This is a genomic window from Cobetia sp. MB87 (assembly GCF_011319755.1).
GTDB lineage: Bacteria > Pseudomonadota > Gammaproteobacteria > Pseudomonadales > Halomonadaceae > Cobetia.
Window position 1 is genome coordinate 282727 of the sequence record NZ_VFBC01000008.1, and the last position, 57671, is coordinate 340397.

40 protein-coding genes and 1 tRNA gene (1 of these 41 running past the window's edge) are annotated in these 57671 nt (G+C 63.4%); 25 read left to right on the forward strand and 16 right to left on the reverse strand.

Annotated elements, in window-relative coordinates; all coding sequences use genetic code 11:
* The first annotated feature begins 239 nt into the window (after positions 1-239).
* From dgcA to CDPAHKCJ_RS10760, 4 genes are read left to right on the forward strand one after another with little or no spacing between them, the layout of a single operon-like run.
* The gene (dgcA, locus tag CDPAHKCJ_RS10745; RefSeq protein WP_166019774.1) at positions 240-2318 is read left to right on the forward strand and encodes a dimethylglycine demethylation protein DgcA; all 2079 of its coding nucleotides are present in this window, start codon (positions 240-242) and stop codon (positions 2316-2318) included.
* Between the two features lie 32 nt (positions 2319-2350).
* On the forward strand, positions 2351-4576 hold the full coding sequence (locus CDPAHKCJ_RS10750; protein ID WP_166019775.1) for a (Fe-S)-binding protein: 2226 nt from the start codon (positions 2351-2353) through the stop codon (positions 4574-4576).
* On the forward strand, positions 4573-6063 hold the full coding sequence (locus tag CDPAHKCJ_RS10755; RefSeq protein ID WP_166019776.1) for an electron transfer flavoprotein subunit alpha/FixB family protein: 1491 nt from the start codon (positions 4573-4575) through the stop codon (positions 6061-6063). Before CDPAHKCJ_RS10750 ends, CDPAHKCJ_RS10755 begins: the two co-directional genes overlap by 4 nt.
* Positions 6064-6096: 33 nt before the next feature.
* Positions 6097-6990 carry an electron transfer flavoprotein subunit beta gene (locus CDPAHKCJ_RS10760; protein ID WP_166019777.1) on the forward strand — a complete coding sequence of 298 codons (894 nt, stop codon included), beginning with the start codon at positions 6097-6099 and terminating at the stop codon, positions 6988-6990.
* Between the two features lie 100 nt (positions 6991-7090).
* Here CDPAHKCJ_RS10760 and CDPAHKCJ_RS10765 read toward each other — a convergent pair whose 3' ends face one another.
* Positions 7091-7717 carry a DUF4174 domain-containing protein gene (locus tag CDPAHKCJ_RS10765; protein ID WP_166019778.1) on the reverse strand — a complete coding sequence of 209 codons (627 nt, stop codon included), beginning with the start codon at positions 7715-7717 and terminating at the stop codon, positions 7091-7093.
* 614 nt (positions 7718-8331) lie between these two features.
* On the opposite strand from CDPAHKCJ_RS10765, the gene CDPAHKCJ_RS10770 reads away from it, so the two are divergent.
* Positions 8332-8724: a DUF4168 domain-containing protein gene (locus CDPAHKCJ_RS10770; RefSeq protein ID WP_043333741.1), complete on the forward strand. Its 393-nt coding sequence runs from the start codon at positions 8332-8334 to the stop codon at positions 8722-8724.
* A 138-nt stretch (positions 8725-8862) separates the two neighbouring features.
* On the opposite strand, the gene CDPAHKCJ_RS10775 is transcribed toward CDPAHKCJ_RS10770, so the two are convergent.
* Positions 8863-10452 (reverse strand): BCCT family transporter, encoded by a 1590-nt coding sequence (locus CDPAHKCJ_RS10775; RefSeq protein ID WP_166019779.1) that lies wholly within the window; start codon positions 10450-10452, stop codon positions 8863-8865.
* Positions 10453-10888: 436 nt separating this feature from the next.
* Here CDPAHKCJ_RS10775 and CDPAHKCJ_RS10780 point away from each other — a divergent pair, with 436 nt between their 5' ends.
* The 3 genes from CDPAHKCJ_RS10780 to CDPAHKCJ_RS10790 all read left to right on the forward strand — a co-directional run bounded on the left by CDPAHKCJ_RS10780 (position 10889) and on the right by CDPAHKCJ_RS10790 (position 16181).
* Positions 10889-12673, forward strand: coding sequence for an NADH-ubiquinone oxidoreductase-F iron-sulfur binding region domain-containing protein (locus tag CDPAHKCJ_RS10780; protein ID WP_166019780.1), 1785 nt, complete (start codon positions 10889-10891; stop codon positions 12671-12673).
* Complete coding sequence (locus tag CDPAHKCJ_RS10785) at positions 12670-15696, forward strand: molybdopterin-dependent oxidoreductase (protein ID WP_166019781.1); 3027 nt, start codon at positions 12670-12672, stop codon at positions 15694-15696. The genes CDPAHKCJ_RS10780 and CDPAHKCJ_RS10785 overlap by 4 nt, the downstream gene beginning before the upstream one ends.
* A 245-nt stretch (positions 15697-15941) precedes the next feature.
* The gene (locus CDPAHKCJ_RS10790) at positions 15942-16181 is read left to right on the forward strand and encodes a hypothetical protein (protein ID WP_043333148.1); all 240 of its coding nucleotides are present in this window, start codon (positions 15942-15944) and stop codon (positions 16179-16181) included.
* 127 nt (positions 16182-16308) lie between these two features.
* Here CDPAHKCJ_RS10790 and CDPAHKCJ_RS10795 read toward each other — a convergent pair whose 3' ends face one another.
* Together CDPAHKCJ_RS10795 and CDPAHKCJ_RS10800 are read right to left on the reverse strand one after the other, a co-directional pair.
* A complete protein-coding gene (locus CDPAHKCJ_RS10795; RefSeq protein ID WP_166019782.1) occupies positions 16309-17889 on the reverse strand; it encodes a BCCT family transporter in 1581 nt (526 codons plus the stop codon).
* Between the two features lie 232 nt (positions 17890-18121).
* Positions 18122-18751: a flavin reductase family protein gene (locus tag CDPAHKCJ_RS10800; protein ID WP_166019783.1), complete on the reverse strand. Its 630-nt coding sequence runs from the start codon at positions 18749-18751 to the stop codon at positions 18122-18124.
* A gap of 1411 nt (positions 18752-20162) precedes the next feature.
* Between CDPAHKCJ_RS10800 and cyoA the strand changes: the two genes are divergently transcribed.
* Genes cyoA through cyoE form a run of 5 tightly spaced genes read left to right on the forward strand, consistent with a single transcriptional unit; the run spans position 20163 to position 24967 of the window.
* Positions 20163-21131 (forward strand): ubiquinol oxidase subunit II, encoded by a 969-nt coding sequence (gene cyoA / locus CDPAHKCJ_RS10805; protein WP_166019907.1) that lies wholly within the window; start codon positions 20163-20165, stop codon positions 21129-21131.
* 3 nt (positions 21132-21134) lie between these two features.
* Positions 21135-23144: a cytochrome o ubiquinol oxidase subunit I gene (cyoB, locus tag CDPAHKCJ_RS10810; protein WP_054555335.1), complete on the forward strand. Its 2010-nt coding sequence runs from the start codon at positions 21135-21137 to the stop codon at positions 23142-23144.
* A gap of 2 nt (positions 23145-23146) precedes the next feature.
* Positions 23147-23773 (forward strand): cytochrome o ubiquinol oxidase subunit III, encoded by a 627-nt coding sequence (gene cyoC / locus CDPAHKCJ_RS10815; protein ID WP_131431257.1) that lies wholly within the window; start codon positions 23147-23149, stop codon positions 23771-23773.
* A complete protein-coding gene (gene cyoD, locus CDPAHKCJ_RS10820; RefSeq protein WP_107335551.1) occupies positions 23770-24099 on the forward strand; it encodes a cytochrome o ubiquinol oxidase subunit IV in 330 nt (109 codons plus the stop codon). Before cyoC ends, cyoD begins: the two co-directional genes overlap by 4 nt.
* Before the next feature lie 13 nt (positions 24100-24112).
* The gene (gene cyoE / locus CDPAHKCJ_RS10825) at positions 24113-24967 is read left to right on the forward strand and encodes a heme o synthase (protein WP_166019784.1); all 855 of its coding nucleotides are present in this window, start codon (positions 24113-24115) and stop codon (positions 24965-24967) included.
* Between the two features lie 154 nt (positions 24968-25121).
* On the opposite strand, the gene CDPAHKCJ_RS10830 is transcribed toward cyoE, so the two are convergent.
* The gene (locus tag CDPAHKCJ_RS10830) at positions 25122-26405 is read right to left on the reverse strand and encodes an aromatic ring-hydroxylating dioxygenase subunit alpha (RefSeq protein ID WP_166019785.1); all 1284 of its coding nucleotides are present in this window, start codon (positions 26403-26405) and stop codon (positions 25122-25124) included.
* Between the two features lie 641 nt (positions 26406-27046).
* On the opposite strand from CDPAHKCJ_RS10830, the gene CDPAHKCJ_RS10835 reads away from it, so the two are divergent.
* Together CDPAHKCJ_RS10835 and nhaC are read left to right on the forward strand one after the other, a co-directional pair.
* A complete protein-coding gene (locus CDPAHKCJ_RS10835; protein ID WP_166019786.1) occupies positions 27047-28156 on the forward strand; it encodes a hybrid-cluster NAD(P)-dependent oxidoreductase in 1110 nt (369 codons plus the stop codon).
* Between the two features lie 215 nt (positions 28157-28371).
* The gene (gene nhaC / locus CDPAHKCJ_RS10840) at positions 28372-29904 is read left to right on the forward strand and encodes a Na+/H+ antiporter NhaC (protein ID WP_240916759.1); all 1533 of its coding nucleotides are present in this window, start codon (positions 28372-28374) and stop codon (positions 29902-29904) included.
* Positions 29905-30479: 575 nt separating this feature from the next.
* Here nhaC and CDPAHKCJ_RS10845 read toward each other — a convergent pair.
* On the reverse strand, positions 30480-31370 hold the full coding sequence (locus CDPAHKCJ_RS10845; protein WP_166019787.1) for an AEC family transporter: 891 nt from the start codon (positions 31368-31370) through the stop codon (positions 30480-30482).
* A gap of 373 nt (positions 31371-31743) precedes the next feature.
* Between CDPAHKCJ_RS10845 and glyA the strand changes: the two genes are divergently transcribed.
* The 6 genes from glyA to purU all read left to right on the forward strand — a co-directional run bounded on the left by glyA (position 31744) and on the right by purU (position 39675).
* A complete protein-coding gene (gene glyA, locus CDPAHKCJ_RS10850; protein ID WP_166019788.1) occupies positions 31744-33054 on the forward strand; it encodes a serine hydroxymethyltransferase in 1311 nt (436 codons plus the stop codon).
* 141 nt (positions 33055-33195) lie between these two features.
* Positions 33196-34446, forward strand: a complete 1251-nt coding sequence (locus tag CDPAHKCJ_RS10855) for a sarcosine oxidase subunit beta family protein (RefSeq protein WP_043333139.1) — start codon at positions 33196-33198, stop codon at positions 34444-34446.
* A 25-nt stretch (positions 34447-34471) separates the two neighbouring features.
* Entirely contained in the window at positions 34472-34798 is a 327-nt protein-coding gene (locus tag CDPAHKCJ_RS10860; RefSeq protein WP_166019789.1) for a sarcosine oxidase subunit delta, read from the forward strand.
* Positions 34795-37902 (forward strand): sarcosine oxidase subunit alpha family protein, encoded by a 3108-nt coding sequence (locus CDPAHKCJ_RS10865; RefSeq protein ID WP_166019790.1) that lies wholly within the window; start codon positions 34795-34797, stop codon positions 37900-37902. Before CDPAHKCJ_RS10860 ends, CDPAHKCJ_RS10865 begins: the two co-directional genes overlap by 4 nt.
* Positions 37895-38596 carry a sarcosine oxidase subunit gamma family protein gene (gene soxG / locus CDPAHKCJ_RS10870; RefSeq protein ID WP_240916760.1) on the forward strand — a complete coding sequence of 234 codons (702 nt, stop codon included), beginning with the start codon at positions 37895-37897 and terminating at the stop codon, positions 38594-38596. Before CDPAHKCJ_RS10865 ends, soxG begins: the two co-directional genes overlap by 8 nt.
* A gap of 203 nt (positions 38597-38799) precedes the next feature.
* Positions 38800-39675 carry a formyltetrahydrofolate deformylase gene (gene purU, locus CDPAHKCJ_RS10875; RefSeq protein WP_166019791.1) on the forward strand — a complete coding sequence of 292 codons (876 nt, stop codon included), beginning with the start codon at positions 38800-38802 and terminating at the stop codon, positions 39673-39675.
* A 114-nt stretch (positions 39676-39789) separates the two neighbouring features.
* On the opposite strand, the gene fhuB is transcribed toward purU, so the two are convergent.
* The 9 genes from fhuB to CDPAHKCJ_RS10920 all read right to left on the reverse strand — a co-directional run bounded on the left by fhuB (position 39790) and on the right by CDPAHKCJ_RS10920 (position 54166).
* The gene (fhuB, locus tag CDPAHKCJ_RS10880) at positions 39790-41907 is read right to left on the reverse strand and encodes a Fe(3+)-hydroxamate ABC transporter permease FhuB (RefSeq protein WP_240916761.1); all 2118 of its coding nucleotides are present in this window, start codon (positions 41905-41907) and stop codon (positions 39790-39792) included.
* Entirely contained in the window at positions 41894-42904 is a 1011-nt protein-coding gene (locus tag CDPAHKCJ_RS10885) for an ABC transporter substrate-binding protein (RefSeq protein ID WP_166019792.1), read from the reverse strand. Before CDPAHKCJ_RS10885 ends, fhuB begins: the two co-directional genes overlap by 14 nt.
* Positions 42901-43668 (reverse strand): ATP-binding cassette domain-containing protein, encoded by a 768-nt coding sequence (locus CDPAHKCJ_RS10890; protein WP_166019793.1) that lies wholly within the window; start codon positions 43666-43668, stop codon positions 42901-42903. Before CDPAHKCJ_RS10890 ends, CDPAHKCJ_RS10885 begins: the two co-directional genes overlap by 4 nt.
* Positions 43669-43767: 99 nt before the next feature.
* Positions 43768-44535: an RNA polymerase sigma factor gene (locus CDPAHKCJ_RS10895; RefSeq protein WP_166019794.1), complete on the reverse strand. Its 768-nt coding sequence runs from the start codon at positions 44533-44535 to the stop codon at positions 43768-43770.
* A 198-nt stretch (positions 44536-44733) separates the two neighbouring features.
* Entirely contained in the window at positions 44734-47439 is a 2706-nt protein-coding gene (locus tag CDPAHKCJ_RS10900) for a GNAT family N-acetyltransferase (protein ID WP_205700847.1), read from the reverse strand.
* Positions 47436-48989, reverse strand: coding sequence for a lysine N(6)-hydroxylase/L-ornithine N(5)-oxygenase family protein (locus CDPAHKCJ_RS10905; RefSeq protein ID WP_166019795.1), 1554 nt, complete (start codon positions 48987-48989; stop codon positions 47436-47438). Before CDPAHKCJ_RS10905 ends, CDPAHKCJ_RS10900 begins: the two co-directional genes overlap by 4 nt.
* Positions 48982-50682 (reverse strand): aspartate aminotransferase family protein, encoded by a 1701-nt coding sequence (locus tag CDPAHKCJ_RS10910; protein ID WP_166019796.1) that lies wholly within the window; start codon positions 50680-50682, stop codon positions 48982-48984. Before CDPAHKCJ_RS10910 ends, CDPAHKCJ_RS10905 begins: the two co-directional genes overlap by 8 nt.
* Before the next feature lie 356 nt (positions 50683-51038).
* Positions 51039-53171: a TonB-dependent siderophore receptor gene (locus CDPAHKCJ_RS10915; RefSeq protein WP_240916762.1), complete on the reverse strand. Its 2133-nt coding sequence runs from the start codon at positions 53169-53171 to the stop codon at positions 51039-51041.
* 317 nt (positions 53172-53488) lie between these two features.
* Positions 53489-54166, reverse strand: coding sequence for a hypothetical protein (locus tag CDPAHKCJ_RS10920; RefSeq protein ID WP_166019797.1), 678 nt, complete (start codon positions 54164-54166; stop codon positions 53489-53491).
* 250 nt (positions 54167-54416) lie between these two features.
* Here CDPAHKCJ_RS10920 and CDPAHKCJ_RS10925 point away from each other — a divergent pair.
* Positions 54417-54493: transfer RNA gene (locus CDPAHKCJ_RS10925), tRNA-Ile, on the forward strand.
* A 251-nt stretch (positions 54494-54744) separates the two neighbouring features.
* On the opposite strand, the gene CDPAHKCJ_RS10930 is transcribed toward CDPAHKCJ_RS10925, so the two are convergent.
* Positions 54745-55302 carry a PRC-barrel domain containing protein gene (locus CDPAHKCJ_RS10930; RefSeq protein WP_166019798.1) on the reverse strand — a complete coding sequence of 186 codons (558 nt, stop codon included), beginning with the start codon at positions 55300-55302 and terminating at the stop codon, positions 54745-54747.
* A gap of 858 nt (positions 55303-56160) precedes the next feature.
* Here CDPAHKCJ_RS10930 and CDPAHKCJ_RS10935 point away from each other — a divergent pair.
* The 3 genes from CDPAHKCJ_RS10935 to CDPAHKCJ_RS10945 form a co-directional block, all read left to right on the forward strand.
* Entirely contained in the window at positions 56161-56394 is a 234-nt protein-coding gene (locus CDPAHKCJ_RS10935) for a hypothetical protein (protein WP_166019799.1), read from the forward strand.
* A gap of 642 nt (positions 56395-57036) precedes the next feature.
* Positions 57037-57351 (forward strand): hypothetical protein, encoded by a 315-nt coding sequence (locus CDPAHKCJ_RS10940; RefSeq protein ID WP_166019800.1) that lies wholly within the window; start codon positions 57037-57039, stop codon positions 57349-57351.
* Between the two features lie 235 nt (positions 57352-57586).
* Positions 57587-57671 carry the beginning of a hypothetical protein gene (locus CDPAHKCJ_RS10945; RefSeq protein WP_054555349.1) on the forward strand. The gene runs 143 nt beyond the window's last position, so only the first 85 of its 228 coding nucleotides appear in the window; its start codon is at positions 57587-57589; its stop codon lies beyond the right edge, outside the window.

Genomic DNA, 57671 nt, shown 5'->3' on the forward strand with positions numbered 1-57671 from the left:
ACTTGGCACAGGCAACAGGCAACAGGCAACAGGCAACAGGCAACAGCACAAGCCGACTGCCCGATCATCTCTCTGTCACGACACTCACCACATACACAACAACGACAACGCAACGCCTGAGCGCCGCCTTTCCTGACATGCAAGACGCCTGACGCCAACCCCACCGCCACGACTCGTGGCGGTGGGCAGGCCAGGCCAGCGTGACAAGGCGGTGCTCTCCCCGGCGAGGAGCTCTCACCATGGCATTCGACGCACTCTTCCAGCCGATCGAGATCGGCAAGCTGACCATCCGCAACCGCGTCGTCAGTACCGCCCACGCCGAGGTGTATGCCACCGATGGCGGCATGACCACCGAGCGCTACGTGCGCTACTACGAAGAGAAGGCCAAGGGTGGGTGTGGCCTGTGCATCTGTGGTGGCTCCTCGGTGGTCTCCATCGACAGCCCGCAGGGCTGGTGGAGCTCCGTCAATCTGTCGACTGATCGCATCATTCCGCATTTCCAGAATCTGGCCGATGCCGTGCACAAGCATGGCGGCAAGATCATGATCCAGATTACCCACATGGGCCGTCGCTCGCGTTGGGACGGCTTCGACTGGACCTCGCTGATGTCGCCGTCCGGCATCCGCGAGCCGGTGCACCGCTCCACCTGCAAGACCATCGAGGTGGAAGAGATCCAGCGCATCATCGCCGACTTCGCCCAGGCGGCGCGGCGTGCCAAGGAAGGCGGCCTGGACGGCGTCGAGCTGTCCGCCGTGCACCAGCACCTGATCGACCAGTTCTGGAGCCCGCGCGTCAACAAGCGCACCGATGAGTGGGGTGGCAGCTTCGAAGGCCGCATGAAGTTCGGTATCGAGGTGCTCAAGGCAGTGCGCGCCGAGGTCGGCGACGACTTCGTGGTCGGCATGCGTATCTGTGGCGATGAATTCCATCCCGATGGCCTGTCCCACGACGACATGAAGCAGATCGCGGCCTATTACGATGCCACCGGCCTGCTCGACTTCTTCGGCGTGATCGGCTCGGGCTGTGATACCCACAACAGCCTCGCCAACGTCATTCCCAACATGTCCTACCCACCGGAACCCTTCCTGCACCTGGCCTCCGGTATCAAGGAAGTCGTCTCGATTCCGGTGATCCACGCCCAGAACATCAAGGACCCCAACCAGGCCGAGCGCATCCTGGAAGGCGGCTATGTCGACATGGTCGGCATGACCCGCGCCCACATCGCCGACCCGCACATCATCGCCAAGATCAAGATGGGCCAGCTCGACCAGATCAAGCAGTGCGTCGGTGCCAACTACTGCATCGACCGTCAGTACCAGGGTCTGGACGTGCTGTGCATCCAGAATGCCGCGACGTCACGCGAATACATGGGCCTGCCGCATCAGATCGAGAAGACCAGCGGGCCGGTGCGCAAGGTCGTCATCGTCGGCGGCGGTCCGGCCGGCATGGAAGCGGCTCGCGTGTGTGCCGAGCGTGGCCATGCCGTGACGCTGTTCGAGGCGAAGGAAGAGCTGGGTGGCCAGATCACCACGGCTTCCAAGGCGCCGCAGCGTGACCAGATCGCCGGTATCACGCGCTGGTATCAGCTGGAGCTGGCACGTCTGAAGGTTGACCTGCGCCTGGGTACGCGCGCCGATGAGGCCACCATCCGTGACCTGCGCGCTGACGTGGTGATCCTCGCGGTGGGCGGCCGTCCGTTCATGGAGCAGTTCGAATCCTGGGGCTACGACGAAGACCCGGCCAAGAGCCTGATCGTCTCTTCCTGGGACGTGCTGGACGGGCGCGTCGCGCCGGGCAGCAACGTGCTGATCTACGACAGCATCTGCGAATTCTCCGGTGTCTCGGTGGCCGACTATCTGGCCGACAAGGGCGCCAGGGTCGAGATCGTCACCGACGACATCAAGCCCGGCGCGGCGGTCGGCGGTACCACCTTCCCGACCTACTACCGCAGCCTGTATGCCAAGGAAGTCGTGATGACCTCCGACATGGTGCTGCATGAGGTCTACCGCGAGGGCGAGGGGCTGGTGGCGGTGCTGGAGAACGAGTACACCGGCACGCTGGAAGAGCGCGTCGTCGACCAGATCGTGGTCGAGAACGGCGTGCGCCCGGATGAAGCGCTCTACTACGCCTTCAAGGACGGCTCACTCAACAAGGGCCAGATCGACGTCGAGTCGCTCTATGCCATCAAGCCGCAGCCGTGCCTGAGTCAGGCCACCGAAGGGGATGACTACCTGTTGTTCCGTCTCGGCGACTGCAATGCACCGCGCAACACCCACGCCGCCATCTATGACGCCCTGCGCCTGTGCAAGGATTTCTGATCGCGTCTGACACATAGGTGGGAGGTTTGGCTATGAACGAAACAGTCTTGTCGGTGTTGATCTTCGCCGCCTTGGCGCTGGCCGCCGTCGGCGCGGTCAAGCGCATCGGTCTGTGGCGCCAGGGGCGGGCGGATGCCACGTCCATGAACGTGGGAGAGCTGATCGCGAGTCTTGCCAAGGTGCCGCGCCGCTACGGGGTGGACCTGCACCATGTGGTCGCGCGGGACCGCTACATGGCCAATACCCACGTCGCCACCGGCGGTGGCTTCGTGGCCGCGGCGCTGCTGATGGTGGTGGTCTACGGCTTCGGCATCGACTCCGCTTGGCTGGGCGTCTTGCTGCTGCTGGCCAGTGGCGCGATGTTCGCTGGTGCGCTGTTCGTGCGTCGTCGTCGTCTCGACCCGCCGGCGCGCCTGTCGCGTGGCCCGTGGATGCGCCTGCCCAAGAGCTTGCTGATGTTCTCCACCAGTCTGTTCGTGATGAGTCTGTCACTGGTGCTGCCGGAAGGCGTCGGCGGCATGATCTCCGGCGGTATCCTCGGGCTGGTGTTGGTGGCGGGGATCGCCTGGGGGCTGCTCGAGATGATCGTCGGCATGACAGGTGGCGGCTCGCGCATCACCGGGCCGATGAAGCATGCCTTCGCGGGGGCGCTGCATCTGGCCTTCCATCGGCGTCCGGCACGTTTCAGCACCCGTGACAGCGCCGGCATCCGCGACAGCGCGCTGCTGCCGTTGGATCTTTCCAATCCCGAGGCGCCGCTGGGCGTCGGCAAGCCTGCCGACTTCAACTGGCGTCAGCTGCTGGGCTTCGATGCCTGCGTGCAGTGCGGGCGCTGTGAAGCGGTGTGTCCGGCGTTCGCGGCCGGTCAGCCGCTCAATCCCAAGAAGCTGATTCAGGACATGGTCGTGGGCATGGCCGGTGGCAGTGATGCCGCCTACGCCGGTTCGCCCTATCCGGGCGACGAGCCGAAGCGTGCTGTCGGTCAGCATGGTGGCGGCCCGCAACAGGCCATCGTCGGGGCATCGCCATATGCTCGGCCGGCAGGTCAGACCGTTGACTCTGATAGCCAGACCGTTGCCTCTGGGCCGATCCAGATCAAGGCGGCACCGGGCGCTGCGGGCAAGCCGGCAGACGCCGACAAGCTGATCCACGAATTCAAGGTACTGGTCGAGCCGGAAACCCTGTGGGCCTGCACCACCTGTCGCGCCTGCGTCGAGGAGTGCCCGATGATGATCGAGCACGTCGATGCCATCGTCGACATGCGCCGTCACATGACACTGGAGCAGGGCGCGACACCGGGCAAGGGCGTCGAGGTGCTCGACAATCTGATCGCCACCGACAATCCGGGCGGTTTCGCGCTCGAAGCGCGCCTGCATTGGGCGGCGGATCTCGACCTGCCGCGCATCGCCGAGCTGCAGGCCGCCCGCGAGGCGGCGCGTGATCCGCGTCCGGTGGAAGCGCTGCTGTGGCTGGGCGATGGCGCCTTCGACATGCGCAACCAGCGCACGCTGCGTGCCTTCGTGCAGGTACTGCGCGCCGCCAGGGTGGATTTCGCCATCCTCGGCGCGGAAGAACGTGACAGTGGTGACGTGGCGCGTCGTCTGGGGGATGAGGCGACCTTCCAGTCGCTGGCCACGCGCAATATCGCCACCCTGTCGAAGTATCGCTTCGCGCGCATCATCACCTGCGATCCGCACAGCTTCCATGTGCTGGGGCGTGAATATGCCGCCTTCGGTGGCGACTACCTCGTCAACCACCACACCAGCTACATGAACGAGCTGCTGGCGGCGGGTCGTCTGAGCCTCGATGCCACCAGACTAGCCACGCTCGGCTCGGTTACCTGGCACGACCCCTGCTATCTGGGTCGCTACAACGGTGAATTCGAGGCGCCGCGTAGCTTGCTGGCGGCGCTGGGGCTGGAAGTGCGCGAGATGCAGCGCTCCGGCTTCCGCTCACGCTGCTGCGGCGGCGGCGGCGGCGCGCCGGTGACGGACATCCCCGGCAAGCAGCGTATCCCCGACATGCGCATGGGTGACGTGCGCGAGACCGGCGCCGAGGTAGTGGCGGTGGGCTGCCCGCAGTGCACCGCGATGCTGGAAGGCGTAGTGGCACCGGCCGGTGAAGCTGAACCCCAGGTGCTGGATCTGGCGGAACTGATGGCGCGGGCGCTGGTAGCGGAGGCGTCCACTCAGGGCTTGTCCACGCAAGGCTTGGCGGCGTCGACCACGCAGCCCACTGACGCGGAGGTGGCGGCATGACGATTTCCCCGGATCTACACGCATCAGAGCAGCCACAAGCAACCGAGCATCCACACCCATCAGAGCGCGAGCCACTGCCACGCCGTGACCCGCGCCTGGAGCAGCAGGCACGCAATCGCCTGCACCCGCAGCACCTCATCGCGCTGCAGGCGCTGGGCCGCGGCGCGGCAGCCCCTCAGGAACGCTGGATGGGCCCGAAGGGCGTGATGCGTCGCGACCCGCATGTCGGCCACTTCATCGCCGCCAATGGCCGCAAACGCATCGACCGCAGTGGCCGCTCCGGGCCTGCCGCGGCGGGCGCTGGCCAGCCCGCCGTCGTGGCCAAGGCGCGTGTGCTACCGCTAGTCGAGATCGCATCACCTGCCTTCCTGATCGCGGTGGTGCCGGACATGACCGGTGGGCGACTCTCGAGTCACGACCGCGATGTGCTGGGGCTGGCGCGTCAGATCGCCGATGCTGACCCCGCCCATCAGGGCGCGGTGCTGGCCGTCACCTTCGGCACGCTGCGTGAGGAGGGTGACGCCGCCGACAGTGTCGGACTCGGCGCGGCGGGTGCCGATCGCTGGCTGCACTTTGCCGATATTCTCCACGATGGCTACGCGCCGCTGGCCCAGCTGGCGGAGCTTGAGGCCATTGATACACGCCTGGCACCACGGCTGTGGTTGCTGCCGGAATCCCGCACTGGCGGTGGTGAACGCGGCCGACGTCTCGGTGCGCGCCTGCTGTGCCAGGGCGAGGCGCTGGCGCGGCCCAGCGGCAACGCCTATCAGCTCGACGGCGAGCTTGCTGCCATCGGGCGTGGCGAGCTTGCCGAGGTGAACGTCACCGGGCGCAGCGGCAATGGTCATCAGGACCTGACCCGTCCGCTGACCCGTATCCTGCTGTGCGAGGCGGAATGCGCCGAGCCGGTGGAAGATGTGCGCCACGCCGCGCTGCCGCTCGAGTGGGAGCCGGCCAGCGCCGCGCGCGTCATGCCAGACGTGATCGAAGATCTTGGCCCGGTGGCCGTTGATCCCTCCGCGATCGCGCTGGGCGAGGCCGAATTCATTCTCTCGGCGGGCAACGGCATTCGCGACTGGGATGGCTTCCACCGTGCCGCCAGCCTGCTGGGGGCCACCGAAGGCGCCTCGCGGGTGGCGGTGGATGACGGCTTCATGCCGCGTGCCCGTCAGGTCGGCGCCACCGGTACCTGGGTGACGGCGCGGGTCTATGTCGCGGTGGGCATCTCGGGGGCCATCCAGCATCTGCAGGGTATCCAGCGCTGCGACAAGGTGGTGGCCATCAATACCGATGGCGGCTGTGACATGGTCAAGCGCGCGGATCTCTCGGTGATCGGCGATGCCGGGGCGATTTTGGCCAGTCTCTGTCAGCAGCTCGAGGCCGAACGCAGTGCCTGCGGTGATGGCCCGTCGGTGGAGCAGGCGCCTGCTGCGCTAGCTACATCATCCAGTACGTCATCCGCCACGCTTGCCGCCGACGCGGCCTGAACTCGCGCCTGCGACAGGGGAAAGGAGAAGGACATGAAGGCAGATCGTTCGTCCGTTGCGCAGCAGGCCTCGGCACCGCTTGAGGTCGTGAGTCTGGTATCGCTGGGTCAGCACCCGGTTTCGGGGCGTCTGCGGCGTGCCGAGCAGGACGCCCGCGCCCTGGAACTGTGTCTGGCGCTGGAGCGCCAGTCTGCGCCCGGTGCCGTCAGCCTCAGCGCCTGGCATGCCAGTGGCAGCGAGATCATCCCCGGTAGCGAACAGGACCAGGCGCTGCGCGGCTATCTGGGCATGGGGCTGGAGTCGTTGACGCTGGTGACGCCCAACACCCTTGAAGCTGTCGATTCACAGGCGGCTGCCATTGATCAACCGGTCATCGATGTCTGGCCGCTGCTGGTGGCGCGCCTCAAGCAGGCGGCACCGCAGCTGGTGGTGTGCGGCGGTCAGGGCGAGACCGGCGAGGGCAGTGGCCTGCTGCCGCATCTGCTGGCGGAGAGCCTTGGCTGGCCGCTGGTGGAGGGCATCGTCGCGATCGAAAGCTGTGATGGCGAGCAGCTGACTGCGCTGCAGGCATTGCCGCGCGGCCAGCGACGGCGTCTGCGCGTGAAGCTGCCGGCGCTTGTCAGTGTCGACTCCGCCGCACCGGCGGCGCGTCAATCAGCCTTTGGTCAGGCGCGACGTGGCGAGCTAGCCGCGGTGGCCAGCGGTGAGCTTGCCCATGACGTGCTGGCGGAGGCCTTCAGCGTGGCGCCAGCTCGCAAGCGACCCAAGCGCTTGAAGCGTATCAAGGCGACCAGCGCGCGTGATCGTTTCAAGGCCGCGGCCGCCAAGGCCGAAGGAGGTGGTGGCAAGCGTCTGGAAGGCGTGAGCGCCGAGGAAGGCGCGGCGGAAATCCTCAAGCTGCTGCGTGAGGAAGGCGTGCTGCGCTGAAGTCGCGCAGACGGTAAAAAGCCCCTGTCAGCACGCTGGCAGGGGCTTTTTCATACCTCACAGAAGGTCGCTCCTCACAGAAGATCGCTCTTACAGAGGATCACTCCTCCCACTGCCAGTCCTCATCGTTCAAGGGCTCGGGCGAGGTGTGCTCGTCGGTTCCCTGGGGAGCCTTGCGCGCTGCCTGGCTGGCTTCGCGCTGGCGCATCGGCATGTTGTCGATCACCTGATAGATCTGGTCGGGGGAGACGAAGCCTTCCTGCTGCATCTTCTTGCCGCCGTCCTTGCCCATCAGGATGACGGTGAAGGGCGCACCCTCGCGCAGTTGCATGGCATCACGCAGGGCACGCACCTCCTCGAAGCTCATCGGCACGCCATCGTGGATGCCGCGCGTACCCATCAGCGTATAGAGCGTCATGTCGCGTTGCTGCATCTCGCCACGCGTGGCGCGCAGTTCCTCGCGCTGGCGCTCGAGATCCCGGTCCTGCTCATCCGGCGCGATCAGCACCAGCGAGCGTCGGTTCCAGGTCTCGCCCAACAACGGGTTGGCGGCGGGGTCGACATTGGCGGCGGTCATGGTGGTCTCCGCGGTGTCCGGTGAGGTCGGTGGCGGTGGCGCGCCAGTGGATGTCTCGGCGGGCGCGTTCAGGTCGGCGTCCGAATCCAGCAGGCTGATGGCATGCACCGGCGAGCTCAGCATCAGGGCCGGCAGCAGGGCCAGAAGCATGAGGCTCATCAGGCCCGGCGTCAGCCTGCGGTGCGTGAGCAGTCGAGGCGGCGCGGACCGTATCTGTGAGGACAGTACCTGCGAGGACAGTCTCTGCGCGGACGGTATGTGCGTGGACATGGCAGTCCTCCGGCGGCGAATGATATGAGCTGGGATAGCCAGCCTGGCGGCAGAAGCAGGTTGCACAGGAGAATGGCACACCCCGAATGACAGACTCTCCTTCAAGACTAAGCCAGTCGCCGGGAGTTTGCTGCCCGTCGGCGCGCGATTTATGTGGTACTTCACGATATGCCGCCCTCATTCAGCCTGTGAGAAGGCCAGTGGCGACATACCGATAGCGGCGGCAACAGGTGGCGTGGCTCTCCGCAAAGCGCGTGCAGACTTTACGCGGCATGCTACAGATATTTCCAAAGTCGTAGTGCAAGCTGTATGCACGTCCAGCCGTCATGACGCCCGTCATGCGTGGCTCCGCGGCTTTTACGTTGCTGATCTGCGACTCATGTAACTCTGGCGATACAGAATGTTTTCAAAGAGTTGCATGAAAAAATGAACATCCTGTCGTCAGGCCCGTCTGAGTTAGGGCAAACACTTATTGATCACTGCTGGAGGCTGCAATGAAACGGATGACTGCATACATGACGGCTGCCCTGATTTCCGCGGGCATGATGTCGGCACCGGCGTTCGCTGCTGACGCACCGGCCCAGGGTCAGTCTACTGCCCAGGCGGCACAGGCTCAGGCTGGCGATTTCACTGATGCTCAGCTGGAACAGTTCGCTGCGGCCTCTCAGGATATCGCACGCATCTCTCAGGAATTCGCCGGCAAGCTGCAGAAAGCCGACGACGAGACTGCCAAGCAGAGCGTGCGTCAGGAAGCCAATGACGAGATGGTCAGCGCTGTCGAAGACTCCGGTCTGGAAGTCGCCACCTTCAACTCCATCGGTCAAGCGGTTCAGAACGACCCGGACCTGATGAAGAAGGTGCAGAAGCTGGCTCAGGAAAACTCCTGATCTCGCCTGGATGACGTTCGGGTCATCCAATGAAGACGCCGCCCCCGGTTACCGGGGGCGGCGTTTTTTTGTGCCCATGTCTTGCGGCCTGTCAGTCAGTACCGCCCTGGTCAGTAAAGCCTTGGGTCACGCCGCATGTCAGGCACCGGCGACCGGACGAATGAGCATGTCCTGTGCCTTCTTTTCCTGCAACAGGCCACGGAACAGCGAATAGCACATCACCAGCAGTACCAGCGTGAACGGCAGACCCGTGGCGATGGCACCGGCTTGCAATGAGCCCAATGCGGCGCTTCCCCCGCCATAGAGCAGGGCACCGGCGATCAGGCCTTCCATCGCCGCCCAGAAGACTCGCTGGCTGACCGGCGCGTCGATCTTGCCACCGGCGGTGATCGAGTCGATCACCATCGAGCCCGAGTCGGACGAGGTCACGAAGAACACCAGTACCAGCACGATGGCGATCAAGGATGCCACGCCGGACAGCGGCAGGTTGTCGAGCATCTGGAACATGGCCAGCGACACGGAATCGATACCATTGGTCAGTGCGCCGACGCCATTGATGGCCTGTTCCAACGCCGTGCCGCCGAAGACGGACATCCACACGATGGTGACGAGTGTCGGCACCAGCAGCACGGCGGTGACGAATTCGCGCACCGTGCGGCCGCGCGAGACTCGCGCGATGAACATGCCGACGAACGGTGACCAGGAAATCCACCACGCCCAGTAGAAGACGGTCCAGCCGTGGAACCAGCTTTCATCGGGACGGCCGATCCAGTTGGACAGTGGCAGCAGATATTCCACATAGCTGAGGGTGGTGGTGCCCAGACCCATGAGAATGGCGAGTGTCGGCCCGAAGATGAGGATGAAGATGATCAGCACGGCGGCGATGATCATGTTGATGTTGGAGAGCAGCTTCACGCCACCATCCAGACCACGACTGACCGAGTAGATGGCCACCAGCGTCACCAGGATGATGATCGCGATCTGGGTTGGCAGGCCATCGCCGACGCCGAACAGGTAGTCCAGTCCCGATGCCGCCTGAGCGGAGCCCAGCCCCAGCGACGTCGCCAGGCCGAAGATGGTCGCCAGCACGGCGAGGATATCGACGATATGCCCCATCCAGCCCCAGGTGCGCTCGCCGAGTATCGGGTAGAACGCCGAACGGATGGTCAGCGGCAGGCCCTTGTTGTAGGTAAAGAAAGCCAGCGACAGCCCTACCACGGCGTAGATGGCCCAGGGGTGCAGGCCCCAGTGATACATGGTGGCTCCCAGCGCGGCGCGTGCCCCTTCCGGCGTTCCGGCCGGCGCGTTGAGTGGCGTGCCGTACCAGTCGGTGTAATAGGCCACCGGCTCGGCGACGCTCCAGAACATCAGGCCGATGCCCATGCCGGCGGCGAACAGCATCGCGAACCAGGAGCGTGTCGAGAACTCGGGGGTCGCCTTCTGGCCGCCCAGGCGCAGCTTGCCCACCGGATGCACGATCAGCAGCAGGCAGAACAGCACGAAGAGGTTGCCGGCCAGCATGAACAGCCAGTCACCATGCGCGATGGACCAGGCCTTGGCGCCGCCCAGGGCACTTTCCGCGCCCGCAGGGAAGACGATGGCAAACAGGATGAAGCTGACGATCAGCACGGCGCTGATCGCGAAGACGGGGTTGTGGACATCGAGACCCATGACCTGGACATTGTCCTGGCCGATCTCGTAGTCCGTGTCATACGGATTCGATGACATGTGGTGACCTCATGTTGTTATTGGTGTCGCCAGCCGGGCAGGGCAGTTGGCGTGAAGCGAGGTGTTGTCGCGGGTGTCTCCCGGGGCTGCGATGTGGGAAGGGTGGTGGAGTAGCAATCCACAGCGCGGTGACGAGTCTGACTGCGGGGCAGGTCGCCGCCGGACCTCGGTGATTGTGTGAGGGCTTGGCGAGGGCGAGTTAGCTGGATACGACGCCGACATGTGCATGGCTGACACGCGAGACGATTCGGTGGGGGAGGCGGTTGTCGCGGCTCTGCCCGCTTTGTAGATTGCGATCTACAGTGAAGGAACCTGCCTGGCTCATCGGCCTTGCCTGACCTGGAATACCTCTACAAAGCCGCGTCCACGGTCCAGCCAGGCCGTTGTCTCGACCGCACGATCCGCCAGTTCATAACGATAACAATGTGGTGCCGCCATGACGCCTGAGACCCTGACCGAGCCGACGCCCGTCGCTCGCCGCCGTTCGCGCAGCCAGTTGCGCGGCCGCCCGCTGGATGCCGAGGCCTGGGGTGCGATTCAGCGCCTGCTGGGTGATGCCCCGGTGCAGCGTGACCTTCTGCTCGAATATCTGCATGTGCTCAATTATAAGGTCGGCTACCTGACGCTGCCCCATCTGCGCGCGCTGGCCGAGTGGATGCGTCTGCCGATGGCCGAGGTCTACGAGACGGCCACCTTCTATGCCCACTTCACCGTGGTTCGCGATGGCGAGACGCCGCCCGCGGCGCTGACCGTGCGCGTCTGTGATTCGCTGTCCTGTCAGCTGGCCGGCTCCGAAGCCTTGCGCGCCGGTCTCGCCTCGGGGCTGGACCCCGAACAGGTGCGCGTGCTGCGTGCGCCCTGCATGGGGCGCTGCGACAGTGCGCCGGTGGCGGAGGTCGGGCATTACCATCTCGGCCATGCCAGCGTGGAAGGCGTCACGGCGGCGATTGCCGAGGGCCATGTGCATGCCGCGCCGGCAGCGAGTCTCGACTATCCGCGGCTGGCGGAATATCGCGCCAGTGGCGGCTATGGGCTGCTCGCCGCGCTGGATGGCGGTGAGGTCAGCATCGAGGACCTGGCGCAGATGATCGAACAGGCCGGTCTGCGTGGCCTGGGCGGGGCGGGTTTCCCGACGTTTCGCAAGTGGGGCTTCGTGCGTGCCGAGGCCGGGCCGCGTTATTGCGTGATCAATGCCGATGAAGGCGAGCCCGGCACCTTCAAGGACCGCTGCTATCTGGAGCGTGAGCCGCACACCTTCCTCGAGGGTGCGCTGGCCAGTGCGCATGCCATCGAGGCCGAAGCGCTCTACCTCTATCTGCGCGACGAGTACCCGACCCTGAATGCCGTGCTGCGCGAGTGCATCGCGGAGCTGGAAGCCGCTGGCCTCGTCGCGCCGGGCTATATCCAGCTACGGCGTGGCGCCGGCGCCTATATCTGTGGCGAGGAATCGGCGCTGATCGAGTCGCTGGAAGGCAAGCCCGGCAAGCCGCGTCAGCGTCCGCCCTTCGTGGCCCAGTGCGGGTTGTTCGGCCGCCCGACCCTGGTCAACAACGTCGAGACGGTCTATTGGATCGCGCGGCTCCATCGCGAAGGCCATGACCACTACGTCGCGGCCGGGCGTCAGGGACGTCAGGGGCTGCGCAGCTTCTCGCTCTCCGGGCGCGTCAGACGCCCGGGCATGTATCTGGCACCGGCCGGCATCACGCTCAATGAGCTGGTCGAGGAATACGGCGGCGGCATGGCCGAGGGCCATCGTCTGCGGGCCTATCTGCCCGGCGGGGCCTCCGGCGGCATTCTGCCGGCCAGCAAGGCGGACCTGCCGCTGGACTTTGACACCCTGCAGGCCCACGGCTGCTTCATCGGCTCGGCCGCGGTGGTGGTGCTGTCGGATAAGGACGACCTGGCGGCGGTGGCGCGCAATCTGATGAGTTTCTTCATGGACGAGTCCTGCGGCCAGTGCACGCCGTGTCGTGTCGGCACGCGCCAGATGCTGGCGGCGCTCAGTGGAGATGAGTGGGATGAGTCGCTGCTGACGCGTTTGTCGCAGGTGATGATGGATGCCTCGATCTGCGGGCTTGGCCAGGCCGCGCCCAATCCGGTGCTCGGCCTGCTCAAGGACTTCCGCCAGACCCTCGCGGATGGTGGGGTGCGCCTGATCGCCACGAGCGATGCGGCCGACGCCACGAGCCATGCGGCTGACACCACGGGAGGTGAGGCATGAATGCGCTGACAGGATTGGGCAACTCATCCTCGGATGATCAGCCGCTGCGCGAGAATGGCTTCACCATCACGCTGGATGGCGCCGAGGTGACGGCCTATCCCGGCGAGACGCTGTGGAAGGTCGCCAGGCGTGCCGGCGAGACGATTCCCCATCTCTGCTACAGCGAAGCGCCGGATTATCGCGGCGATGGCAACTGTCGCGCCTGCATGGTCGAGATCGATGGCGAGCGCACTCTCGCCGCCAGCTGCATCCGCGAGGCGCGGGCGGGCATGGTGGTGCGTAGTGCCAGTTCACGGCGTGCCGGCGAGGCGCGCGCGATGGTGGTGGAGCTGCTCGCCGCCGACATGCCCGCCGAGGCGCACAACCCCGATGTCAGCAGCCACTTCATGGCGATGGCCGAGCTGCTGGCGGTGGATGTCGGGCACGCGCGCGAGACCCTGGGCGGCGCCCGCGAGACGGTCCGCGAGTGGCTGGGGGATACGGTGGAGGAGTGGTTGCCGACGCAGGCCAGCGCTCTCGATCACTCCCACACCGCGATGGCGGTCAATCATGACGCCTGCATCAGCTGCGGCCTGTGCGTGCGCGCCTGTCGCGAGGTGCAGGTCAATGACGTGATCGGGCTGGCGGGGCGCGGCAGCAATACGCGCATCGTGTTCGATCTCGAGGACCCGATGGGCGACAGCACCTGCGTCGCCTGCGGCGAGTGCGTGCAGGCCTGCCCGACCGGCGCCCTGATGCCCGCCGCCCAGGTGGATGAGCAGGGCTTCGGCGACAGCGCCGCCGTCGATGCGCGCGTTGCCTCCATCTGCCCGTACTGCGGTGTGGGCTGTCAGCTGGAGTATCAGATCAGCCGTGGCAGCGGCGAGGCGTTGAGTGCCGAGGGGCAACCGGTCGCGACCCTGGCGGATGCCCAGCAGGGCATGGCGGACGGCGACTCCCTCAAGACTGACAAGCGCCGGCAGCGCGTCGCGGATACGCGGCTGGACAACATCATTGCGGTCAGTGGTCGTGATGGCCCCTCCAATCACGGACGCCTGTGCGTGAAGGGGCGCTTCGGCTTCGATTATCCGCGCCATCCGGAGCGTCTGATCCGCCCCCTGATCCGCCGTGACGGCGTGGCCAAGGGGCTGGATGCGAACTTCGATCCCGCCCACCCGCTGACCCACTTCCGTGAGGCCAGCTGGGACGAGGCCCTCGAGGTCGCGGCCGAGGGGCTCATGCGCCTCAAGCGCGCGCATGGCCCCGACAGCCTGGCGGGCTTCGGCAGCGCCAAGTGCACCAACGAGGAGGCGTGGCTGTTCCAGAAGCTGGTGCGTACCGGCTTCGGCTCCAATCATGTCGATCATTGCACGCGCCTGTGTCATGCAAGTTCAGTGGCGGCGCTGATGGAAGGCGTCGGCTCGGGCGGCGTGAGCGCCTCCTTCATGCAGGCCGAGCAGTCTGATCTGATCGTGCTGACCGGCTGCAACCCGGGCGTCAATCATCCGGTGGCGGCGACCTTCTTCAAGCGCGCCGCCAGGCGTGGCACGCGCATCGTGGTGATCGACCCGCGTGCGCTGGCGCTGCGGCGTCATGCGCATCGCTCGATCCAGTTCACGCCGGGGGCGGACGTGGCGCTGTTCAATGCCATGCTCAACGTCATCATCACCGAGGGGCTGGCCAATCAGGCCTACATCGAGGCGCATACCGAGGACTTCGCCGCGCTGGCGGAGCATGTCGCGGCGCTGACGCCGGAGGCGATGTCGCCGCTGTGTGGCGTGGCGGCAGAAGAGATTCGCGCCGTGGCCCGTGAGTACGCGATGGCCGAGCGCGCGATGATCTTCTGGGGCATGGGCATCTCGCAGCACACCCACGGCACCGACAACGCGCGCTGTCTGATCGCGCTGGCGCTGGTGTGTGGCCATGTCGGGCGTGAAGGCACCGGCCTGCATCCGCTGCGCGGGCAGAACAACGTCCAGGGCGCCTCGGATGCCGGGATGATTCCGATGGTCTTCCCTGATTATCAGCCGGTGGGTGACACGGCGGCGCGCGAGCGGCTGGAAGCGCTGTGGGATACGCCGCTCTCGGCCACACCCGGCCTGACGGTGGTGGAGATCATGCACGCCATCCATGCCGATCAGATCCGCGGCATGTACATCCTCGGCGAGAATCCGGCGATGTCGGACCCGGATCTCGATCACGCGCGCAGCGCGCTGGCACATCTCGAGCATCTGGTGGTGCAGGACATCTTCGTCACCGAGACGGCGCAGTTCGCCGATGTGGTGCTGCCTTCGTACGCCTGGCCGGAGAAGGACGGCAGCGTCACCAATACCAACCGCCAGGTGCAGCGTGGGCGGGCGGCACTGCGCGCCCCGGGCGAGGCGAAGCCGGACTGGTGGATCACCCAGCAGCTGGCACGGCGCATGGGGCTTGACTGGGATTACGCCGGGCCGGAGGAGATCTATGCCGAGATGCAGCAGGGCATGGATTCCCTCGACAACATCGACTGGGCGCGGCTGTCCGAGGAGAACTCGGTGACCTATCCGTGCCTGACGCCGGGAGGCGAGGGCGAGGATGTGGTGTTCGGCGAGGGCTTCCCGCGCGCCAGCGGCCGTGCCCGCTTCGTGCCGACCTGGCCCACGCCGCCGGATGAGACGCTGGATGATGACTACCCGACGGTGTTGACCACCGGCCGTCAGCTGGAGCATTGGCATACCGGCTCGATGACACGCCGCGCGACGGTGCTCGACAATCTCGAGCCGGCCGCCGTGGCTACGCTCAATCCGGTGGAGCTGGAGCGCCTGGGCATCACGCCGGGCGAGCCGCTCTCGATCACCACGCGGCGTGGCCAGATCACTCTTGCCACCCGCGCCGATCCGCTGACGCCGGCCGGCATGGTCTTCGTACCATTCTGCTACGCCGAGGCCGCCGCCAACCTGTTGACCAATCCAGCGCTCGATCCGGTGGGCAAGATTCCGGAGTTCAAGTACGCCGCCTGCCGTCTGGCCAGAGCCGAACCTGTCTCGGCCAGTCTGGACACCTGAACGCGAGGGGAGGTGAGAGGAGGAGAGGGAAAGGAAAGGGGACGTCTGGCGCAAAGGAAAGGGTACGTCTGGCGCAAATGCCTATGGCAGTGGCGCTGGCGGATACGCAGGGCGCGCCTCGGTCTGACCAGAATGTCGGAGACAGCCTGTCGTGCATTTCGATTATCCTCACAAGGGCTATGCTCAGAGCAGAGTGGGTCAATACCAATGACAATGCCCGCCGTCAGCGAGCAAGGAGAATGACGATGATGATCGTGGAGCTGATTGATCACGAAGACTTTCGTGAGCGGCTGGTGGCGCTGGGCGTGCAGATTTCCGAGCATGCCTGCGCGGACACCTGTGCACGCATGGCACTCAGAAAGCATGCCGAAGTGGGTGTGCCGGGCCTGCAGGAACTGGTGCGTGAGCTGGTGATGCACTCCGATATCCTGCTGCCCTCGGTGCGCCAGGCGCTGGACAAGTATCTGCTGCCGGGGCTGCGCTAGGCGCGGCACTCAAGAAAGATTGCGCGCCGCGCACTGACACCGTCTGCCAGATGAACAAAAGGGCCTGTCGACTGACAGGCCCTTTTGCGTGGGTGCTCACTCGCCTCTTTTCACTGCGCGCAGTGGCTCAGGTCGATGCGTTGGCGCGGTCGTACTCGCGTTTCTCCCAGCGCAGACCGCGGAACAGCGAGAAGCACATCACCAGCAGTACCACCGTGAAGGGTAGCCCCGTGGAGATGGCGCCCGCCTGCAGCGCACTCAGTGCGGTGTTGCCGCCGCCATACAGCAGGGCACAGGCGATCAGGCCGCCGGCCGCTGCCCAGAAGACACGCTGGCGCGTCGGGGCATCCTGCTTGCCACCGGCGGTGATGGAGTCGATCACCAGCGAGCCGGAGTCGGAGGAGGTCACGAAGAATACCAGCACCAGCACGATGGCGACGCAGGACGTGATGGACGACAGCGGCAGGCTGTCGAACATCTGGAACATGGCCATCGAGGGAGTCTCGATGCCCTGGGCCAGTTCGCTGCCGGCGGCTCGCGCCTCTTCCAGTGCGGTGCCACCGAAGACGGTCATCCACACGATGGTGACCAGGGTCGGTACCACCAGCACGGCGGTCACGAATTCGCGCACACTGCGTCCGCGGGAGATACGCGCGATGAACATGCCGACGAACGGCGACCAGGAAATCCACCAGGCCCAGTAGAAGATGGTCCAGCTATGGAACCAGCCTTCGTCGGGGCGATCGATCCAGTTGGACAGCGGCAGCAGATATTCCAGATAGCCGACGCTGGTGGTGCCGAGCCCGGTGATGATGTCCATGGTCGGGCCGACGATGAACAGGAAGACCACCAGCAGCGCGGCCAGCATCATGTTGAGATTGGAGAGGCGTTTGACGCCGCCATCCAGGCCGCGACTCACCGAGTAGATGGCCGCGAGCGTGACCGCCACGATCACGCCGATCTGGCTGACCAGTCCATCGCCGATGCCGAACAGATGGTCCAACCCGGAGGCCGCCTGGGCCGCGCCCAGCCCCAGCGAGGTGGCAAGGCCGAACAGGGTGGCGAGCACCGCGACGATATCGATGATATGTCCGCTCCAGCCCCATACACGCTCACCCAGCAAGGGGTAGAACACCGAGCGCAGCGTCAGCGGCAGGCCCTTGTTGTAGGCGAAGAAGGCCAGTGACAGGCCGATCACGGCATACATGGCCCACGGGTGAAGCCCGTAATGGAAGACGGTGGCCGAGAGTGCCGCCGTTGCACCTTCCGGCGTGCGCGGTGGTGCGTTCAGGGGCGTGCCTGACCAGTCGGTGTAGTACGCCACTGGCTCGGCGACCCCCCAGAACATCAGGCCGGTGCCCATGCCGGCAGCGAACAGCATCGCGAACCAGGCCATGCGGCTGAATTCCGGCTTGGCGTCGCGTCCGCCCAGGCGCAGGCGGCTGACCGGGTGCAGAACCAGCAGCAGGCAGAACAGGATGAAGAAGTTGCTGGCGAGCATGAACAGCCAATCACCATGGGTGATGGACCATGCCTTGGCACCGCCCAGCGCCGACTTTGCCGACTCGGGCATCAGCAGCGTGAACAGGATGAACCCTACGATCAGCAGCGCACTGATGGTGAAGACCGGCTTGTGGACATCCAGCCCGAGTCGCTGAACATTGTCCTGACCGATCTGGTAATCCGTCACGTACGGATTCGATGACATGAAGTTACCTCGTATTTTTTCTTTCGATAGCCGCTCCTATGGGCATCTCGAGTCAGAATGAGGGACCTTGTCCCGCCTGGTGAAAGCGTTCAGATCTTGGTCTGAAGCCCTGTGCAACATGCGCATTTCTGCCAGTTGCAGGTGACGGCGTCAAACCTTGAGTCATCCTGGTGGTGCGATGAAAGGCATTGATTGTATTGAGGTTTATAGGTCCATTGCTCGTACCGGGAAGTCATTCGGGGCGCTCTAGACTGAACAGGCTGTCCGTGCGTGCATAGTCACTGCCGGCCATGCGCCCGATGGCACGCAGCACCGCATTGTCGACATGCCGCCCATCCCAGACCGTTTCGTCGGCATGCATCACCACCACCTCGGCCAGTACCAGTGAACCGGCCAGCGGCTGCTCACCGAACGAGATGATGTCGCGCAGGCGACAACCGAAGGCGATCGGGGCGCCCCCCACGCGCGGAACCGCAAGCGGCGGCATGGCTACCTTGTTCAGGCCCGCATGGGTGAACTCGTCCTCGTCGGCCGCGAGACTGGCGCTGGTGAGATTGAGCGCCTCGCTCATCGCCTCACCACCGATGTGGATGACGCACTCCGCGACCTGTCCGAGGTTGTTGAGGGTGTCCTTGGTCTTGCCTTCGCCATTGCGCAGCGGGCTGAAGGCGAGCACCGGCGGATTGATGCTGGCGATGGTGAAGAACGAGAAGGGCGCGAGATTGGTGTTGCCTGCCGCATCGATGGTCGAGACCCAGGCGATCGGCCGGGGCGCGATGCTGCCGGAGAACAGGCGATAGAGGATACCTGCGGGAAGCTGGTCGGCAGCGATGAGGGAATGTGTGGTCGAGGAGGCAGTCATGGTGAGGGTCTCGTTGCAGGGCTGTTGTTGTAGAGCTGTTGTTTTGGGGCCGTTGTATAGCGCTGTTATCGCAGAGCGGGCGTTGCAGGGCGTGGCTCTCGATCCGCTCAGGCTGCATGTGGCACGGCGCCTGACATTCGAGAGTCAGAGACCGTCAGGCCGAGCGCGCGAAAATCTGGTCGTCGTGGCGAGTGGCGGCCGCGAATCATCGCGGATGTGGAGCGCGAATCGCGCCTGCCCACAGGCCGCTGGTGCTGGTGAAGAGTGATCTATCTGGCTGCTGGGCGTGGAAAAGGTCCCGGGAAATTCTCCCAGATCATTGCCAGTATTTTTGGTGTGGTCAATTGTCGCAGGTCTTGACCTTTTTCGAGGATGTTGTTCCTGACGCCTCGGTCGAGTTCATTCCTTGTCTGACTCAAGTCACACAATGGGGGCGGGAAACCGGATTTTTGTGCAGAATTTGTAACCAAAAAGTTTCTGTATTGTGTTTATTTGTATATTTTTTATGGTTGCGGGCTGGGCGTCATCTGACAGAAAGGTGGTGAGCCCGCGTAAATGGATGACAGAAAATGACAGTCATCAGGCCATTTGGTTCGGTATTGATCATGAGAATGGCATGCCAAGGTTGCGAAAAAGCGTCCCCTGTTGATCGGGGATGCCAGCATCATGCGAGACGCATCATGGTGCATTTACCTGTCAGGTCATGATCGATAATGAGGCATGTTTTCTCATCAATGAACGCCCGGATCATACAAGTATCATGCTGGGAAAATGTCTCTCTCGCCCGGGGTGGGGGAGTACTTCAGCAACTTTTGAAAGGCCGAGTGGCGTATTTTTTGGTAGTTAATTTCGATATTTAGTCATTTGTTGGATTTTTGTTGCGCATTATCGTGTGGTGGTAGTGGTTGCTTCGACGCCGCGTGCTGCGCCGGTGGCAAGGAGATTTGTGGAGATGCACAGAATTGTGGCGCGACAAGGTCGTGATTCTCCCAGGCATCATCAGGCAGGGCAGGGGGGCTGGCTTTGCGGTGAAGACTGGCGATTGAGGTTCTGTCTGGCCCTGCAAGGCATGCACTGTCGCGACATCATTGCGGTGAGTGTCGGCTTCGCCACCGGATCCAGCTGCCTTAACCTCCCTCGAGCGTGAGAGAACTCATGCCGCCCAAGGCATGATTGGTGCGCACCGGCTGGCCGAAGTCATCCGCATGTGGCCCCTGGTGCGTCATCCTGCCCCGTAGTCAGCCCCCCTGTCTTTTCTCTATCCTGTGCCCGCCTGCGGGAAATCTTCTGATTTCGTTCGAAAGATCGACGGCTTCCTGTTGGTCATTTCTTCGAACGCTGTGTTCCACATGTGGGCTCGTCATGACGCCATGGCGTGTTCCAACGAGGTCGTGAGATGAGAAAAAGCCTAATGCGGGGGGCTCTGCGGGGACTCCCTATCCTCGCGGGATTATTGATGCTGTCCGGCTGTGACGCCGTACTCTTCGATCCCAAGGGGCCTATCGGTGAATCCGAAAAGTCGCTGATCCTGACTGCTACCTATCTGATGCTCGTGGTTGTTATCCCGGTCATCTTCATGACGCTGTGGTTCGCCTGGCGCTATCGCGATACCAAGCAGAGCAAGGCGACCTACACGCCCAACTGGGCGCATTCCACCAAGATCGAGATCGTGGTCTGGGGCATTCCGTGCCTGATCATCCTCGCTCTGGGCATCCTGACCTGGAAGAGCACGCATGAGCTGGACCCGCGTGCCGAGATCGTCGACGGCGGTGAGCCGATCGAGGTGCAGGTCGTGTCCATGGACTGGAAGTGGTTGTTCATCTATCCGGAGCAGGGCATCGCGACGGTCAATGAACTGGCCATGCCGGTGGATCGTCAGGTTCGCTTCCACATCACATCCGACACGGTGATGAACTCGTTCTTCGTCCCGCAGCTCGGTAGCCAGATCTATGCAATGGCGGGGATGGAAAACCGTCTGCACCTGATCGGCAATGAAGTGGGCACCTACGACGGTATCTCTGCCAGCTATAGCGGCGCCGGCTTCGCGGACATGCACTTCAAGACGCACGTCATGAGCGAAGGCGACTTCGACGCCTGGATCGAGAAGGCACGCGGCAGCAGCAAGGTGCTGGATGACGCTGGCTTCGCCGCTCTCCAGGAGCCGAGCGAGGACGTTGCCCCGACCTTCTATGGTCAGGTCAAGCCGAACCTGTATGAGCAGATCATGGCGCCCTACATGGACGGCATGGAGCTGGGCATGAGCGATGATCAGATGCGCCACATGAAGAAGGGTGGAATGCATCACGACAACGCCGAACACGGCATGTCCGATCATGACGCTTCTGGTCACGCTGAATCTGCGATGGCAACCGAGGAATAAGCAATGCTTGGAAAACTCACAATAGAGGCTGTTCCGTATCACGAGCCGATCGTCATGATCGTGCTTGCGGCGGTAATCCTCGGTGGTGCAGCCCTGTTCGGCTTCATCACGGTAAAGAAAAAGTGGGCCTACCTGTGGAATGAGTGGTTCACCTCTGTCGATCACAAGAAGATCGGCATGATGTACATCATCGTCGCGTTGGTGATGCTGATCCGTGGTTTCTCCGATGCGATCATGATGCGTTCCCAGCAGATGCTGGCATCTACCGGCGGGCACGGCTATCTGCCCCCGGATCACTACGACCAGATCTTCACTGCCCACGGCGTGATCATGATCTTCTTCGTGGCGATGCCGCTGGTCATCGGTCTGATCAACGTCGTCGTGCCGCTGCAGATCGGCGCACGTGACGTGGCCTTCCCGTTCCTGAACTCGCTCAGCTTCTGGCTGTTCGTGGTCGGCGCGCTGCTGGTCAACATCTCTCTGGGTCTGGGTGAGTTCGCCAAGACCGGCTGGCTGGCCTATCCGCCGTTGTCGGGGGCCAATTACAGTCCCGGGGTCGGGGTGGATTACTGGATCTGGTCATTGCAGATCTCCGGTGTCGGTACCCTGCTGACAGGTGTCAACTTCATCGCCACCATCCTCAAGATGCGTGCGCCGGGCATGTCCCTGATGAAAATGCCGGTCTTCACCTGGACCGCACTGTGCGCCAACGTCCTGATCGTCGCGGCCTTCCCGATTCTGACCGCTACCATCGCGATGCTGACGCTCGATCGCTACCTCGACTTCCACTTCTTCACCAATGACCTTGGTGGAAACATGATGATGTACGTCAACCTCATCTGGGCCTGGGGCCATCCTGAGGTGTACATCCTGGTGCTGCCGGTCTTCGGTGTGTTCTCCGAAGTCATCTCCACCTTCTCCAAGAAGAAGCTGTTCGGTTACACCTCGCTGGTGTGGGCGACTCTCGTCATCACCGTCCTGTCGTTCATCGTCTGGCTGCACCACTTCTTCACCATGGGTGCCGGCGCTGACGTGAACGCCTTCTTCGGTATCGCGACGATGATCATCTCGATCCCGACAGGTGTGAAGATCTTCAACTGGCTGTTCACCATGTACCGCGGTCGCGTCGAGATGACCTCTCCGGTGCTGTGGACCCTGGGCTTCATCGTCACCTTCACCATCGGTGGCATGACCGGCGTTCTGCTGGCCGTTCCGGGCGCCAACTACGTACTGCACAACTCGCTGTTCCTGATCGCTCACTTCCACAACGTCATCATCGGCGGCGTGGTCTTCGGTGCGATGGCCGGTATCACCTACTGGTTCCCGAAAGCGACCGGCTTCATGCTGTGCGAGAAGTGGGGCAAGCGTTCCTTCTGGTTCTGGATCACTGGCTTCTACCTCGCCTTCATGCCGCTGTACATCCTCGGCTTCATGGGCATGACCCGTCGTCTGCAGCACGTCGACAACCCGCTGTGGGTACCGTACCTGGTCGTCGCCTTCATCGGCGCCTGCCTGATCATGATCGGTATCGCGTGCACCGTGATCCAGATCGCGGTCAGCATCAAGAACCGCAAGCAGCTGCAGGACACCACTGGCGATATCTGGGGCGGTCGTACTCTGGAGTGGAGCACCACTTCACCGGCACCGTTCTACAACTTCGCTCACGAGCCGCAGGTTTCCGAGCTCGACGAGTTCTGGGAAATGAAGGAACGTGGCATCGAGCAGGAGGCCAAGAAGCCTTATGCGCCGATCCACATGCCGCGCAACGCCGCTGCTGGCGTCATCATCTCCGCCTTCAGCCTGGTGTTCGGTTTCGCACTGATCTGGCACATCTGGTGGATGGCCGTGGTCGGGCTGGTCGGCATGATCGCCACCTTCATCGTGCGCTCCTTCAACTACGACATCGACTACTACGTGTCCGTCGAGGAAGTGGAGCGTGTCGAGCGTGAGGGTCGCGAGCGTCGCGCCCTGCCCAGCGCCCGCACACCTAACGACACAGTGGTTCAGGGGTAATCATGGCGAATAATGCAATGACATCTCACGATGGGGCGCATGACGCCCATGACGATCACGAGCATCACGATACCAACGGCCTGAAGGTCTTCGGTTTCTGGCTCTATCTGCTGAGCGACTGCATCCTGTTCGCGATGCTGTTCGCGGGCTACGTGGTACTGAGCCAGGCCTATGCCGGTGGCCCGACGGGCGCCGAGATCTTCGAGCTGGACTTCGTGCTGGTCGAGACCGCACTGCTGCTGGCCTCGAGCTTCACCTACGGCCTGGCGATGCTGGGCATGAACCGCGGAGACAGCTCCGCGGTGATCAAGTGGCTGATGATCACCTTCGCCTGTGGCGCAGGCTTCATCGCGATGGAAATCTATGAGTTCCACCACCTGATCGTGAACGGCCATGGTCCGGACAAGTCCGCGTTCCTGTCTGCCTTCTTCACCCTGGTCGGCACCCACGGTCTGCACGTGACCGTCGGTCTGATCTGGATGGCGCTGCTGATCTTCCAGGTCAAGCAGAAAGGCCTGACGGAAATGCATCGCGGTCGTCTGATGATGCTCAGCCTGTTCTGGCACTTCCTGGACGTCATCTGGATCTGCGTCTTCACCGTCGTCTATCTCACAGGAGTGATGCTATGAGCCATTCCAACAACGACCACAACGACAATCACGGCAGCGTCAAGCAGTACGTGACCGGTCTGATTCTCTCCATCATCCTGACCATCATCCCGTTCGGGATGGTGATGATGATGGACGATCCGGGTGTCGGCGTGATCTGGGCCGTCTACGGCTTCGCCATCGCTCAGGTCTTCGTGCAGCTGTACTTCTTCCTGCACCTGGACGGCTCCAAGGAGCAGAGCTGGAATGTCATGGCCATGCTGTTCACCCTGGTGATCGTGGCAATCGTCGTTGGTGGTTCCATGTGGATCATGATCGAGCTGAATCAGAACATGATGCCCATCTGATAGCGTGAGCCTGATGATCAAGGACTACCTGCGTACCACCAAGCCGGGCATTATCTTCGGCAACCTGATCACCGTCAGCGGCGGCTTCTTTCTCGCTTCCGGTGGTGAGGTGGATTGGGCGCTGTTCATCGCCACCCTGGTCGGGGTGGCGTTGATCGTGGCCTCAGGCTGTGTGTTCAACAACTGCATCGATCGCGATATCGACCGCCACATGGCACGTACCCAGGGCCGCGCTCTGGTGCAGGGCGATATCTCGCTGAAGGGGGCTTTCGTCTTCGGCAGCGTGCTGGGCCTTGCAGGCTTCTGGCTTCTGGCCATGATGACCAACCTCATGGCGATGATCGCCGTGGGACTGGGCTTCGTGATCTACGTCGGGGCCTACAGCATGTGGCTCAAGCGTGGCTCGGTGTATGGCACTCTCATCGGCTCACTGTCCGGCGCTGCGCCGCCAGTGGTCGGTTACCTGGCCGTCACCGGTCAGGCGGACATGGGGGCGCTGCTGCTGTTGATCATCTTCAGCATGTGGCAGATGCCGCATTCCTATGCGATTGCCATGTTTCGTGTCGATGACTATCGGGCCGCCAATATTCCGGTACTCCCGGTAGCGCGAGGCATGGAGCATGCCAAGCGTGTAGTGACGGGGTACATTGCCGGCTTCATCCCGGTGTCGCTGTTGCTGACACTGTGGGGATATACCGGCATCTGGTATCTGGTAGTCGCGACCGTCACGGGTGGCTGGTGGCTGTATCTGGCCGCCTGGCGCCTCAAGGATCAGCCTGATGCCTCCTGGGCACGCAAGCTGTTCGGCTTCTCCATCATCATCGTCATGGCGCTCAGCCTGATGATGAGCCTGGACACGCAGCTGTAATCCAGCCGTAGTACCTCCCGGGTGCCCCGCCTTCGGCGTGTTGCCCGGGTGAAAGCCAAAAAACCCGCCACCGGCTTGCCGGTGGCGGGTTTTTTCTTGTCTGTCTTTCAGAGTCTCAGGTTTCGAGGACTCAAGGCATCAAGGACTCAAGCTCTCAGGCCAGCTGCAGATGCGGCTCCTGCTGTTCCTTGAGCGCTTCCTGCATGCGCTCGGCATACCAGTCGACGAAGTCGACGACGCCGAACTCGAAGGTCGCCGAGTAGGGGCCGGGCTGATAGGCGCTGGAGTTGACGCCGCGCTGGTTCTCTTCCACCAGCTGACGGTCCTGATCATTGGTGGCGTCCCATACCTTGCGCAGCTTCGCCAGGTCGTAGTCGACTCCTTCCACCGCGTCCTTGTGCACCAGCCACTTGGTAGTCACGCGGGTCTTGAGGGGGCCGATGGGGTCGACCTGGAAGACCACGGCATGATCGCCCATGAAGTGGTTCCAGGAGTTGGGCAGGTTGAGGATGCGCAGCGAGCCCATGTCGGGGCTTTGCAGACGACCCAACAGCTTCTTGCACGCCGGTGTGCCATCCGTGGTCATCGAGACGGTGCCTTCCAGCAGCGGCGTGCGCGTCATGCGATTGCGGCGACCGAAGCGCACCAGCTGATAGGGCACCTTCTCGGCATCCCAGTCGGCCTGCTTCTTCGCGACCAGCGCCTTGTAGGCTTCGGTGGCACGCGGGTCATCGGTGTCATCGAATTCCTGCAGGGTATTGAGCAGCTCCGGGTGGGAGCCATCGCAGTGATAGCACTCGCGGTTGTTCTCGATCACCAGCTTCCAGTTGCCTTCCTCGATGATGGAGGAGCTGGCCGCGACCTTGACGTTCTCCATGTCGTAGGGCTTGAGGTAGAACTCCAGCGTCTTGAAGAACGGCTCACAGTTCTCGGGCTGCTCGGCGAGGTTGATGAACAGCATGCCGCCGGCTGAGCGCACGTGGACGGGGTGAAGGCCGTATTCACTGGTATCGAAGGTGGTGCCCATGTCGGAACCGGCGAACAGCAGGCGACCATCCAGCTCATAGGTCCACTTGTGATAGCCGCACACCAGCTTGGCGACCTTGCCACGCTCGGTGCTGCACAGGCGGGAGCCGCGATGGCGACAGACGTTATGGAAGGCATGGATGGCCCCGTTGTCACCGCGCACGATGATGATCGGACTGTTGCCCACGTCCATGGTCATGAAGTTGCCCTTGAGCGGGATTTCGCTGCCAAGACCGGCAAACAGCCACTCGCGCTCGAAGATCTCCTTCATGTCGAGATCGAACAGGCGCTGATCATTGTAGAAGGGCTGGGGCAGGGTGTAGCCAGGGCTGCGGGCCTGTAGAAGCCGCGCGGCGGCCTCGCGTACAGCCTGACGCTGCTGATCCTGAGCGTGTTCCAGTAAGTCGCTCATCGCGGTGTCCTCGCACGGTCGGTAGGCGCCGGGAGCAGGGTCGCCTTGGGTTGAGTGAGTGTGCTGATCATTGTTGTTGTGAAGCCGGGACAGAGGGAACGAGTGAACAGACCATTGCCGAGCAGCACCGCGGCAGACATCAGCGCACCTATGAGTCAGTGCCGATGGATCGCGCGGTGCGTCGTCCCGTTCTGGTCGGTTCGGGTGTCGAGGGCGGCGCAGGCAGAGGGGCCGCTCGCTCAACAGGATAGTCAGCGTGGAAGTTCAGGCAGCCCGCATGATATCCGAGTGGCTTTGTCACGCATGGACCGCAGTGTGGCTGAGGTCAAGTCGCGACTTATGTCTGATGGCGACGCTCAATGATGTATTTCCGACGCCGCTCTTCTGCGCAGGGCCTTCGAGGCACAGGCAGGCGCAGCGCTGAGGCGGGGGCAGGGCGCTGCGGGGGCGTGATTGGAGGGATCGGGCATGTTTCTGTCGTGCACGGATAAATGCTTGCCGGACGCTGACTCGACAATCCAGAGCATGCCCCACCGTTGGTCGCGCACGCAGCGCAGGGTGGCCTGACACTGTCTCTTCAAGAACTGACACTGCCCCTTCAAGAACATGTCTCCAAGAACAACATGCCCAGCGAGGCCTTCATGAGCACCACACTCAGCAACTTCAATCCGGTTACGACGCAGACCTGGACCAACGGTCGACATAGCGTGCGCTGCGTGAAGGTCATTCAGGAAACCTGGGATGTGCGCACCTTCTGTTTCATGGCCGAACAGCCGGTGATGTTCTTCTTCAAGCCGGGACAGTTCGTGACCCTGGAGCTCGAGATCGATGCCCAGCAGATCATGCGCTCCTACACCATCTCCAGCTCACCGTCGGTGCCTTACAGCTTCTCGATCACCGTCAAGCGCGTGCCGGGCGGGCTGGTCTCCAACTGGCTGCACGACAACCTCAACGAAGGCGACGTGCTGGCCGTGCACGGCCCGGTCGGCAACTTCAACTGCATCGACTACCCTGCCGAGCGCATTCTGATGCTGTCCGGTGGCGTGGGCATCACGCCCTTGATGTCGATGGCGCGCTGGTATTTCGATACCAATGCCAATGTGGACATCTCCTTCGTGCACAGTGCGCGCAGCCCGCGTGACATCATCTTCTGGCGTCAGCTCGAGTTCATGGATTCCCGCGTGCCGGAGTTCAACATGCATGTCATCTGTGAGCGCTTCGAGACCGGCCAGACCTGGTCCGGCTATCGCGGCTATCTCACCGACGCGATGCTCGAGATGATCGCGCCGGACTTCATGGAGCGCGAGATCTTCTGCTGTGGCCCCACGCCCTACATGAATGCGGTCAAGCATCTGCTGCGCAGCCACGGCTTCGACATGAGCCGCTATCACGAGGAGTCCTTTGGTGCCACGCCGGTCGATGTCGAGGAGGAGGCCATCGAGCAGGCCGAACAGGCCGAGGTGCTGGCCGATGAACTGGACCGCTCCGATCTCACGCGGGTCGAGTTCTCCGCCACCGGCAAGTCGGTGCAGATCGCCCCGGGTGAGACCGTCCACGCTGCCGCCGCCAAGCTCGGCCTGCATATTCCCAAGGCCTGCGGTATGGGGATCTGCGGCACCTGTCGGGTGCAGAAGGTCTCGGGCGAGGTCGCGATGGAACACAACGGTGGCATCACCGATGAAGACGTCGCCGAAGGCTTCATCCTGTCCTGCTGCAGCGTGCCCAATGGCGATGTGGTGATCGATTACTGAGGATCTGAGGTTCAGGTGGAGAGCATCTTTTCACCACAAGATGAAATTGGTGACAGTCCCCGGCGAGGTGAATGAATCTCGCGCAAGTGATAGGCGGAAAGTCGTAGACGATGTCGCTTACAGGGAGGTCGGTGACGCTGTCAGTCATCTGCCGGGACATGGGTCGGTTAGCGTGGGGGTACAACAAGTAAAACTGGCTAATGGAGCAATGTCTCATGACTCGTGATGTCGATGCACCGCAACGCCCCTCCCTGCTCATGGCCAGCTTGCCCATCCTGGCAACGCTGGCCGTGTTGGCCCTGCAACTTTTTGTCTTCGGTGAATTCACTCCGCACGTACCGCTGATCTGTGGCGTCGCGATGACGGCGCTGGTCGGCTGGAAGCTTGGCCACGGCTGGTCGGCGATGGAAGAGGGCATGATGCGCATCGTGCGTGTCGGCCTGCCCTCCATCGCGATCCTGATTCTGGTCGGCATGACGGTCGGGGTGTGGATCGCCTCCGGCAGCGTGCCGATGATCATCTATTACGGGCTCAAGCTGGTCTCGCCGGAATACTTCCTGGCGGCGGCCATGCTGCTGTGCTCGGTGGTCTCGGTCACACTGGGCACCAGCTGGGGCACGGTGGGTACGGTAGGACTTGCGCTGATGGGTATCGGGGCCGGCTTCGACATACCGCCGTGGTGGACCGCCGGTGCGGTGGTGTCCGGCGCCTTCTTCGGTGACAAGGTCTCGCCGCTGTCGGATACCACCAATCTGGCACCGGCGGTGACGGGCGTGAGTCTGTTCGCGCATATCCGCAACATGATGCCGACCACCATTCCCTCCATGCTGATCGCGCTGGTGATCTATCTGATCGCCGGCAACCTGCTCGCCGCTGGCCAGTCGCTGGATCTCGAGCGCATTACTGCCATCACTGCCGGGCTGTCAGGTGCCTTCGAATTCAATCTGTGGGTGCTGGTGCCGCCGCTGCTGGTCATGGCGCTGGCGATCGCGCGCATGCCGGCACTGCCGGCGCTGTTCGTCGGGGTACTGGCGGGCGCCGTGGTGGCCTATGGTGTCCAGGGCGAGGCCATCAAGGCACTGTTCGGTTATATGCAGAGTGGTTACACCCTGAACACCGGCGTGAGCGAGATCGACAGCCTGCTCAATCGCGGTGGCCTGATGTCGATGGCCTGGGTCATCCTGCTGGTGATGATCGCGCTGGCCTTCGGGGGAATGCTGGAGGTGATCGGCTGTCTGGAGGTGCTGTGCGCCGCGGTGCTGGTCAAGGTGCGCGGTATCTTCGGTCTGCAGGTCGCGGCCAGTTCCACGGCGGCGCTGACCAATGTCATCGCGGGCGACCCCTACCTCTCGATCGCTCTGCCGGGGCGCATGTACGCGCCGGTATTCCGCGGAGAAGGCTACTCGACGCTCAACCTGTCACGCTCACTGGAAGAGGGCGGCACGCTGATCTCGCCGCTGGTGCCCTGGAATGCGAGTGGTGCGGTGGTGATCAGTTCGCTGGGGCTGATGGCCGGTGATGCGGGCATGGAGGGGCTGCTCTACATTCCGCTGGCCTTCGCCTGCTGGCTGTCACCGTTGCTGGGGCTGCTCTACACCCTGCTTGGACGCTTCATCATCCGGGCCGACGATGCCGAGCGCGCCGAATGGCAAGCCAGGGGACATGCCGTGACAACGCTGGCCCAGCTGCGTCAGCAGCAGGCCGAGGGCCTGGCGGGACTGCAAGCCGCCACGCCCGAGGTGCGCTGACAGTCTGTCGGGTATGAGTGCTCTACGACTTCATGCTCAGGTTCATGAGCAAGTCGACTCGCGCAGGAAGACGGCACAAACCATCTGGAGGTGCAGACGACTTCGGGGCTACCCTTCAGATGTTGCCACGTGCATGAGCGCAAGCAGTGCAGGGGACTTTGCGGGAAGTGGTTCTGCAGGAAGTCCCGCCAGGCCACGCCAGGGTTCGCCCCGGCGCCATAAGCACAAGGCCCCGTTGGGCTGCATGCCATCTTCAGCTGCGGGTCGAGAGCGGAGAGCGTTCACGTCAGGTCCACGACTGCCACTCCAGTCACGGGTTTGGTCAAAAGGGCAATGATGACACAGGGGAACGGTGCACCACCTCCAGGCCGGGAGCGGGTGCCAGCAGGACTACAAGGCTGATCGTCGCAACAGGAAGCGCCGTGCTGCTCAATATCGGGATGGTGCAATACCGTCTTCTTCACGGCACGGCAGTTTCCGCAGGAAGGTGTCACACGACCACGCAAGCCTCAGGCTCGCGTGGTTTTTTTGTGCCTGTCATTCAGTGCGGGAAGGCTCGGGCGGCCTCCGTCGGGTCAGCCCAGTGTCGCCCCCATCGCCGCCAGCAGCATGGGCAGATAGAGGAAGGCGGCGAGCGTCGAGCAGAACACCAGCGTGGCCACGTACTCCGGCTCACGCCCGGCCTTCTGGGCGAACATGTAGTTGTAGACCGCCACCGGCATGGCCATCTGCATGGTCAACACGTGCAGCGCCAGCGGGGGCAGGTCCAGCAGGGTGCCGATCCCCCAGGCACACAGGGCAGCAAAGGGAATGCGCAGGACGCTGAAGCCCACGCCCGCCGCCAGATTCTTGACGCGAATGCTGGCCAGCGACACGCCCAGGGTGATCAGCATCAGCGGCACCGTGAAGCCGGAGATCAGCTCCAGGCTGTTGGCGACGAAGCGTGGCATCTGCACATCGCAGAGCAGCATGAGGGTGGCGACGATGCTGGCCCAGATGGTCGGCGAGCGCACCACGCTGCGCAGCGGGTTGCCGCTGGTACTGGCAAGCCAGGCGCCGAGGGTGAACTGCAGCAGTGACATGGTGACCATGATGGTGATGGCGTAGGCGAAGCCGGCCTGACCGAAGGCGTAGAGCGAGACAGGCAGGCCCATGTTGCCGACGTTGGAGAACAGCAATGGCGCCACCGCCACCTTCCAGGGTTTGCCGATCAGGCGCGCGAAGGGCCAGCTCAGCGCCAGCAGCAGGGCCATCACGGAGAGCGTCGCCAGGCCCGTACGCAGGAAGCTCGAGTTGTCGATCTCGGCGCTGCCCAGCGCATTGAGGATCAGCGCCGGCGTGCCGATGTAGAGCACCAGCCGGGTGACGAAGGCCATCGGGTAGTCGTTGCCCAGCCTGACCCAGAAGAAGCCGATGGCGGCGCCACACAGTACCGGTGCCATCACCGCCAGCAATTCCATCAGCATATTCTCAACTCCCTTCCCCAGGCGCGCGCTTGCATGGATCAGTCGTCATCCGGCGCCTGATCGCACGATATCGGTGTCTAGCATACCTGCCCGATGGGGCGTCGGTGTAGCGCCATTGGCGGGCAGCCACTATTTGCAGCTCCCCTGTGCGGGCCGTCGAGATGTCGCTTTTGCCTGCCGATGTCGCATTCGCGCTGCGGGGTGACGCTGACAAGCAGTTTGCCGCAGGGGGGCAGGGCTAGTATCGGGTCAAGACAGCCACCCAAGGCCTTGGCGCCGGGCTGACTCGACAGGATTCGGGCGAACAGACGATCACAGATCCCCTTTCATCGACCCACTCCAACAACAACGATCCGCTTACCGGAGGCGCGCAATGTCTCAGCAACATGGCTACACCCGTGATGACCGACTGGCCAGACTCGACCCTGCACTGGCCGAGGCCATCCTCGAAGAGACAGCGCGTCAGGAAGCGCATATCGAGCTGATCGCCTCCGAGAACTATGCAAGCCCGCTGGTGATGGAAGCCCAGGGCAGCCAGCTGACCAACAAGTACGCCGAAGGCTATCCGGGCAAGCGCTACTACGGCGGCTGCGAGTTCGTCGACAAGGTCGAGACGCTGGCCATCGAGCGTGCCTGTGCGCTGTTCGGCTGTGACTACGCCAACGTGCAGCCGCACTCCGGCGCCCAGGCCAATGCGGCCGTGTTCATGGCGCTGGTCTCGCCGGGCGACACCATTCTCGGCATGAGCCTGGCGCATGGCGGCCACCTGACCCACGGCGCGGCGCCCAACTTCTCCGGCAAGCACTACAACGCCATCCAGTACGGCCTGACCGAAAGCGGCGAGCTGGACTACGAGGAGATGGAGCGTCTGGCACGTGAGCACAAGCCGAAGATGATCATTGCCGGCTTCTCCGCCTACTCGCGCGTGGTCAACTGGCGTCGCTTCCGCGACATGGCTGACGAGATCGGTGCCTGGCTGATGGTCGACATGGCCCACGTGGCCGGTCTGGTCGCGGCGGGTCACTACCCGAGCCCGCTGCCCTACGCTCATGTCGTCACCACCACCACGCACAAGACGCTGCGCGGCCCGCGCGGTGGCTTGATTCTCTCCGCCACCGGCGATGAAGCGCTGCACAAGAAGCTCAATGGCGCCGTCTTCCCCGGCCAGCAGGGCGGACCGCTGATGCACGTCATCGCTGCCAAGGCCGCGGCCTTCAAGGAAGCGATGAGCCAGGACTTCGTCAGCTACCAGGCACGCGTGATCGCCAATGCTCGCGTGATGGCCGAGGTCTTCATGGAACGCGGCTATGACGTCGTTTCCGGCGGTACCGATGACCATCTGTTCCTCGTCTCGCTGATCCGCCAGGGCGTGACCGGCAAGGACGCGGATGCCTCACTGGGCCGCGCCCATATCACCGTCAACAAGAACAGCGTGCCGAATGATCCGCAGAGCCCCTTCGTGACCTCCGGGCTGCGCATCGGCACTCCGGCCGCCACCACGCGCGGCTTCGGCGAGGCGGAATGCGAGGCACTGGCCGGCTGGATCTGTGACCTGCTCGACGCGCTGTCCAGCGGCGAGAGCGCCAAGGTGGAAGCCGAGGTGCGCGGCAAGGTCGAGGAAGTCTGTTCACGCTTCCCGGTCTACGCATCCAACAGCATGACCGACCCCGCTGCGCTTGCCTGAACAAGGCGCTGGCGAGAGACAACGATAACAACGACACATGCCGCAAGCGCAGAGGCATCACTCGGGTGACAACAACAGACATCACTCGGGCGAGAGCACCGGACAGCGCTTGCGGTGGCAAAGAAGTGAGGAGGGTGGCAAATGCAGCGTTACTCGGGATTCGGGCTGGTCAAGCATGCGCTCAGCCACCATGAGAACTGGCAGAAGGTCTGGCGCAGCCCAGAACCCAAGAAGGAATACGACGTCGTCATCGTGGGTGGCGGTGGGCATGGTCTGGCCACGGCCTACTACCTGGCCAAGGAGCACGGCATCACCAATGTCGCGGTGATCGAGAAGGGCTGGCTGGGCGGCGGCAACACCGCACGCAACACCACCCTGGTGCGCTCCAACTATCTGTGGGACGAGGCGGCGGCGCTCTACGAGCACTCCATGAAGCTGTGGGAAGGCCTGTCCCAGGACCTGAACTACAACGTGATGTTCTCGCAGCGTGGCGTGCTCAACCTGGGCCATACCCTGCAGGACATGCGTGACATCCAGCGTCGCGTGAATGCCAACCGTCTGCAGGGCATCGATGGCGAAGTGCTGGATGCCCAGCAGGTGCAGGAACTGGTGCCGGCGATGGACTGCTCCAGCCGCGCCCGCTATCCGATTCTCGGCGCCTCCTGGCAGCCGCGCGGTGGCGTGGCGCGTCACGACGCCGTGGCCTGGGGCTTCGCTCGCGGTGCCGACAGCCTCGGCGTCGACCTGATCCAGCAGACCGAGGTCACCGGCTTCCGCAAGCAGGATGGCGCCATCGTCGGGGTGGAAACCTCGCGCGGCTTCATCGGTGCCAAGCGTGTCGGCGTGGTCACCGCCGGCAACTCCGGCGTGATGGCCGAGAAGGCCGGCTTCCGCCTGCCGCTGGAATCCCACCCGTTGCAGGCGCTGGTTTCCGAGCCGCTCAAGCCGATTCTCGACACCGTGGTGATGTCCAACCACGTCCACGGCTATGTCAGCCAGTCCGACAAGGGCGACCTGGTCATCGGGGCCGGCATCGACGGCTACGTGGGCTACGGCCAGCGTGGCAGCTACCCGACCATCGAGCACACCCTGCAGGCCATCGTCGAGATGTTCCCGATCTTCTCGCGGGTACGCATGAACCGTCAGTGGGGCGGCATCGTCGACACCTGCCCGGACGCCTGCCCGATCATTTCCAAGACGCCCGTGAAGGGGCTCTATTTCAACTGCGGTTGGGGTACCGGTGGCTTCAAGGCCACGCCGGGGTCCGGCAACGTCTTTGCCTGGACACTGGCCAAAGGGCGCACCCATCCGCTGGCAGAACCCTTCTCCTATGACCGTTTCAACACGGGCAAGCTGATCGACGAACACGGCGCCGCCGGCGTCGCGCACTGAACCTGCCGTCAGGAGACGACCGACCATGATGCATATCTTCTGTCCCTACTGCGGCGAGCTGCGCGAGGAAGAGGAATTCCACGTCAAGGGCCAGGCGCATATCGAGCGCCCGAAGGACCCCGACGCCTGCTCCGATGCCGAGTGGGGGGATTATCTGTTCTTCCGCAACAACCCGCGTGGCGTTCACCACGAGCTGTGGATTCACGCCGTGGGCTGTCGCAAGTATTTCAACATCACCCGCCACACCGTGACCTACGAGATTCTCGAGACCTATCGCATGGGCGAGCAGCCCACCATCACCGGTGAGACGAAAGCCGAGCCGACCACGCAAGCCAAGGGGGTGAGCGCATGAGCCAGCAAGACCACCAGACCGCCGCTGCCCCGCGCCGTCTCGCCTCGGGTGGACGCATCGACCGCGCCACGCCGTTGACCTTCACCTTCAATGGCAAGCGCTATCAGGGCCTGGCTGGCGATACCCTCGCCTCGGCGCTGATGGCCAACGGCCTCGACGTGCTCAATGCCAGCTTCAAGTATGCGCGCCCGCGCGGCCTGGTCGCCGCCGGTGCCGAAGAGCCCAACGCCATCCTGCAGCTGGGCAGCACCGAAGCGGGCCAGGTGCCCAACGTGCGTGCCACCCAGCAGGCGCTGTATGACGGCCTGGAAGCCCACGCCGTCAGCGGCTGGGTCAAGGCCCAGAAGGACCTGATGAGCCGCTTTTTGCCGCAGGTCGGCAAGCTGGGCGGCAAGTTCATGCCGCCGGGCTTCTACTACAAGACCTTCATGGCGCCGGCCTCGCTGTGGATGACGTATGAAAAGTACATCCGCAAGGCCGCCGGTCTCGGACGTTCTCCGCTCGAGGACGATCCAGACATCTACGATCACCTGCATCAGCACACCGATGTGCTGGTGATCGGCTCCGGTCCGGCGGGCCTGATGGCGGCGCTGGTCGCGGCCCGCAGCGGCGCGCGCGTCATACTGTGTGACGAGCAGGAAGAGCTGGGTGGCTCGCTGCTCTCCATGTCGGCGGACTGCCTCGATCAGACCCTGGACGGCAAGCCGGCCATCGAATGGCGTGACGCCGTGCTGGCGGAGCTTGCGGCCTGTGAGGATGTGCAGCTGCTGCCGCGCACCACCGCCAACGGCTATCACGATCACAACTTCGTGACCCTGCATGAGCGCCGCACCGAGCATCAGGCCGATCTCGCGCCGCGCAATGCTCGTGGCGCGCGTCAGGCACGCTCACGCCTGCACCGCGTGCGCGCCCACCGCGTCATCATGGCCACCGGCGCCCACGAGCGGCCGCTGGTCTACAGCCACAACGATGTGCCGGGCAACCTGCTGGCCGGTGCCGTCACCACCTATCTGACCCGTTACGGCGTCGCCGCCGGTGACAAGCTGGTGCTGTCGGTCAACAACGACCACGCCTATCGCGCGGCGCTGGCATGGAAGGCGGCCGGTCGTGAAGTGGTCGCGATCGCCGATGCGCGTCCGGCACCTTCCGGCGTGATGGTCGAGGCGGCGCGTGCTGCCGGTATCCGCATCATCGCCGGCGCCGCCGTGATCGAGGCCAAGGGTGAGCGCCGCGTGACAGGCGCACGCATCGCGGCCATCGATATCGACGGCTTCTCTGTCACCGGTGAAGTGGAAGAGGTTGCCTGCGACACCATTGCCAGTTCCGGCGGCTACAGCCCGGTGGTTCACCTGGCGGCACACACCGGCGCACGTCCGGTGTGGAGTGATGAGATCCACGGCTTCCTGCCCGCGCTGGGCGCACCGATGCTCAAGGGCTTCGATGCCTGCGGCGCCGCCAATGGCAGCTTCGCGCTGGAAGATGTGCTGGTCGCGGCCTACGCCAGCGGTGTCGCCGCGGTGGAAGCCTGCGAGTTCGAGACCGCCCAGGCCGAGGTGCCGGCGGTCTCAGAGCTGACAGAATCCCCGATGCTGCCGCTCTATCAGGTACCGCATGACAAGCCCACCGCACGTGCGCCCAAGCAGTTCGTCGATCTGCAGAACGACGTCACTGCCGCCGGGATCGAGCTCGCCACCCGCGAAGGCTTCGAGTCCATCGAGCACGTCAAGCGCTACACCGCGATGGGCTTCGGTACCGATCAGGGCAAGCTGGGCAACATCAACGGCATGGCGGTCGCCGCGCGCTGTCTGGGGCAGAGTATCCCCGACACCGGCACCACCGTGTTCCGCCCCAACTACACGCCGGTGACCTTCGGCGCCATCGTCGGCCGTCACTGCGGCGAGCTGTTCGACCCGATCCGCTACACCGCGATGCACGAATGGCACGTGGCGCAGGGGGCGAAGTTCGAGGATGTCGGCCAGTGGAAGCGCCCCTGGTACTACCCGCAGGGCAGTGAGGACATGCATGCCGCGGTGGAGCGCGAGTGTCTGGCGGTGCGCGAGAAGGTCGGCGTGCTGGATGCCTCGACCCTGGGCAAGATCGATATCACCGGCCGCGATGCACGCGAGTTCCTCAACCGCATCTACACCAATGCCTGGGCCAAGCTGGGCGTCGGCAAGGCGCGCTACGGCCTGATGTGTCACGACGACGGCATGGTGATGGACGACGGTGTCACCACCTGTCTGGCCGAAGACCACTTCCTGATGACCACCACCACCGGTGGTGCGGCCTCGATCCTGGAATGGCTGGAACTGTGGCACCAGACCGAATGGCCGGAACTGGACGTGCAGATGACCAGCGTCACCGATCACTGGGCGACCCTGACCGTCACCGGCCCCGAGGCGCGTGCACTGGTCAGCGAGCTGACCGACATCGATCTCGACCGTGACAGCTTCAAGTTCATGGAAGTGCGTGAAGGGCTGATCGCCGACATTCCCGGGCGCATCTTCCGCATCTCCTTCACCGGCGAGCTGTCCTACGAGCTCAACGTACCGGCCAACTACGGGCTGCATGTCTGGAAGCGCCTGTTCGAATGCGGCAAGAAGTACGGCCTCACGCCTTACGGCACCGAGACCATGCACGTGCTGCGCGCCGAGAAGGGCTTCATCATCGTCGGTCAGGACACCGATGGCTCGATCACCCCGGAAGACCTCGGCATGCAATGGTGTGTCGGCTACAACAAGCCGTATTCCTGGATCGGCAAGCGTGCGCTGTCGCGTCCGGATACCCGCCGCGACGACCGCAAGCAGATGGTCGGCCTGATTCCGACGCGCAAGAAGGCCGGCGATGAGCGCATCGTGCTGCCGGAAGGCTCGCAGATCGTCTTCGATCCGGAGCACGCCATCCCGATGCCGATGGTCGGCCACGTGACCTCCAGCTACTACAGCCCGACGCTGGGACATGGCTTCGCGCTGGCGGTGGTCAAGGGCGGTGCCAAGCGCATCGGCGAGACGGTGTTCCTGCCGCAGGCCGATGGCACGACGCTGGAAGCCGAAATCACCTCACCGGTGTTCTACGACAAGAAAGGGGAGCGCCAGCATGTCTGATGCCACCACACTCGACCCGCAAGCGGGTGCCGCCGTCGAGGCGCAGCCGCAGGACATGACAAGCTCTCAGTCGTCGGTGATCGACCAGCGCCCGACGCCTGAAGTTCACGCCCAGAGCGCCCGCTCGCCGCTGGCGCATCTGTTCACGGCCCGCGATGACGGCGATGCCGGCGTCGTGCTGCAGGAGAAGGCGTTTCTCGGTCATCTGACGCTGCGCGGTGACCCCGCGCAGCCGGGCTTCGCCGAGGGTGTCGAAGCGGCGCTGGGTCTGGCGCTGCCGTTGACCTCGGCGACCCTCCACCAGAATGAGAGCGGCCGCTCGATCCAGTGGCTGTCACCGGATGAGTGGCTGATCCTGGTGCCCGGCGAGGAAGCCTTTGCTGTCGAGAAGGCGCTGCATGAGGCGTTGGCCGGCCGCTATCAGGTGGTCAACGTCAGCGGTGGCCAGACCGTCATCTCGCTGAGTGGCGACCAGGCGCGTCAGGTGCTGATGAAGTCGACGCCCACCGATGTACACCCGCGTGCCTTCCCGGTCGGACGGGGTGTGCCGGCGGTGTTCGCCAAGGCGACACTGGTGCTGCGCCGCGTCAGCGAGAGCGAATTCGAGCTGGTGGTGCGCAGAAGCTTCGCCGATTACCTCGGCCGCTGGCTGCTGGATGCCAGCGAGGAATTCGGGGTCTGCATCAAGGCCTGATATCTGCGTATGGAGAGAGCTCTGTCGCAGGCGCACGCCACGACCTGAATCAACTGCCAGGGGCCTTGCCCGGGCCAGGAGGCGGGCTTCAGAAATACTGAAGCCCGCCTCAATAATATTGGTTTGTCGCGCAGGGCCTCGGATGCAACCCTGATGTTGCTGCTTCCAACAATGAATAATCCTTACATGACAGGCACCTATGTATGCGTGATACCTGGATTCTGACCGCCCAATGTCCCAGCCGTATCGGCACGGTGGACGTCGTGACACGCTACCTGCGCGAGCAGGGCTGCTATATCACCGAGCTCAATTCCTTCGATGACCGTCTGTCGGGACGCTTCTTCATCCGGGCCGAATTCCGTCCCCAGACCGAGGCCGGCGAGCTCAGTGACAACTTTGACGCCGCCGGTTTCGAGCAGGGGCTGGGCACGCGCGCCGCCGATTTCGAGATGGACGTCAGCCTGAGTGCGCCGGAGGAGCGCATGAAGGTGGTCATCATGGTCTCGCGCTCGGACCACTGCCTGAACGACCTGCTCTATCGGCATCGCATCGGTCAGCTGCCGATGGACATCACCGCCGTCATCTCCAACCACCCGGACATGGCGCCGCTGGCCGAGTGGCATGGCCTGCCCTATCACCACCTGCCGATCACTGCTGACACCAAGGCTGAGCAGGAGGCAAAGGTGTGGCAGATCGTACAGGACACCGGCGCCGAGCTGGTGATTCTGGCGCGCTACATGCAGGTGCTGTCGAGCGACATGTGCGATAAGCTCTCGGGGCGGGCGATCAACATCCACCACTCGCTGCTGCCGGGCTTCAAAGGGGCGCGCCCCTATCACCAGGCCTACGAGAAGGGCGTCAAGCTGGTCGGTGCCACCGCGCACTACATCAATGATGATCTCGATGAAGGGCCGATCATCACCCAGGGCGTCGAGACGGTGGATCACGCCCACTATCCGGAAGACCTGATCGCCAAGGGCCGTGATATCGAGTGCCTGACCCTGTCGCGAGGCGTGCGTTATCACCTCGAGCGGCGCGTCTTCCTGCATGACAGGCGTACGGTGGTGTTCGGCAACTGAGTGCAGATTGCCAAAAGAGAAACGCTGAAACACGAAGCCCGCGATCAGAGATCGCGGGCTTCGTGTCTTCTGGTCTCGTGTCTTCTGGCGGTGAGGCCTCTCATCGAGAGCGAATCAACCCGACTTGCGCAGACTCCACAGGAAGTAGCTACCGCCGATCAGCGAGGCCATCAGGCCGGCGGGGATCTCGTAGGGCGACAGCAGCTGGCGGCCCAGCCAATCCGCCAGCACCATCAACAGCGCCCCGCACAGCACCGCGCCGAGCATGTGATCTCGCGCGCGGCTCAGCCCCAGCAGGCGCGCCAGATGCGGGGCCAGCAGGCCGACGAAGGACAGCGGGCCGACGATCAGGGTCGCCAGCGCGGTCAGCACCGCCACCGCGCCCAGCAGCACCAGGCGGGCGCGGGTCACGCCGATGCCCAGCGCACTGGCGCTCGCCATGCCCAGCGGCAGGATGTCCAGCCAGCGTGCCAGCGGACGCACCAGCAGGACCGCGATGATCGCCAGCGCGAGCACACCGACCGCCGCGGAGAGGCCCACGTAGTAGGTGGAGCCGGACAGCCAGGCCAGAATCTGCTGACCGCGCGGGTCACCATCGGCGAGGATGATGCCGCGCACCGCATCGTAGAGCGCCGTGATCGCCACCCCGCACAGCAGCACGCGTTCGGGAATGAAACCGCTGCGGTGATTGAGCGCCACCAGCAGCGCCAGACAGGCCAGCGCCCCGCATATGCCTGCGCCCAGCAGGGTCAGCTGCCCCGGTGACGGCACCAGCAGCAGCGTCAGCATCAGGGCGATGGCGGTACCGCCGCTGATGCCGAGAATCTCGGGACTGGCCATCGGGTTGCTGGTCAAACGCTGCAGCAGCGTCCCGGCGAGGGCCAGCAGCACGCCGGCGCCTGCCGCCGCCAGTACCCTTGGCAGGCGGAAGTCCAGCACGCGGGTCTGGCCGGCCAGCAACTGTTGGAGCATATCACTGCCAAGCGTCCAGCCATCGGCACCATTGCCGACCAGCAGGGCCAGCATCAGGGCCACGCAGACCCCAACCAGCAGCCAGCCGAGCAGGCGGTCGGGGCGGGGATGACGATGCGTCAGTGACATGCCGTGATGACTGGCGGGGCCAGCCCCCTGCGCCATCTTGAGGCGCGGAATCAGCCACAGCAGCAGCGGCGCACCGAGGGCCGCCGTCATCGCGCCGGTGGGAATCAGGTTGGGCAGCAGGCCATCGAGACTGGCGACCACCTGGTCTGTCACCGCCAGCAGCAGCGCCCCGAACAATGGCGCCCACAGCAGGCGCTGGCCCAGGCGGCGCGCGCCCATCAGACGCACGCAGGCAGGCGCGGCCAGGCCGATGAAACCGATGATGCCCAGCACGCTGACCACGCAGGCGCTGAGAAATACCGCCAGTCCCAGGCTCATCAGACGCAGCTTGCGCAGCGAGACGCCCAGGCTTCGGGCATTGGCCTCGTCGAGGTCCAGCACCGCCAGTGGGCGCATCAGCACCAGCGCCAGCAACATGCCCGGCAGCAGACGGGTGAGCAGCGTGATCACGCCATCCCAGCTGTTCTGGGCCAGCGAGCCTGCGCCCCACACTAGGGTGCCGTGCAGGACCTCCTGATTGAACAGCAACAGCACCATGCCCAGCGCGCCGATGTAGAGGTTGACCACCAGTCCGGCCAGCACCACCACGGTCGGCGACATGCCACGCGCCCAGGCCAGCGCGAACACCAGCCCCATGGCCGCCAGGCCACCGGCCAGCGCGACCCATTCACGGCCCAGCTGGAAGCCGTCTCCCCCTAGGCCAGTACCGGCCATCAATGCAGGAGCGAACAGCGTCGCCAACATCATCGCCAGACTCGCGCCACTGGCGACGCCGAGGGTGGTAGGCGCAGCCAGTGGATTGCGCAGCACCTGCTGCATCAGCACGCCGGCCATGCCCAGCGCAGCCCCGGCCAGCAGCGCGCAGACCAGCCGTGGCCACCAGCTGACATGGGCCACCAGCTGGGCGGAAAGCAGTGCGCTGTCTGCCTGGCCGAGACTGGCCGCATCACTGAAATCGGGCGATGCCCACAGTGCCGTCAGGCCTTGCATCAGGCTCAGACCGTCACGGTTGAGGGCGAGGCTGCCCAGCACCAGCAGGGCCAGTGTGAGCAGGCTGCAGGCTCTGCCGGGAGTGAGCCGAAGGGGGGCGGAAGAGGAACGCTCTCTCATGACCTGGTTAGTGGTGGCCATCGGTGATCTCTCCCTCAAGTGTCGCCTCGCCGTCGAGCGCCGTGTCCGTGTGGTCGTTGATCAGATGCTCGTCAAGCAGATGCTCGTCAAGCAGATGATCGGCGAGCAGGTCGGCGAAACGATTGGCCGAGGGCAGGGCGCCGAAGCTCCATACCGGCGGCAGGAACAGTGGCGCCGAGGCAGCGCTGTTCTCGCGCACGCCGGGCATCGCCTGCCACAGACCATTGCGCGCCAGGGCTTCACGCCCGCCGGGTGGCAACGGTTCCACTACCACCATGCGGCCCTTCAGCGTCACCAGCTTCTCGAGACTGACGGTGGCGAAGCCCCAGGCATTGGTGTCGCCTTGCCAGGCATTGTCGATGCCCATGCGCTCGATCACGGCCTGGAACAGACTGTTGTCGCCGAAGATGCGCACATGGCGGTCATCCATGAATTGCACCATCAACAGCGGCAGCGGCGTCTCACCATCGCGTGCCGCCTGCTGGCGCAGCGCGGCGTTGTAACCGGCCAGGCGAGTGGTGCTCAGGCGAATCAGCTGTTCGGCCTGTGGCTCGCGCTGCGTCAGCTTGCCCAGCTGGCGGGTCGCGGCGACCAGTGTCTGCCAGGTATCGGCGTCCGGGGTATAGATGGCGATGCTGGTGACCGGCGCGATGGCCGACAGGCGCGGCGCGAGGCTTGCCAGCATCGGACTGATCAGGATGTCATTCGGGGCGAGGGTGGCCAGCTGCTCCAGGTTCGGCTGAGTGCGCAGGCCAAGATCCCGCGTGCCCTGCGGCAGCGCCGGTTGATCTACCCAGCTTGCGTAGGTTTCCACCTGCCCCACGCCCATGGCGCGGACTCCGATGCCGGTCAGGGTCTCGGCCAGCGTCCAGTCCAGCGCCACGACGGGGCGATCGACGAAGCCCACTGGTGCCTCGTGGGCGTCACCCGTCATGGCAGCGCTGGCGGGACCCACCGCCAGCAGACTCAGTCCGATCAGTGCCAACAACCACTTCATAGCGGCACCGCGATCTGCTGCCGGCTCTGCGGCGGGGTGATCACCTGCATCTCGACGCCATAGATGTCCTTGAGCGTGACGGGGTTCATCATTTCATCGGGTGCGCCTTCGGCCAGTACCTTGCCGCTGTGCAGCGCAACCAGACGATCGCAATAGCGCGCCGCCAGATTGATGTCGTGCAGCACGATGATGATGCCCAGTCCCAGGGTATGACTCAGATGCGAGACCAGCTCCATCACCTCGATCTGATGGGCGATGTCCAGCGCGGCCAGCGGCTCGTCCAGCAGCAGATAGCGACTGCCCTGGGCCAGCAGCATGGCCAGCCACACGCGCTGACGTTCGCCACCGGAGAGGGTATCGACCTGCTGGTTGGCGAAGGCTTCGGTGTGGGTCAGCGCGATGGCGCGCTCGATGGCTTCTTCATCCTTGGGGCCGGGACGCCCGAGCAGGCCGTGCCACGGATAACGACCGAAGGCGACCAGCTCTCGGCCGGTCAGCGCTTCGGCCGGCGGCAGGTGCTGCGGTAGATAGGCCACTGCCCGCGCGAATTCCCGACTGCCGAACTGCGAGAGCGGGCGATCATCCAGCGCCAGCTTGCCACTGGTCGGCGTATTCTGACGCGCCAGCAGCTTGAGCAATGTCGACTTGCCGGAGCCATTGTGGCCAATCAGGCCATGCACCTGGCCGGGGGCGAAATCGAGAGACTGCGTCTTGAGCAGGCAGCGCTCGCCAAGGTCAAAGCGCAGGTGGTCGAGAGTGAACATGAAAGCATCGTCATCCGTGGTCAGGGCGTCAGGCTAAGGGCGATTCATTCTGGGCGACATGACGCGGAGACGTTCGCCCATCCGTGCTCCGCGGGGCCATCAGTGCTGATCGCCTCTTGCTATCGGGACGTCATCACGTCGGCTTCGTCGTCGCGCCTTGCCGGGCGTGGCTGACGTGCGCTGCGCGGCTGGCGGCGCATTCGCGGTGTCCTGTTGGCAGGCGGCGCAGTCGCGGCTGACTTCATTGCGATAACAGCCTGCCGCAGCCAGTCGGGTCGCGCAGTGCTGCTGCGCCTGGGAGACGTAGCGGCCCGCCATGCGCTCGGATACACCGAGTCGCTCACCGATCTCGCGCTTGGTCAGGCCCTCGAGGCGATACCAGGTCAGGGCGAGGCGAAAGTGGCCTGCCAGCTCGGAGAGTGCCGCATCGATAACCTGCAACTTCTGGCGGCGCGCCAGACTTCTCTCCGGGTCCAGATGGGCGGCCGCCACGCGCTCATCACCCTCGGACACCGATTCGAATTCCGGTGCGCGGGACTGGTGGCGATGATGATCGATGATCAGGTTGCGTGCGATGCGAAACAGCCAGGCGCGCGGGTTGGCGGGCCAGTCCCCGGTCAGGCGCAGACGCAGATAGACCTCATGGCTGATGTCTTCCGCCAGCTCATGCGAGCCTAGCTGACGCACCAGAAAGCCGGTCAGTTCATGACGATGTTCGGCAAACAGCTGGTCCAGAGATTGGCGGTATTGCTGTGCAGCACAAGCCTGCAGCTCAGCGGGCGTTTCATCTTCTGGCCCGCGTGTGTCAGGCGTTCGATCATCCGTGTCGCGATGAGTCCGAACTGGGGGCTTGGCGTGAGAGGACATCCACGGCTCGCAATGAGATCTTTCGTGATGGGAGGGTAATGGTATTGTTGTTAGGAATCATTATCAATGGTTGGGTGTCAGACACGCCAAGGACCGCCCCCGTGCATGACGAGGGCGGTCCCGGTGTTGCCTGGTCGTCGTTAGCTGGTCGTAGCTAACGGGTCATGGCGATCTGGTGATCGCCATGTGTGTCACCGCCTAGCGGCGGGCGAAGGCCGCGATGGGGTTGTCCAGCTCGCCCTTGAGCTGCAGGGCACCGGACGGATCGGTGAGATCGACCATCTGCTGATTGTTGCGCAGCTGCAGGCGGTTGAGGCATGACAGCGTGAAGCGCGGTGCGAACAGGTCATGACGCGCGAACTTGTCAGCCATCTCCGGATGGGCATCCTGGTAGTCATGGATGCAAGCCGCGACGCGAGACCAGAAGGCCTCCTCCGTCATCACCTGCTCGCGCACCAGCAGCGGCACCGCGAAGCGGAAGATGCAGTCGAAGACATCGGTGAGCAGCGACAGGATGCGGATCGGTTCCGGCACCTCGACCACCAGACGCTCGACCCCTTCCGGCAGCTCGAGTGCACGGGTCTCCTCGGTGGCGAACAGCGCCGCTTCCTCGGCGATGTCCTTCATCAGCGCACCACACGGCACGCCATCGCGCAGACGCATGATCAGGTTCTCGCCATGCGGCATGAACACCAGGTCGTGCTTGAAATAGCAGTGCAGCAGCGGCGTCATGTAGGCCGTCAGCCATTTGTCGATCCACGCTTCGGCGCCGATGCCGGAGCGCTCGATCAGCGCCGGCAGCAAGGCCTTCTCGTCATTGTCGACGTGCAGCAGCGCCGCCATGGTCATCAGGCGCTCGCCCTCGTCCTTGACGTCTTCCGGGCTCTCGCGCCACAGGCTGGCCAGCATCTTGCGATAGCCCACGGCTGCCGGGTCCGCGTCTTCCAGTACATCATCGCGATAGCCGATGGCCGCGACTTCACGCAGCAGGCGGAAGCCCCACTTCTCGAAGGACGGGTCCGAATCGATCAGGCCCTGCAGCCACTGATTGATGACCGGAGTGGCGCGCATGTAATAGGGCGACAGACCGCGCATGAAGCCCATGTTGAGGATCGACAGCGCGACCTTCACGTAGCGATGGCCCGGCTGGTTGCGATTGTAGAGCGTGCGGATCGACTGCTGGGCCTGATAGCGGTCTTCACCCAATCCCAGGCAGACGATGCGCTGACTGGCGATCTCGGCGGCGAAGGTGATGGCCAGCTTGTGATTCCACTGCCATGGGTGCACCGGCATCATCAGATAATCGGCGGCATCGAGGCCCTTGGCCGTCAGCTGATCCTCCAGGCGGGCCAGTTCAGCCTGACCCAGTTCCTCTTCCAGCAGACGGCGCGGATCGAGACCATCCACGGCGGAGTAGTGCGCGTTGTCGCGATGCACGGCGATCCACACCAGCGCGAAGGGCTGAGCGGCCTCCGGCGCGTAGGCGCGATAGTCCATGGCATCGAAGCCCATGCGGCCATTGTTGGCGACGAAGCACGGATGGCCCTCGCTCATCGCCGATTCCAGGGTCTGGAAGGAGGCACCGGCCAGCACGCGGGCAGATTGGTTCTCACGAACGGCGCGCTGCATCTTCCAGGCACTTGACGCGAGTGTGGCGCTGACTTCCTCGAGATAGACCGGCAGCAGGCGCGGCGGAATCTCCAGCACGTCGTTGAGCTCCAGAATCAGCTCACGCGCGTCCAGCGGCAGGGAGTTGCCGTTGGCATCCAGACGTTGGATGGAGGCGGCATCGATCAGCCAGTGATCGAGCTGGAAACGTCGCGCCACGAAGCGATATTGCGCCGCGCGACGGCTGACGGGCGTCGTGTCACCTGCCGGGGCGCTCAGTGGCAGGCAGTAATGGTGCCAGCCATCCGTGATGCGGGCATTGGCCTCATCGGCACACTGCGGGTGGATCAGGCGTTCATGACTGAATTCGGCCAGTGCCTTGCGTACCAGCAGGCGATTGGCCTGCTGCCAGTCCGGTCCGGTGAGATGCTGGCCAGCTGCCGCCGGATTGGCGGTGATGGCGGTGTCCAGACGCGGGCTGCGGGTGGCCAGGGCAGCACGGAAATCCTGCGGGGTGCAGAAGCACAGACGCGCCGGTTTGCCATCGAGATCCAGCGGACCATGATCGATGAAGCCGACGGCGGCATTGAGCGGATGGATGCGCTCGTTGCGGCTGTCCGGTTCGACCACCACGCGGCTGACGGGACGTACGGCATCTTTCCCTTCAGCGGCATGCTCGTCACGGAACTGGCCGGCGAAGATCATCGCCATGATCGATTCGATCACCGCCCGCGAGAAGCCGCTGATGGGGGCCTGGTCATCGCTGCGCGGCGCGACCAGGAAATGCATGCCGAAGTCTCCGGGCTGCACGGCGTAGTGCTTGCCGAGCGGGTCGTGTGCCGGATCGTAGAGCTCCACCAGAAACGCCGGCTGGTCGTTGTAGAGACCGACCCAGCCCTGGGCGTGCTTGCTCTCTTCCAGGCCCTGGTAGAAGTCGTACTTGGTGGTGATGAGGTCATCACTCATGCCCCAGAAGCTGGCGCGCTCGCCGCTGGTCCACTCATCCACCATCGCCATGTCGGCGGCGAGATCCAGCGGGCGCAGCGCGAATTCGGCGCGCTCGCTCGTGCTGTCATCCTGCGGCTTGCGCAGGCGCGCCTGGGCTTGCTCCAGCTCCACCGCGCGGCGGGTGAAGCGCGTTCCCGGTGCCGGGCTGAGCAGATTGAGCGGTGCCGGCGCGGCGAGCGATGTCGTTCCGAACACCTGCTGTGACGGTGTCGCTGCACTGTGAGAACTTGCCGCGCTGCTGGACTGTTCGGCGCTTGCGGCGCTGGTGATGTCGACAGGCATGTTCATGCGGTGGTCTCCCGGTGTTGCGGTGCAACAGTTTGCTCGGTGTGTTCAGTGGCGTTGCTGACTCGTGCACTGTCAGCTTTGTCTTTCCGGTCGGTCTCGCCATAGGCCAGGTGTGCGGCGGGCAGCGGTTTGAAGCCATTGCCACAGCCCTTTTCAGAGCCGGGGGCACCGAAGCTCTGGAAGGCGATGCGACGCTCGATCGTGTAGACCTCACGGCCGGTGATGGCGCGCAGGATGCAGCTGTTGCGATAGCAGGCCATGCCCAGATCCGGCGCGGCCAGCGAGTGGGTATGCAGCTCGGCATTCTGGACGAAGATCTCGCCGGCGAAGGGCGATTGATCGCCCTCATTGCCTTCGGCATCTGCCGTGCTCTGCGCGTCGACGGCATAGAAGCGTCCGACGGCGTAGCGGCCTTCGGCATCACGACGGATGCGTGACTCGATGCTCTTCAAGAAGGCCGGGGCCGCGTAGTGGTAACCGGTGGCCAGCACCACGGCGCTGGTCTCGTGACGCCAGGCCTGCTGCTGTTCACGCTGATAGAGCCCCAGCGTGAACTCGCCGTCGGCCTCTTGCCTGTTCAGCGAGGTCAGTTCGGTATTGGTCATCAGGGTGGTAGGCACCACGCCTTGCAGTTGCTTGGCGTAGAGGGTGTCGTAGATCTCGTCGATCAGCTCGAGATTGATGCCCTTGTAGAGACCTTTCTGGGTCGCCAGCAGGGTGTTGCGCTGCTCACGCGGCAGGGCATGGAAGTAATCGATGTAATCCGGGGACGTCATCTCCAGCGTCAGCTTGCCGTATTCCAGCGGGAAGAAACGCGGTGAACGCGTGATCCAGTTGAGCTGGTAGCTGTGCTGGTCGATCTCACGCAGCAGGTCGAGATAGATCTCGGCGGCGCTCTGGCCGGAGCCGATGATGGTGATGGCCGGCTGGGAGGTCAGCTCGTCCTTGCGCGCCAGATAGTGGGCGTTGTGACACACGCGGCTACCGGCCACCGGGACGACGTCACGCACGGCATCGGCGGCTTTCGGCAGGTAGGGCTGGGTGCCGGTGCCCAGCACCAGCTTGCGTGCGCGATAGGCGAAGGCTTCGCCGGTGCTGGGGCGGATACCGCGCACCACATAGATATCGCCGACATGCTGGATGTCCTGGACTTCATGATCGAAGCGCAGGCTGGACAGCTCACGCGCCGCCCACTGGCAGTACTGGTTGTACTCGCGGCGCAGCAGGAAGAAGTCTTCGCGGATGTAGAAGTTGTAGAGCTTGTCATGCAGCTTCAGATAGTTGAGGAAGCTGAAGTGGCTGGTCGGGTCGGCCAGCGAGACCATGTCCGCCATGAAGGGCGTCTGCATGCTGGCGTCTTCCAGCAGCATGCCCGGGTGCCAGTCGAACTCGGCCTTGCGCTCGAGAAAGACGCCGTTCACGTCTTCCAGCGGCTCGCTCAGACAGGCAAGGCTCAGATTGAAGGGGCCGATGCCGATGGCGACGAAGTCGAGCACCTCATTGCGCGTTTCAGCTGTGTCGGTGACGTGAGGAGTCGAGGTGTCATGCATGACGGCTTTCCTTTGCTTCTGTGGTGTGGCTGCGACGTTTGGCGGCCGGGGTATCGACCAGGGCATCGGCCAGTGCTGCGGCGTGGCTTGCCTGGGCCGTGGTGCTGACGGCGAGATGATGCGCCTTGACCAGCGCCTGGCCGTGCTGGCGGATCAGTTCGACCACCGCGGCGATGTCATCGCGGGTGGTGTCCGGGTTGAGCAGGGTGAACTTCAGATACTGACGGCCGGACACCTTGGTGGCGGCGACGATGGCCTCACCGCTGCGTGACAGGCGCTTGCGGATCTCGCGGTTCAAGGCATCCCACTGCTCGGCGCTGAGGGTCTCTTCATTGGCGTCATGGAAGCGGAACACCAGGGTGCTGAGCTCCGGCGCCTGGACGACATCGATGTCCGGGGCCGCCTCGAGCAGCTGATGGCCCTCGCGGGTAAGGTCGATCACGCAATCGAGCATGTCGCCCAGCGCATCGGCGCCCATCAGGCGCAGTGTCATCCACAGTTTCAGGGCGTCAAAACGACGCGTGGTCTGCAGACTCTTGTTGACCTGGTCCGGCGTGCCCTCGCGGGCCTGAAGTTCCGGGTTGAGATAGTCGGCGTGATAGGTGACATGGCGCAGCTGGGTGCGGTCACGCACCACGCAGGCGCTGCAGCTGACCGGCTGGAAGAAGGTCTTGTGGTAATCGATGGTGACGGAATCCGCCATCTCGGTGCCCTTGAGCCAGTGACCGTGACGACGTGAGGTGATCAGGCCGCCGCCGTAGGCGCCATCGACATGGAACCAGATGCCACGTGCATGGCATTCGCGGCCGATGGCCTCCAGCGGGTCGATGCTGCCGAAGTCGGTGGTGCCGGCGGTGGCGACGACGGCCATCGGGATCAGGCCTTCGGCGCGGGCATTGTCCAGCGCCTCCCGCAGGGCATCGGGGTCCATGCGGCGACGCTCATCCACGGCGACCGGGACGACGGCGTTATGACCGAGACCGAGCAGGGCACAGGCCTTCTGCAGACTGAAATGGCTGATGCCGGAGGCGAAGACACGCAGGCGCCCGGCTTCCGGCGGCAGGCCGTGGGTCTGGTTGCCGGGGTGGTTGGGCAGCTTCTCGCAGACTGCGTCACGCGCCAGCAGCAATGCCATCAGGTTGGATTGGGTGCCGCCGCTGGTGAAGATGCCATCGGCGGTCGGCCCCAGGCCCAGGCGGTCGGTGGTCCAGTCGATCAGGCGTTGCTCGATCAGGGTGCCGCCGGCGCTCTGGTCCCAGGTGTCGAGTGAGGAGTTGATCGCACCCAGCAGACTCTCTGCCCATACGCCGGGCAGCACGACCGGGCAGTTGAGGTGTGCGATGTAGCGGGGGTGATGGAAATAGACGGCGTCCTTCAGGTAGAGCGACTTGAGCTCATCCAGACCGGCTTCGAGGTTCTCGAGGGGCGTCTCGAGGTCGAGATCGGCAAAGGCCGGACGCAGAGCTTCCGGGGTGATGCCACTGAACGGCTGCTGGACACTGTCGAGCTGTTCAGCCACCAGGGTGCTGATACGGTTCATGCCGGCCTGCCAGGCATCCATGTTGGCAGGCGAGAACAGGGCGGCGCTGGGCGAGCGGGACAGGGAGCCCGCACAGGCGTCGGTCTGGGTGTCAGACGCGGAGGATCCTGCGGCAGCGCCGCAGGTGGCGGCGGAATCTTGAAGGCTGTGCATTACATAACCTTATGCGAATGTTCGCAGATAAAGACTTGGAAGAGACTCGCAGCCAGCTGGGACAGATGGCTCAGGTGCGAGGACCAGTCAGGACATTCATCAAGTGCCGCGTTTGCGGTCGTTGTTGTTGGTGGAGTTGTTGGCGATGTCGTCGACACGTCAATCACGCGAGCCGTGGGCATCGGTATCACGTGATTCGACATCGTAAGCGCAGAGTGCGAGTGCGATGTCAGAGGTTCTTGCATGCCAGATGTGTCAGACGATGAGTGGTTCAGGGCGATGGTGCCGGCGACATCCTTGCCGCCGGCGGGTCGTGCGGGTCGATTCAGAATCGACGGACTGCGGAAGTGTCTGGATCAGAAATCATAGGTCAGTGTCGCGGTCATGCTGCGTTCGGCACCGTAGTAGCAGAAGCTGGTGTTGTAGCAGGACGCGATGTATTCCTTGTCGAACAGGTTGCTGACGTTGAGCTGCACGCTGGTGCCGCTCCAGCCGATCTGGCTCAGGTCGTAGCCGACCAGGGCATCGACCAGCGCGTAGTTCGGCACCTTCTCGGTGTTCTCGGAATCCGCCCACATGTCGGCGTAGTAGCGCACGCCGAGGCCGGCATTCAGACCCGTGAGCGGGCCTTCATTGAAGGCGTAGTCACCCCAGACGCTGACCTGGTGCTTGGGCACCTGGTTGGCATCGTTGCCTTCGGTGCCATCTTCCGCCTTGGCATAGGTCACGTCGGTGTAGCTGTAACCGGCCTGCAGCGCGAAGTCGCGGGTCACCTGGGTACGGGCTTCCAGCTCCAGGCCCTGGGACTCGATCTCGCCGTAGGCGGTGTAGTAGCTGTCTTCCGGGTCCTTGGAGGCGACGTTTTCCTGATTGATGCGGAACAGCGAGACGCTGTACTGATCACGCGTGCCGTTGGGCTGGTACTTCATGCCGACCTCGACCTGCTTGCCGGTGGTCGGGTCGAGCAGGTCGCCGTCTTCATCGGTGTAGGAGTTCGGCGAGAAGGACGTGGAGTAGCTGACATAGGGCGAGATGCCGTTGTCGAAGCCGTAGATCAGGCCGATGCGGCCGCTCATCTCGTTGTCGTTCAGCTCACTGGTGGTGTTGTAGTCACGATCGGTGTTCTTGATGTTGACCCAGTCCTGACGCAGACCGGCGGCCAGGTTCCAGCGACCCCAGCTGATCTGGTCCTGCAGGTAGACACCGGTCTGGTCCAGTTCACGCTTCTGGTTCTCGGTGGCATAGATGGAGACATCGGCATCGCTGCTGCTGGACACATCCAGCGTGCTGGCGGTGCCGTATTCCCAGTCCACGTCATTGGTGCGCGTCTGATAGTCGGCACCAAACAGCAGGGTGTGATCGAAGGCGCCGGTGGAGAAGCGGCTCTCCAGCTGGTTGTCGACGGTCCAGGCGCGCAGGCTTTCTTCGCCGCCGGAGTAGTAGCGGGTCAGCTCGGTATCCGAGGCCCAGCCGTAGGCGTAGACCTGCTCGAGGTCAACATCGGAGCGTAGATAGCGGAATTTCTGGCGTGCAGTGACATCGTCATTGAAGCGGTGCTCGAAGTCGTAACCGAGCATGCGTTCGGTGCGATCGAACTCTTCGTAGTCTTCGTCACCTTCGTAGAAGTCGTTGCCGAGCTTGGTGCCGTTGTAGCTCACCACCGTGCCTTCATAGGGCAGGCCGGAGTGGTAGCCGCCTTCCGGGTCTTTCTGGAAGTAGCCCATCAGGGTGACGGTGGTGTCGTCGGTGACATCCATGGTGATCTGCGGCGAGAAGGCGTAACGCTCTTCCTCGACGGAGTCGACCTGGGTGTCCTCGGCACTGGCGAGACCGGTCAGGCGATGGGCGATGCGCTGCTCGTCATCCAGCGGGCCGGTGAGGTCGAACGCTGCACTGCGTTCGTTGTCGTCGCCGACGGTGAAGCGGACCTGGCCGGAGTCCTGGAACTCGGGGCGCTTGGACTGCATCGCGACCAGGCCACCCGGAGAGGAGCGTCCGTAGAGAACGGAAGACGGCCCTTTCACCACCTCGATGCTGTCGAGGAAGTAGGGGTCGATGGTCATCGAGCTGTAGGAGCCCGAGTCACCCATCAGCTTCAGGCCATCCAGGAAGGTGTTGCTGACACTGCCATCGGAGAAGCCACGCAGCACCAGATAGTCATAGCGGTTGGAGGCACCGATCTGGTTGGTGAACACGCCCGGTGTGTAGTCCGCGGCACGCTGTACCGTCTCGACGGCGCGCTTGTCGATATCGTCGCGCGTGATGGTGGAGACGGCCTGGGGGGTTTCCAGATAGCCGGTGTCGGTCTTGGTAGCCGCTGTGGTGGTCACCGTCATGGTGTCGAGGGTCTCGTCCTGAGACTCACGGTGGTCGGCCGCCATGGCCTGACCGGCAAAGGGCAGGCCAAGGCCAATCGCCAGTGCCAGAGGGTGCCTGGGCAGGGTCATCAGCAGGGAGCGAGTGGCTTTATGTGCGGCGGAGTCTTTCATGAGCGCGGTGTTCCATCCGGAATGATTTATATAGGAATGATTCTTGTTCGTCGTTCTCTCCTGTGGGTAGACGTTCAGATGACGACTTTCTGAACCATGAATGAGAATTATTTTTATCATTTTCCTGTGCCGCATCTCATGCCTTGATGTCATGCGGGCTGGCCATCGCCGTCATGCTCGCCCCACTGGCTGACGCAGGCAGTCATCCTCGGCTGTTGTCGCCACAAAAAAACCGCCCCGTGGGGCGGTTCTGATGACTCGATGCCAGGTTCGCGACGGGATCGTACTGGCCTGACGGCGTCGTGCTGCGCTGAAGGTTACTGGTCGACCATCTCGCCCTGCAGCGTGACGGGAATGTCGCCTACCAGCTTGCCGTAGCCCAGCAGGTTGAGCAGGGTGCTGCCGACCTGGTTCCTGGCGACTTCTGCACTGTCCAGTGAGATGGGGTCGGCGTTGATGAAGGTCAGATGAGTCGCGTCCTGACGAGTGACCTCCAGCGGCAGGGTCTCGTGGTGCGTGCGGTTGCCATCGGTGGCCGAGAAGGGCACCTGCATGCGCGTCGTCTGACCGGGCTCCAGCGCCGCGATGGCCAGCGGGTCAAGATTCAGGGTCAGCGTGGCCAGGCGCATCTGGCTGACGCCGGATAGCCACGGCGGCAGCTCACCGACCTTGTCGAGCAGATCGGTCTGGCCGACGCTCAAGGGAATGCTCATCCTGCCGTCATCCCCGACGGTGCCGCTCAAACCATTGAGGTGATGCACGTGCTCCACATTGCCTTGGCTGCCCTGCGCGGTCAGCGTCGCGGTGGCGCCGCTGCTGTCGGGTACCAGCTGCCAGGCGGCCTGTGTCGGCAGGCTGACACCGATACCGCTCATGGCGAAGGCCAGTGCCGCAGCCTTGATCGGGGCGCCGAAGCGGCTGGCGGGTTTGCCAGTCGAGCGACGCGCAAGCGTACGACTCAGGGCGCGGGTCCAGCGAGAGAAAGGCAATGACATGTCATGACTCCTGATGGCCGGGGGCTTGATCGGGCGAAGACCGATATGGGCACCCGGAAAAGATTCGATACTGCAGATGGCACATTGGACAGGCAGCGGCGCCAAGGGTTCGCGACACTCGTCGCAGCCGCAGGCTGACAAAGATGTTCAACGTACATCACGCGCCGCAAGCGGGAGCGGAAATCGCTATGTTGTTGAGTTTTCGGGCTTTCCCGAGGCTCATGCTTTCGCTATCATATGCGCGCTGCATGGGCCCATAGCTCAGTTGGTTAGAGCACTCGACTCATAATCGATTGGTCGCAGGTTCAAGTCCTGCTGGGCCCACCATGCATGCCTTCCAGTGGGGTTTCATTCAGCAGGAGTTCAAATGCTCCAGGACCCCGACAAGTCGCCAATGGCGGCTTTTTTTGTGCCTGTCATTCCGGTATTTCCTCTTCTTTCTTCCCCACAATCACTGCATCAATGGCGTGCTTTCTCGTGGTCCTGAACCACGAACGCCCCATGCCGTGGGGCATGAGGCGTTTTCCTCTGCATTGGCGCGGATCATCCGATTCGGGTGATCTCTTGCAGGGTCGCTATCACTGAGTCTCTTCTTCCATTTCCTGCTCAGTGTCATTGGCGGCACCGCTGATGGCGTTGCCGGCGGTGGTCAGCGCATTGGCGGTCGCCTGACGAGTGTCCTGCCAGGCGCTGGCAGCGGTGTTCTTGGTTTCATCCCAGGCCGCTGCGGCGCTCTTGCGCGTGTCCTGCCACCAGTCGGTGGTGTAGTTCGGCTGCTGCTCGAACTCGCTCACATCCATGTCGAGGTGGATGCGGTATTCCAGGGCATCCAGATCATCGCCCTGTTCGGTCTCGAGGGTGAACTTGCCAGTTTCCACGACGTACTGGTTCTCGTCCAGCCCCATGGCGTCATCGCTTTCGACGACCAGAGCGGCGACCTGCATGTTGTCGTCGAGCAGGATGTCCTCGACTTCACCGATCACGTTGTTGTCATCGTTCTGCAGGTAGACGTCGGCATCCATCAGCTCATCTGCGGAGTAGAGCCCCTGCGGACTGGCCATGGCCATGCTGGTAGTGGACAGCAGCGTGGTCGCGGTAATCGCACCCAGAATCTGTTTGCGGTTCATCTTGCTCATGCCGTACTCCTTGCGTGTTGAAACGGTACTTCTGGTCCGGTCCCTCGAGCGCTTCCTTCTCGCTCATGGCGCAAATGATTCGCCAGAACCATGACCCTATCCACTGAGATCCTGACGAGACTGACAAGTTTCAAGGGGGTGAAAGAAAAACTTGTACGAGAATTCCTCCATCTGTCACATGCAAGGCGTATGGCAGCAATGTCGTCGTGCCAAAAGAGTGAGCTTTCTGGTGCTCTGTACCTGTCGCGAACAGGTCGCCCGCAAGCGCTCTGTCAGCAGAGACCCGCTGTAGGGTTCGAGTAGAGGGGGTGAGCAGAGAAGTGAGGCGTTGAAGGATGGTAAGGATACTTACGCCCGCTCGCCCGCGCCGTTCAAGGCAAGAAGTCGAGACAAGGCACGTGGATATGTCGCAATCAGGGCGCGTTCAAGGCTTTTTCTGCTCGCTGATTGGCTGCCTGACGAGTGGGACAAGATGTTTTTGCACGTCAAAAGAGGCTTTTTTGTAGCGAAGTGTTACACGGTTCTGGCGGGGCGCTCTCGTGCCACAGCGGGCGCATGGGGAGAGGTAAACGCTTGATCAGCGCACACGAAAGCACCTGCCAATGCGTCTACATTAGCTATACAGATACGTTCTGATACGCGTTAAAACTTGTACACGGTTTTGGAAGTGTCTAACTTTGCAACTGTCGAAGCACGGCGGGGCAGGCAGGAGATCACCTGATATAACATTGATGGAGCCGCAGAGCCGCTTTTTCAATCCCTTGTCAGGTTGGTGCAAGTTTTCACATCGTCATGTCGCCCGCTCCACCGGTTTTCGAGCACAAGGTTTTCATCATGGATCCAATGGAGGGCATCGAGATGAACACAGTACGCAAGGTTCCCATGGAGTGTTCACGCTGTGGCAGCAACCGGGTTCACCTCGAAGATTCCCCGGCAGATGATGACATCGTCAGTTGTGCAGAATGTGATGAGTTTCTGGGTGTCTGGTTCATGTTGCGTGATCGCCTTGAAGTCAGCGCCCGCAAGCGAGCTGCGATTGACCCGGCCCTGATGGCGCAGAAGGTGGTCCAGCAGCTGGACGCCTCGGCCTGAAGCAAGCGCCTATAAGGTCCAGTGTTCGCCAGTGCGTGTGAGGGCGCACAAGAATCTTTACCTCAGTGCCAGTCGGATTCGCTGTTTTGCCCTGGTCGCGGGCTTGTTGCCCGGGGCCGCGAAACTGAATTTCTGGCACTGCAGGTGGAGTCGAGATTTCCGTGATACCGCTGACGACTGTTCAGCGTCCTGGTCGACCTGCGGCGAGCCGCGTTGCTCCCGCGATAGGTCCTGTTCTGCCTGAGAGTGTTTTCCCGGCCTTTGGTCGGGATTTTTTTGGGCTGGAGCCCATGAATAACCGTCTGACGCCCGTCTGAAGACTGGTGCGGCGGACACCCCCTGATCTGGTATGCGTTTGATCTGCGTCATTCGCGAGGTGTTATCAGACTGTAAGATAGTGCTGTCAGACTCTTGCCGGTCGCGCTGCCATGAAGTGTGTTACGCGCTCTGCGTGATACCTCCGCAGCCGTGAGCGCAGAGACTGACCAGCGATAAAATTGTGGCATCTAACCGAAAGTGCAATGGAGTCTGTCGCTATCTGTCTCCATCATGCGCACGCAAACCGAGCCACGTCTTGATGTTTTCTGTACTGAGAATCTGGTCATGACATCGTCATCTTTTGCGTCGAAAAGGAGTTCGCGCATGTTTACCCCATCAGTCCCGACCCGTAATGGCCCTCAGTGTCCCGAATGCAACGAAGCGCTGGATTGGCCTGCCCGTGATCTACCGGATGATCACATCCTCAAGTGCCCGAACGGCCATGCGTTGTGTTCGATGGGCGATTTTCGCCTGGCGGCACGTGAGATGGCGCTGCAGGAAGAGTTCCGCCTGACGCGTGATGGCGCCAGGTCACACGGGCAGCACCGTGTGCCGGAGCGCCCCGTCGCACGCATGTCCAATACTTCAAGTCACGGCACCAGCCATGAGTCGCTTGCCGGCAGCATCAGCGCCGCGTGACATCTGCCTGTCTGCGCCTGCTCCTCAAGCCCCGGCCACCGTGCCGGGGCTTTGCGTCTCAGCGCAGTGACGGCCGTGCCTGGGTGAGGTATCTCGGTAAGACAGCTCGAGCCGAATGACGAGCGACTCCTCGCCAGCGGGGTTGCATGCCGTGTGAGTGGCCCCATGTCTTGAGTAGACGCCAATCGACCAGCCTCAAGGCGAGCGGCCCAGACACCGAACAGGAGAATGCTTCATGTCAGATCTTTCCGAGGAACTGCGTATTCCCAAGCCATGCCCGGACTGTGGCAGCCAGCGAGTCCGCGTCTCGCAGGTCCACA

Bases quoted from the DNA above. Each gene is read 5' to 3' on its own strand.
- CDPAHKCJ_RS10915 (WP_240916762.1), bottom strand. From the start codon at position 53,171: ATGAAAGACTCCGCCGCACATAAAGCCACTCGCTCCCTGCTGATGACC.
- CDPAHKCJ_RS10885 (WP_166019792.1), bottom strand. From the start codon at position 42,904: ATGAAGTGGTTGTTGGCACTGATCGGACTGAGTCTGCTGGCGGTGGGT.
- CDPAHKCJ_RS10900 (WP_205700847.1), bottom strand. From the start codon at position 47,439: ATGAACATGCCTGTCGACATCACCAGCGCCGCAAGCGCCGAACAGTCC.
- soxG (WP_240916760.1), top strand. From the start codon at position 37,895: ATGTCTGATGCCACCACACTCGACCCGCAAGCGGGTGCCGCCGTCGAG.
- CDPAHKCJ_RS10895 (WP_166019794.1), bottom strand. From the start codon at position 44,535: ATGTCCTCTCACGCCAAGCCCCCAGTTCGGACTCATCGCGACACGGAT.
- CDPAHKCJ_RS10920 (WP_166019797.1), bottom strand. From the start codon at position 54,166: ATGTCATTGCCTTTCTCTCGCTGGACCCGCGCCCTGAGTCGTACGCTT.
- CDPAHKCJ_RS10785 (WP_166019781.1), top strand. From the start codon at position 12,670: ATGAATGCGCTGACAGGATTGGGCAACTCATCCTCGGATGATCAGCCG.
- dgcA (WP_166019774.1), top strand. From the start codon at position 240: ATGGCATTCGACGCACTCTTCCAGCCGATCGAGATCGGCAAGCTGACC.
- fhuB (WP_240916761.1), bottom strand. From the start codon at position 41,907: ATGGCCACCACTAACCAGGTCATGAGAGAGCGTTCCTCTTCCGCCCCC.
- purU (WP_166019791.1), top strand. From the start codon at position 38,800: ATGCGTGATACCTGGATTCTGACCGCCCAATGTCCCAGCCGTATCGGC.
- CDPAHKCJ_RS10910 (WP_166019796.1), bottom strand. From the start codon at position 50,682: ATGCACAGCCTTCAAGATTCCGCCGCCACCTGCGGCGCTGCCGCAGGA.
- CDPAHKCJ_RS10860 (WP_166019789.1), top strand. From the start codon at position 34,472: ATGATGCATATCTTCTGTCCCTACTGCGGCGAGCTGCGCGAGGAAGAG.
- CDPAHKCJ_RS10765 (WP_166019778.1), bottom strand. From the start codon at position 7,717: ATGCTTCTGGCCCTGCTGCCGGCCCTGATGCTGAGCTCGCCGGTGCAT.
- CDPAHKCJ_RS10845 (WP_166019787.1), bottom strand. From the start codon at position 31,370: ATGCTGATGGAATTGCTGGCGGTGATGGCACCGGTACTGTGTGGCGCC.
- CDPAHKCJ_RS10930 (WP_166019798.1), bottom strand. From the start codon at position 55,302: ATGAGCAAGATGAACCGCAAACAGATTCTGGGTGCGATTACCGCGACC.
- CDPAHKCJ_RS10750 (WP_166019775.1), top strand. From the start codon at position 2,351: ATGAACGAAACAGTCTTGTCGGTGTTGATCTTCGCCGCCTTGGCGCTG.
- glyA (WP_166019788.1), top strand. From the start codon at position 31,744: ATGTCTCAGCAACATGGCTACACCCGTGATGACCGACTGGCCAGACTC.
- cyoE (WP_166019784.1), top strand. From the start codon at position 24,113: ATGATCAAGGACTACCTGCGTACCACCAAGCCGGGCATTATCTTCGGC.
- CDPAHKCJ_RS10795 (WP_166019782.1), bottom strand. From the start codon at position 17,889: ATGTCATCGAATCCGTACGTGACGGATTACCAGATCGGTCAGGACAAT.
- nhaC (WP_240916759.1), top strand. From the start codon at position 28,372: ATGACTCGTGATGTCGATGCACCGCAACGCCCCTCCCTGCTCATGGCC.
- CDPAHKCJ_RS10760 (WP_166019777.1), top strand. From the start codon at position 6,097: ATGAAGGCAGATCGTTCGTCCGTTGCGCAGCAGGCCTCGGCACCGCTT.
- CDPAHKCJ_RS10890 (WP_166019793.1), bottom strand. From the start codon at position 43,668: ATGTTCACTCTCGACCACCTGCGCTTTGACCTTGGCGAGCGCTGCCTG.
- CDPAHKCJ_RS10800 (WP_166019783.1), bottom strand. From the start codon at position 18,751: ATGACTGCCTCCTCGACCACACATTCCCTCATCGCTGCCGACCAGCTT.
- CDPAHKCJ_RS10855 (WP_043333139.1), top strand. From the start codon at position 33,196: ATGCAGCGTTACTCGGGATTCGGGCTGGTCAAGCATGCGCTCAGCCAC.
- CDPAHKCJ_RS10755 (WP_166019776.1), top strand. From the start codon at position 4,573: ATGACGATTTCCCCGGATCTACACGCATCAGAGCAGCCACAAGCAACC.
- CDPAHKCJ_RS10935 (WP_166019799.1), top strand. From the start codon at position 56,161: ATGAACACAGTACGCAAGGTTCCCATGGAGTGTTCACGCTGTGGCAGC.
- CDPAHKCJ_RS10775 (WP_166019779.1), bottom strand. From the start codon at position 10,452: ATGTCATCGAATCCGTATGACACGGACTACGAGATCGGCCAGGACAAT.
- CDPAHKCJ_RS10790 (WP_043333148.1), top strand. From the start codon at position 15,942: ATGATGATCGTGGAGCTGATTGATCACGAAGACTTTCGTGAGCGGCTG.
- CDPAHKCJ_RS10780 (WP_166019780.1), top strand. From the start codon at position 10,889: ATGACGCCTGAGACCCTGACCGAGCCGACGCCCGTCGCTCGCCGCCGT.
- CDPAHKCJ_RS10905 (WP_166019795.1), bottom strand. From the start codon at position 48,989: ATGCATGACACCTCGACTCCTCACGTCACCGACACAGCTGAAACGCGC.
- cyoD (WP_107335551.1), top strand. From the start codon at position 23,770: ATGAGCCATTCCAACAACGACCACAACGACAATCACGGCAGCGTCAAG.
- cyoB (WP_054555335.1), top strand. From the start codon at position 21,135: ATGCTTGGAAAACTCACAATAGAGGCTGTTCCGTATCACGAGCCGATC.
- cyoA (WP_166019907.1), top strand. From the start codon at position 20,163: ATGCGGGGGGCTCTGCGGGGACTCCCTATCCTCGCGGGATTATTGATG.
- cyoC (WP_131431257.1), top strand. From the start codon at position 23,147: ATGGCGAATAATGCAATGACATCTCACGATGGGGCGCATGACGCCCAT.
- CDPAHKCJ_RS10865 (WP_166019790.1), top strand. From the start codon at position 34,795: ATGAGCCAGCAAGACCACCAGACCGCCGCTGCCCCGCGCCGTCTCGCC.
- CDPAHKCJ_RS10835 (WP_166019786.1), top strand. From the start codon at position 27,047: ATGAGCACCACACTCAGCAACTTCAATCCGGTTACGACGCAGACCTGG.
- CDPAHKCJ_RS10830 (WP_166019785.1), bottom strand. From the start codon at position 26,405: ATGAGCGACTTACTGGAACACGCTCAGGATCAGCAGCGTCAGGCTGTA.
- CDPAHKCJ_RS10940 (WP_166019800.1), top strand. From the start codon at position 57,037: ATGTTTACCCCATCAGTCCCGACCCGTAATGGCCCTCAGTGTCCCGAA.
- CDPAHKCJ_RS10770 (WP_043333741.1), top strand. From the start codon at position 8,332: ATGAAACGGATGACTGCATACATGACGGCTGCCCTGATTTCCGCGGGC.